The organism is Desulfobulbus sp. (assembly GCF_030824455.1).
Taxonomy (GTDB): Bacteria; Desulfobacterota; Desulfobulbia; order Desulfobulbales; family Desulfobulbaceae; genus Desulfobulbus.
Window position 1 is genome coordinate 1 of the sequence record NZ_JAVBXR010000030.1, and the last position, 49759, is coordinate 49759.

The following is a 49759-nucleotide window of genomic DNA, read 5'->3' on the forward strand; positions in this document are numbered from 1 at the left end:
AAACCGTTGAAGGTCAGGTCGACCGCATCGAGCCGGTCGGCAATCTTCTCCACATCCAAAAGCCCCTGGGCGATTTCGCTCCAGGCCGGCAGCGCGCCCAGCGAACCGCTGACCCGGAACCCACCCTTTACCATAGGCATGTTGTCGTCAAATCCCGCATACACGCCCACGGTGTACCCGCCCTGGAAACCGAGACCGGATTGATCGGGCGTCAGCACGGGCACAAAGCCCAGGAAGGCGGCGTTGCGGTAATCGTTGGCGGTGCCGGTTTTACCCAGGAGCGGATAGGGCTGGCGCAGCTTGTCCAAAATTTTCTGCCGAGCAGGGTCCTGGCTGCGCAAGCGGACGTGCTCCAGGGCGTACTTGCCGGTGCCGTAGGGAATGACGTTTTGCAGAATATTGGCTACAGCGGCCGAACTCTTGGCGTCCAGCACCCGCGTCTTGTGCGCCTGACGGGAATAGACCACCCGTCCTTCCGGGGTCTCGATGCGCTCGATGATCGCGGCGCCGTCCGGATCGACGTGGCCGTCGAGCTCGGACTGGGCCAGGGTCGCCGCGTCGGCGGCTTCGTGGCGGTAGCCGGTGACCAGGGTCTCGTAGAGGCGGGTCATCTCCGACAGGGAAACCACGTTGGACCCAAGCGGCAGCGACAGCACCGGCTCGAAATTGCTGGCAACGCCGCACTCCCTGGCAAGCCGCACCATATACTGCAGACCGAGCATGATGCGGAAATCGCGGACCTCGGCGAGCACGTCCAGGGAATAGAGCTTGTCGTTGCCCACCTTGTCGCGCTCGATGCGGATTTGATCATCCACCTGCTGCAGAGTCGCCGCCGAGACGACGCCGTCCAACAACACCTGCTCCCGCCAGAAGGCCTCGGATGAGACGGGATCGAGCGCAGCCAGATGATCGGCCAATTCCTGCGCCCCCAGCTCCATCCAGTTGGGGGGCAGTTCGGGCCGAGAGGTGAAAATATACCGGCCCAGCGTGTCGCGAACCAGGCGGCCGCCCGTCGAGGTCGGCGCCGCAGTAACCCCGGGGTCGTCAAAAGCGGCATCCGGGTCCAACGGCGCAGGCCCGGGCAGCGGCGCCCGCCGATAGTCGACCAGACGGGGGAGGAGCGCGCGCAGGCCAAGGAATCCGTCATAGCGCAGCCGTTCCAGCTGGCGGTACTCCTCGGCGCGGTTGTCAAACACGAAATCGGGCTGCAACGCTCGGACTGCGCTGCTGAAGGAAGCCTGCTCAAGGTATTCCCGCGACATGATGATGCCGTATTTATCGCGGATGCGTTCTTTGTACTGCTGATAGCTTTCGGTTGTTCCGTCCTCGACCCTGGGGGCCATATCCACCTGGACCGCCAACTCGCGAATCATCGGCAGGGTCAGGTGATCGGTGAGATGATACAACAGCCAGACCGCGGCCACGTTCTCCGAGGTGACGCCGGCCCAGCTCAGGCTCACCGAGCCAAAGGGGCTGTCGTGATCCGGCTGCGGCGCATAGGGGCGATTCATATACATAAACGTCTGCCGATAGTTGCTGAGCATGTCGATCGGGCTCCAGCCCAGCTGCAACGCCGCGGCAAAAACAAAGGTCTTGAAGGTCGACCCCATCAGCCGTTTGGCGGCGGTGGCCCGGTTGTAATTGAGATTGGACATGCCGCCGCTCATGGCCCGAATGGCGCCTTCCTGGAGCACAAAGGCCGCGCCTTCCACCTGGGGAAATTTTTCCAGATCAAGCTGCAGTTCGCCGGACTCGTCGACGCTGCGGATGCTGGCGTAGATCGCGTCGCCGGCCTGCAACTGCTTGAACAGGGCCTTGCGGTCCGCCGGACCGGAAGTTGAGGCGCCGCGACTGAGTTTGGCGTAGGCGTCGGCCAGCCGCACCAGCCCCGAACTGTCGAGTACGCCCGTAGCCCGGCCGTCGTCAAAAATGACCCGGGCCACCAATCCCTGCTCCTTGGTTTCCTTGATTTCGCCGACCACCCCAAAGACAAAATTACCGGGGACAAAGTCCTCGTCGCCGTGATATTCAAGCGCCTTGTATTCGGTCTGCACCTGCGCGCGCGCGTAGCCGCGCAGACGCACGTCCAACTGGGAAAGATGCCGGCGCAGGGCCTGCACGGTTGCGCCCTGCATCTCCCGGTCAAGCGAGGTGATGATGTGGGCGCCTGAGGTGGAAATGTTGGAAATGCCGTTTTCTTCCAAGGTGTCGGCAATAAACGGGGTCTCCAACCCTTCCTTGACCAGATCCATGGCCGTGTTCTGGGCAAACGACATTTTCCCTTGCTTGAAGGTCAGGTCGGCGGCCTTCAACTTGGCAAACTCGTCCTCGCCGATCATCCCGGCTTTGCGCATCTTGCCGAGCACGTAGTTGACGCGCTCTTCGCCCCGCAGCCGCACCTCGTCGGCATTGGCCATATTCTTTTTGAGAAAGGGGTTGTAATAGTTGGGCCGCTTGACGCTGCCGGCAATAAAGGCGCACTCCAGCAAGCTGAGATCCTTGGGCTCCTTGTCGAAAAAATAGCGGGCCGCAACCCCAAGGCCATGTCCGTTGCCGCTGACGAAAAACTGGTTGCTGTAAAATTCGAGGATTTTTTCCTTGCTGTACTTGTGCTCCAGCCGCAGGGCAAACAGCAGTTCCTTGACCTTGGCCTCCATACTGCGGGACTCCCGCTTGAACAGGTTTTTCGCGGTCTGCTGGGTGATGGTGCTGCCGCCCTGAACAATCCTGCCCGCCTGGAGATTGGCGAGCATGGCGCGGACAATGCCGGGCACGTCAACCCCGAAGTGGGTAAAGAACTGGTCGTCCTCGGCGGCAATCAGGGCATTGACGAAATGGGGCGGCAGGTCTTTATAATTGAGGTACTGCCGGTGGATGCCCTCAAAGAGCACGCCCAGCTTGGTCTGTCCATCACGGTACAACACCGGGCTCTCGCGCCCGAGGATTTCGTTGATGTGCGACTCTTCAATTTCCGGCGCCGAAACCACGGCAATCAGATAATAGAGACCGGCCGCTCCAACGGCGCCGGCAAGCAACGCAAAGAGCAGCAGGGAGACAAAACAGTATTTAAAAAATTTCAACATGGTCACCAGCACCGCCTGGCGGCGCAAAGGGGAGGCGCATCACGCGATGTCCGCGTAAAAATTCAGACTGAGTCAGGGGCGACGGCTTGGCACAACCCGCGCCTTTTACAGGTCGGCAAAGATACCAGACCTTGGTTTCGACAGAAACAAAAACCTGTGGTTGCGGTAAGCGATCCGAGCTGCAGGCGTTTTTTTTTACTGTCGCCAAAAACGAACGCAACGAGCGAAAAGCGATCCGCCTGCCTCATGCATCGGTGATGCGCTCTTGCCCCCCATTTCCAGGGTCGGGCACGAGCATCGTTCCGATAAGTCAAAGCAATCCGAGCCGTTGCATCCGCAGAGATCGCATGGGCCCACTCGGCCGCAGCCCCTGACGCGCACCTTAAAAGCGGAGGCCGGAAATTCGGAAAAAGTACATTTTCTCACAAGAATGCAAGGATAACTTCATCGGTTCGGTGAGAAAAACCACGGGGGCCAAGCAGTTTTGCTTGTCTTCCATTTTTCTTTAATGTTAAAAGAAGTAATTGATTTCGCATTTTGTGTTCATCGTTTTGTTGATCGCAGATAAAACAATATCATTTCAATGCAATACAAGGTTGCACAAACCCCACTACTACATATGAAAATATTGCCCGTTCTGCTTACCTACTGTTGTATCGGCCTTCTTTGTATTTCACTTTCAGCCTGCTCGTCCCATTCTAAAAAATCAGCATTGCACAAATCGGGCGCAGCGGCTTCTTCCTCTGATTCCGACAACGATGAAATTTCCTCGGCAGAACCCGAGGAAACGGCGCAGGAAGAATTGGAAGCGCTCAATCGCCCGGGGGCTTGGGAATACGGCCTCAGTTCCCATGAAAAATATTCCCTGGAACAGGCCGGCATCGACCCGTCAAAGTATGATTTCCCCATTGCTCTGAACAAACAGGTGCTCTACTACCTGGAGCTGTTTCAGGGCAAGCAGAGAAATTATTTCACCCAGTGGTTGGCGCGGTCAACGGCCTACCGCCCCTTTATCGAGGCGGAACTGAAAAAGGCCGGGCTTCCCCGCGATCTCGTTTTCCTGGCGATGATCGAATCTGGATATAACCCCTCCGCCTACTCTCCGGCCGACGCCTGCGGACTGTGGCAGTTTTTGGAAGGCACGGGCCGCGATTTTGGTCTCAAAGTCGACCCCTGGGTTGACGAGCGACGCGAACCCGAAAAAGCGACCAAAGCCGCCATCCGCTATCTGTCTCGCCTCCACGCTCAATTTGACGACTGGTATCTTGCTGTGGCCGCCTACAACGCCGGCGAAGGCAGAATCGACAACGCCATCACCACCTACAACACCAAAGATTTCTGGGAGATCGCCGCTTCAGAAGGCATCTTTCTGGAAACCAAACGCTATGTGCCCAAACTGATCGCCGCAATCATCATTGGCCGCAATCCTGAAAAATACGGCTTCACCGACGTCAAGTATCATGAGCCGAGACAGTACGAAACCATCAAGGTGCCAGGCGGCGTTGATCTGGAAGCTGTTGCCGTCACGGCCAACACCTCCGCCAAGCAACTGCGATCGTTTAACAACGAGTTGCGCAAAAACCAAACCCCGCCAAAACATGAGTACACCCTCCGCGTCCCTATCGGCGCAAAGGATTTGATCGCCGCCAATCTGGACAAATTGCGCCCTGTGACCCGAACCGTATACGCCACGCACACCGTCAAGAAGGGCGAGACGTTGACCACCATCTGCGGCCTGTACAACATCAACAAAACCACGTTGCTGAAAGCCAACAACTTGCGGACCGCGCAGCTGAAAAAAGGCCTGCGGCTCCAAATTCCCACCACCTCCACCAAATATGTTCTTTTGAAAGAGGGCGAGCAGCCCGAAGAACTCGCGGCTAACAAGGGTGCGAAATCGGAGAAAACCCTCAAGGCGGAGAAAGCGGAAAAGAGCACTCCCCAGATAGTGACGCACCGGATCAAATCCGGTGAAACCGTGGCGGCATTGGCCAAGCAGTATCAGGTTTCGGTTAAGGACATCTTGAAGTGGAACAAAATTGCCAGCCTTGACAAGGTGAAGAAAGGGCAGCTCCTATCCATCCAACCTAATCGTCCGGAACCACAAGTCGTGGCCGCCGTTGCAAAATCGGTCGCAACACCTGCTGAGAAATCAGCGGCGCAAATTCCCACCCTTGGAGCTTCGCAAAAACGGAGCGTCGCCAAGACGGAAAACGTCAAGCAACCAGCAATCGTGCCGTCGCCGAAGACGGCGCCTGCAGCCAAACAGTCCACGCCCCCTGCGATGGTCGCCAAAGCCTCGAAAACAACCCCTGCAGCCAAACAGCCTGCAGCCCCTGTGGTTGTTGCCAAAACCTCGAATCCTCCGACTTGGTATGTGATCAAAAACGGCGACACCCTCGCCACTATTGCCCAAAGATTCCAGACCTCGGCCCAAGATCTGCGCGCCTTGAACAAACTCAGCGGCAACACGCTGCAAACCGGCAGCAAACTGCTCGTCAAAAAAGGCTGATGTTTTCTGGCGGGCCTCACGCCCGCCAGCATTTCAGAACGCTTTCCCTTTCTGCCTTCTTGCCTAACCCGATAGTCGTCTCTATTGTTGTTTCACCTTTACAGAGAGGAGTATCGCCCTATGACCACCGTTCTGCTCACCGGAGCCACCGGGTACATTGGCCGCCGTCTGGAAAAAACGCTTCGTGAACGCGAGAATGTTTCGTTGCGGTTGCTTGTACGCAGCGCCCGAAAACTCACCGCCAAGACCCGTCAACACGCAACCGTCATTGAGGGCGACACCTTCAACAAACAAGCTTTGCAACAGGCCCTCGAAGGCGTGGACACCGCCGTGTATCTCATCCACTCCATGGGCAAAGGGCCTGATTTCAGCCGACTCGACCGAGACAGCGCTGAAAATTTCCTCGCCGCCTGCCTGGAACAAGGGGTGCAAAAAATCATTTACCTTGGCGGGCTCGGCCTTGTGGACTCGTCATCGGCCCATTTGGCCAGCCGCAGAGAGACAGGCGAAATTCTCGCCAGCCGCCCTGACCGCATCCGCACCCTCTGGTTCCGCGCCGGCGTGATCATTGGCTCAGGCGGCGCCAGTTTTGAAATGGTGCGCCATCTGGTGGAAAAGTTGCCGGTGATGATCACGCCCCGATGGGTCAACACGTTGACCCAGCCCATCGGCGTCGACGATGTGGTCGCCTATCTCACTGCGGCCCTTTGCCTTGATCCAGCGGAGAATCTGGTGGTGGACATCGGCGCGCCTGCCATGAGTTTTCTGGACATGCTGACCCAAACCGCTCAAGTCATGGGCTTGCGGCGCTGGATTTTCCCGGTCCCCCTGTTGAGCCCACGCCTCAGCTCGTATTGGCTGACCCTGCTCACCCCGGTGCCTTACAAAATTGGGGCGGCGTTGGTTGAAGGACTTAAATCGGAAACCCTGGTGCAAAACGACCATGCCCAACGCTTTTTCCCGGAGATTCAGCCCATGTCGTTTCTACAGGCCGTCGGCCAGGCAATCCGCGAAATGGAGCAGGATTTGGTGATCAGTCGCTGGTGCGATTCCAGCCCAGGCGCGACGTGCGACGTCAGCGAACAACCAAGTCCCGGCCAATCGATCTTTCGCGATGTGCAAACCGTGCCCTTCGCCGGAGCCAAGGCTGAGCAGGTTTTCGCCTCAATCATCAGTCTCGGCGGCGAAAACGGCTGGTTTTCCTACACCTTTCTCTGGCAGTTGCGCGGTTGGCTGGACAAAGCCGTCGGCGGTTATGGGCTGAACCGAGGTCGACGCACTGCGGCTGACCTACGGGTGGGCGACGCCCTGGACTTCTGGAAGGTTGCCGACCTTGTTCCCAACAAGCGCTTGCTCCTCCAGGCCCAGATGAAACTGCCCGGCAAAGCCTGGCTGGAATTTGATCTGCAGCAGGACGCCTTGGTGCAAACGGCCCACTTCATTCCCCACGGACTCTGGGGCCGTCTCTACTGGTATGCGGTTTTACCGTTTCACGCCTTCATCTTCCCGAATCTGTGCCAAAAAATTGTGGATCGCGCCCGTTCAATGCCTCCATCTTGACGAACAGTTAATAATCGCCCCCTGTGTTCAGATGGGATGGGGCAAGGAATTCATCCCCCTTCCGGCCAAAGTAGGGTACATTGCGCCGCGTATTCTTTATTGGCAGCCTTTTCCCCAACCTCTGTGATGACAACGACCTCTTTTCCGCAACAGCAATACCCCGACGACGTCGCGGTCATTACTCTGGCCGACAAGACCATTCTCCTGGTCGGGACAGCCCATATTTCCCAGCAATCGACCGATTTAGTCAAAAAAATTATCGAGCAGGAATGCCCGGACGCAGTTTGCATTGAGCTGGACGACAAGCGCTACGCAGCTCTTTCCAAACGCGCCCAATGGGAAAATTTAGATCTCAAGCAAGTTGTGCGCAGCAAGCAATTGGCCACCCTGATGGTCAACCTGATCCTGGCCGCCTATCAAAAAAAATTGGGGGGCCAGCTTGGCGTTATGCCGGGCGCCGAATTGCTTACCGCGGCCCAGACCGCGGAACAACTCGGCATCCCAATGGCCCTCTGCGACCGCGATGTTCGCGTCACCCTCCGTCGCGCCTGGCGCGCCACCTCCCTTGTCAAAAAGGGCTACCTGCTGGCGACCCTGCTGACTTCGCTTTTCGACACCACCGAACTGGACGAGGAGAGGCTGACGGAAATGCGCCGCAAGGACGTGCTCTCCGAACTGATCAACGAACTCGGAGCCGCACTCCCCCACACCAAAGCGGTGCTGATCGACGAGCGGGACGTCTATATGGCGGAAAAAATCAAACAAACTGCGGGCCGGCGACTGGTTGCGGTGGTTGGCGCCGGGCACATGGAGGGCATCAAGCGGGTTATCGAGCAGGACAACAGCGATCAGTTGGAGGCTATCGGCTCGATTCCGCCCATCGGCAAGACCGGCAAAATCCTAGAGTGGGCCATTCCCGCCCTGATCGTGCTCTCGCTGCTGCTGATTGGCCTGCGCCAAGGCGCCGACGAGTTTGCTGCCAATGCGGTCTATTGGATCCTGGCCCACGGCATTCCCTCGGCCTTGGGCGCCTTGATAGCTCTTGCCCACCCGGCGACCATTGTCTCAGCCTTTGCCGCCGCCCCGGTGACCAGCCTGTCGCCTTTGATCGGCGCAGGGTATGTCTGCGCCTTTGTGCAGGTCATGACTTGCCCGCCGATCGTCCGGGAATTTGAAGCCGCAAGTCAGGACATCAGCGCCTTTACGGGTTGGTGGCGCAACAAGCTGCTTCGCATTTTTCTCGTCTTTCTCCTCACCACCTTCGGCTCCAGTCTCGGCACCTGGATCGGCGGATATCGTATTTTCAACACTCTGATCAACTGATGGCCAGGCCGCTGCGCCGCCATCGCACCCCACAACTCAAATAACTTTATGAACGAAACAGAAACAACAGCATCGACAGTCACGCTAACCAATGGACAAAAAAAAGCCCTCCGCGGCCTGGGCCATCACCTGGAACCCGTGGTCTACGTCGGCAAGGAGGGGTTCTCCCCTGCCCTGCTCAAATCCATGGAAGCGGCGTTCAAAGCCCATGAACTGATGAAAATCAAACTAGGACAGAATTGTCCGGTGGAACGAAACGAGGCCGGCAATCAATTGGCGCAGTTAACCGGGGCGGCCTTGGTGCAGGTTATCGGTCGCATGATCCTGCTCTTTCGGCCCAACCCAGACCTCCCCCCAGGCAAACGGATCACTGTTTGAATGGAAACCCTTGAGCCGGCAAAGGAAGACGGTTCAGCATCAGGGGTTGTTGATTATTGCAACATTTGCCGCGCCAGCACTGGGCATCGACCAAGGTTGGAATTCCCTTTTCTCTGGAGGTTTTTTGGGCAAGGAGCGTGGCCGAGGCCAGACAGCGTGAAGAGCAAGCAAATGGGTTAAGCGCGGGAAAAACGAAACGATGCGTATCTCCTGAGGCAGAGGCCTCAGGAGATAGCTGGATGGAGTGCCTGAATAGGTTAGAGATCGCCTCGGTCAAACAGATCGCGGCGATCTTCAACAAACCAGTGGATGAATTTTTCCAGACCGTTTTGGAGAAATCGGTCAAAATCCCAAGGGTCGCTGGACAACAACTTGCGGCAATCCTCTTTGATCGCGTAGGCGTAGGCTTCTTGACAGGAGCCGTCGATCATGCTCACCTGGACAATCACCCGTTCGTATTTGTCGCCCTCAAAGGCATCGAGTTTTTCCATGGCCTGCTCGTTCAGCCCCCAGTACAATTTACCGGATACGGAAGAATCCTCCAGGCGAATGATTCCAGGATACTCTGAGCCGCGCACGCGAAACCGCGCCCAGTTGTTGAGTGTTGCTTCCTGGCCGGCATAGGCCTGGCCGGTGACGGCCTTCATCACAAGTGGCGACTGCAAGGTTCCATAACAAAATAACGCACTCTTCTCCATTGTCCTACCTACCTGGTCTTTCGATGTCTTTGTCTGTATTTAAAACCTGGACGTTCCCCCGTAGAGCGTCAAGGCAGTGCAACCACCTTCGTTGTTTCTCCCATCGATCAATATCTTCGGCAACCCAGTCTGAGCTATGGCCTATGCTTTGCCGCCGTTTGTGAACCGAGCTCCCTGCCGGTTCGCCCTACCTATGCTTCGCCTGGTCGCATTCAGGGTTGGCGCAAATCGCACTGCGCCAATATTGTCAAGCCCCCCAGGGCCACCTGAACGAACAATTAAAATACCTCACCAGCGCCGTTTTTCCAAGCGCAGAAGCATGCGCTCAAGAAATTCTCAGCCCTTTTGCAAGGATGCAAACCAACTCGCCGCCGCCTGCCAGGACGCTGGCGACGACCGATAATTTTCTGCTGTTCAACAGCCGACAGGTTGATTATGATGATTATTTTTCACAAAGGTTGTCATTTACAGGAGCTCTCGTGCGTTTGCAACCGCCTCCGTTCCCTGCGCTGACACCCCACACATCAAAATCCGGCCAGAGTGGCAGGATGCTCGTCCTGCCGGCGCTTCCAGAAACCGAAGGAGTCAATATGAACAGTCTGCAACAACAAGACCCGGAAATCTTTAACCTGATCAAACAGGAAGAAGTCCGCCAAAAAGATAAGATCCGCCTCATCGCTTCGGAAAATTACGTGTCCGGCGCGGTTATGGAGGCTACCGGATCGGTCCTGACCAACAAATATTCCGAAGGCTACCCCGGAAAACGCTACTATGAAGGCCAACAGTACATCGATCAGGTCGAGGCCCTGGCCATCCAACGAGCCAAAGACCTGTTCGGCGCCGAGCACGTCAATGTGCAGCCCTACTCGGGTTCGCCAGCCAATCTGGCCGTATACCTGGCCTTCATCAGCCCCGGGGACACCATCCTCGGCATGGCCCTGCCCCATGGCGGTCATTTGACCCACGGGGCCAAGGTGTCCATCTCCGGCAAGTATTTTAACGCCGAATCCTATGCTCTCGACCAGGAGACCGGCCGCCTCAATTACGACGCCATCCGCGAAAAGGCCCTGGCCTGCAAACCCAAAATTCTGATCGCCGGTCACTCCGCCTATTCACGGGTGCTCGACTTCCCCAAATTCCGGGAGATCGCCGATGCCTGCGGCGCTCTTCTGCTGGTGGACATGGCCCACTTCGCCGGATTGGTCGCGGGCGGCGCGCATCCCTCGCCCATTCCCTACGCCGACGTGGTCACCACCACCACCCACAAGTCGCTGCGCGGACCCCGCGGGGCCATGATCCTCTGCAAACAGGAACACGCCGCCGCCATCGACAAGGCGGTCTTTCCGGGGTTGCAGGGCGGCCCGCACAACAACACCACCGCCGCCATCGCCGTGGCCCTCAAAGAGGCCTCGACCCCGGCCTTCAAGCAGTATGCGGCCCAGATCGTCAAGAACGCCCAAGCCTTGGCGGCGACGTTAATTGCCAAGGGTTTTAACCTGGTCACCGGCGGCACCGACAATCACCTCATGCTGATCGATCTGACCAACAAAGGCGTGACCGGCAAGATTGCAGCCAAGGCCCTGGATGCGGCCGGCATTGTCCTCAACTACAACGCCGTGCCCTATGACGTCCGCAAGCCCTTTGATCCCAGCGGCATTCGCCTGGGTTCGGCTGCGGTCACCTCGCGCGGATTCCAGGAGGCGCAGATGGTGCAAATTGGCCAGTGGATCGACGCTGTTGTCGCCGATCCAACCAACACCACGCTCCAGAGCGAGATCGCAGCTGCGGTGCAAAAACTCTGCGCTGATTTTCCGGCTCCAGGCCTCGAGCATCTGATGTAATCAGTGCTTCAGCCGTACTGCATACAAAAAAGGGGACGCTTTAAGCGTCCCCTTTTTTTATCGATGCCCACCTATTCACGGCAAGGTCTGCACGACCGTGCTAGCAAAGTCGACAAATTTTCCCGGCAAGGCTCCCAACAGGGTAATGGCGATCACCAGCGCAAAACCCGCCAATTGGATCACTGGTTGCACTGCAACGGCGGGCCGGTCGCCCGGATCGGCGGTGTAAGCCGCCTTGACCACTGAGAGATAATAGTAGATGGCGATGGCGGTGTTGATCGCGGCAAGGCAGACCACCAGCAGATGGTCGCCGCGCAGGGCGGTGGTTAGCACCATGAACTTGGCCATAAATCCAACAAAGGGCGGGATGCCGGCCAAACCAAAAAGCCCGACCGCCAGGATGAAGGCCAAGGCCGGCTGTCGTTTGTACAGGCCGTTGAAATCCTCAATGCACAGATTCTCGCCCTGCTGCGAGACGTTGCTGATCACTAAAAAGCAGGCCAGATTCATCAGCACGTAACCGGCGATGTAATAGACGGCCACGCCATACCCTTCGCTGTTCAGCGACAACAGCCCCAGCACAACAAAACCGGCATGGGCAATGCCTGAAAAACCAAGCATCCGCTTGATGTCTTTTTGCACCAAGGCGCTGAGATTGCCGTAAAACATCGAACACAAGGCCAACACCGCCAGGAGTTCAATCACGACTGGCGACTGACCGGACGGCACGGCAAGAAAACGGATCAGGAGGGCAACGGCGCCGAATTTTGGGATGGTGGCGATGAACCCGGTGGTCTCGTTGGAGGCCCCCTGATAGATGTCCGGCACCCAGAAATGCAGGGGAAAGACAGCCAGTTTATAGAAGAATCCGGCCAGCACCATGAGCAGGGCCACGGCCACGGCGGGCTGCAGGTCGACTTTGGCGACAAAGGCCAGGATGTCCTTGAGATAGGTGGAGCCGGTCAAGCCAAAGAGATAACTCATGCCGTAGAGCATGAATCCGGTGGCCATGACGCCGAAGAGGATGTACTTCATTCCGGCCTCCATCTGCACCCGAATGCCGGTGCGGTCGTCGCGCATCGGCACCAGCAGATAGAGAGCAAAGGAGGACAGTTCCAGGGATATAAAAATGGCCAGCAGTTCCACCGAACTCACCAGCATCATCAGACCGAGGACGCTGAGGAAGAGAAACAGGTAGTATTCAGGGCGGACTTCGGCGCTGATTCCCTTCAGATTTTGCCCAGAAATGATCAGCAGGGCGAGGGAAAATCCGATCATCACCTTGAACATCTGGGAATATTGATCGACCGCATAGACGCCGTAAAACAGACTACCCTGCGCCTGGAAGGACAGGAGGGTGGCGGCAAAGGCGGCGAGGCCAAAAACAACGGCAACCGATTTGGCCGCCGCAGGCGTCTTGCCAAGGCTGACCATGAAGAGTGCAAGCGCGCCGGCCAGCAGCACAAGTTCGGGAAGGATAACCATATAGAGTGCCTTTCTTCGTGTTTCCTCAACACCGTTCGCCGTAGGCGATCAGGGTGTTGGCGGGGACTAGAGGGTTGAAATGCATGGGTTCAACGCCAGAGTGCAACTGCAACCTGTTGATGTTGCTGCCAGTTGTTGAATTGCTCCAGCAGGTGGCTCACCGAGCCGTGGATCAGGTCGACAAAGGGTTGCGGCCCAAGACCGATCCAGAAAACAAAGAGCAGAAACGGAGCGAGCACCACAATTTCCCGGACGCCGAGATCGGTCAAATAGGACTGGTCCGGGTTGTTGGTCCCGCCCCAGACGATCTTCTGCAGCATCCGCAGCATGTAGGCGGCAGCCAGAACCGCTCCGGGGATGGCGGCCAGCGCCAGAATGGTGTTGTGCTCAAAGGCTCCGGCCAGCACCAGAAATTCGCCGATAAAGGAGTTGGTTCCCGGAAAGCCAAAGGAAGAGAGCGAGAAAACGGCCAGAAAGGTGACAAACCACGGCATGTACTTGCCCACGCCGGTGGCCATGGCCAATTCGCGACTGTGAGTTCGTTCGTAGATCATGCCCACACAGAGAAACAACGCGCCGGTGGTGACGCCGTGGTTGATCATCTGCAAAATAGCGCCTTCAACCCCACGGGTGTTGAGCACAAAAATGCCCAGGGTGACAAAGCCCATGTGCCCCACCGAGGAATAGGCGATCAGCTTTTTCATGTCCTGCTGGGCAAGGGCGGTGAAGCCGCCGTAGATGATGCCGGCGATCGACAGCCAGAGGATCGGCTGGGCGAGCAGCATGGTGGCGTCTGGGGTGATCGGCAGGCAAAAGCGCAGCAGGCCGTAGGTGCCCATCTTCAACAGCACCGAAGCCAGAATGACCGAACCAGCGGTCGGGGCCTCGACATGGGCGGCCGGCAACCAGGTGTGGAACGGAAACATCGGCACCTTAATGGCAAAGGCCAGAAAAAAGGCAAGAAAGACCAGAACCTGGAAGGTGAGCGAATACGGCTGCCACATCATCTCCGGGATGAAAAAACTGCCGGATTTGAGATACAGGGCAATGATCGCCACCAACAGCAGCACCGAACCGGCCAGGGTGTACAGGAAGAACTTGATCGACGCGTAGACCTTCCGCGGTCCGCCCCAGATCGCGATCAGGAGATACATGGGGATGAGCATGAACTCCCAAAAGATGTAAAACAGGACAAAATCCAGGGCGACAAAGACGCCGACCATGGAGGTCTCCATGATCAGAAGGCAGAACATAAAGGGGGTCACCCGCTTTTGGATGTAGTTCCAGGAAGCAAGCACGCAAAACGGCATGATGAAGGTGGTCAACAGCACCAGGAGAATCGAGATGCCGTCCATGCCGACGATGTAATTAATGTGAAACCGGGGAATCCAGCTGTAGGCCTCGGCAAACTGATATTTGGCGCTGGTCGGATCAAAACCGGTGAGCAGCGGAATCGAACACACCGCGGTCAACGAGGTGATCAACAGCGCCCACAACCGTGCAAAACCTTCGCCGTGAAAAAAGAGCAACACCACCGCCCCGGCCAGGGGCAGGAAGATGAGAAAGCTGAGCAGGGGAAATCCCTCTTTGATAAGTAACAGATCCATTCCTCGTTCCCCTTAGAGCAGCTGAAAAAAGATGAAGGCGACAAGCAGGACGGCTGTCAGCGAAAAGGCGTAATACAGAGTGATCTGGATCTGACCGGACTGCAGAACGCGCACCTTGTCGCCAAGCGCCCGGACGGAACGGGCAATGCCGTCGACCACGCCGTCAATGGCGTGCCAATCAAACCAACTCCAGAAACGGCTCAGGGTCATCAACGAGGAGAGGCCAACCACGCGATAGGCCTCGCCCCAGGCGGTGTCGCACCATTGCAGGGGATGTTTGATCAGCCAAAGGAAACCGCAACCGGCCTTGCGATACAGCCAGTCAAGGTCGAGACAGATGCGGTCGACCGGCTCAACGTATTTCTTGAGCAGAACAAAGGCGAGCGCCGCAAAACCCAGCAGCTGCAAGGTTTCCATCAGGTGGTAGGTGGTGTGCGGGGTGTAGTCCACCGCATAGGGCAGCATGGCGTAGAGAAAGCCAGGGGCCGTGCCCACCAGGATGCAGAGGGTGGCGCCCAGGGTCATGGCGATCAGCATGTTCCAACTGGGGTCTCCGGCCTTGGTCCAGGTTTCCGGGCTGCAGTTGTTTTTGCCGAAGAAGAGAAAATAGGGCAGCTTCAAGCCGTTATACATGAAGGTGCCGGTGGCGCCGAACATCAGCAGCCAGGAGGCCCAGTTGAGATGCTGCTCAAAGCCGGCGGTTATAATCATCGACTTGCTGGCGTAGGCGGCAAAACAGGGGGCGGCGGAAATCGACAGGCACCCTATCATGGTGAAGAAAAACGTGGCCGGCATTTTGGCATACAAGCCGCCCAGCTCAGTGAACTTGGTCTTGCCGGTCATGTAGAGCACCGAGCCGGTCCCCATGAACAGCAGACTCTTGTAGAGGATATGCACAACCGCGTGGGCCACGGCGCCGTTGATCGCCATGTCGGTGCCGATGCCGATGCCGGCCACCATGTACCCCACCTGGGAGACAATCGACCAAGCCAGCAGTTTGCGGACGTCGTTTTCCATCACCGCGTAGATAACCCCGTACAGGGCCATTATCACGCCGAGCACCACCAGCACGTCCATTCCAGCGCACGCTCGGGCCAGGGTGTAGACCGCGGTCTTGGTGGTAAAGGCGCAGAGGAACACCGCGCCGTTAAAGGAGGCCTCGGAATAGGCTTCGGGCAGCCAGGAGTGGAGCGGAACCATGGCGGCGTTGAGGCCAAAGCCGATCATGATCAGCCAGGTGTACAGTTCGGGATGGGCGACGTCCATCAGATCAAAGGTGATGTTGCCCACTGCCTGGTAGCGCAACAGGATGCCGGCCAGGAGAATAATGCCGCCGATGGTGTGGATCAGCAGGTAACGGTAGCCGACCCGCAGCGACATTGGTCCGCGCCGGAACCAGATCAGAAACACCGAGCCAAAGGCCATCATCTCCCAGAAGAGGAAGAGGCTCAGATAATCGCCGCTGTAGATGGCGCCAAGGGAACCGGCGGCGTAGAACCAGGCGGCCATGTGCTCGCCGGCCCGGTCAACATGCAGGCCGTACAGGGTGCCGATCACCGCCATCAAGCCCATGATCAGGGCGAAAACCGTGGAGAGTTTGTCCACCCGGCCAAGCACCAACTGCCAGTCGAGGAAGTTGACGACGCCAAAGACGCCGGAATGGGCTGCGTTCAAAACCACCGCGCCCAAGGCCAGCATGGGCGCCAGAAAAAGATAGGGTTTGCGCAGCGGTCCCCGAATAAAGGGCAAAAGCAGCGCGCCCGCTATCAAGAAGAGAGACGGATGAATAAAACTGGAGGTCATGCTTCTTCCTCGCAGGATGTTGCGTTGGAGCGTTCGTAAAAATCGGTCGGCGCTTGAATGCCGGACCGGCCAAACCATCGGGCCGCGCCAATGATGACGGCGGCGGCGGCGAACCCGAACAGCGACCAGAAGGCCGGCACATGCTGCTCCGCCCAGGTGTGGGCGTGGTGGGTGTCCACCAGCAGGGAGCCGCCGGCAATCCCCGCCAGCAGGACGCAACAGAGCGTCCCCACGGTTCGCGGATGGGTCTGCACATATTCAATCAAAGCGGTCATCCTGTCACCATCCTGACAAATTGCATCATGAAGTTGGGATAAATGCCGATGATCACCGAAACGGTGACGGCGATCAGCAGCGGTATGAGCATGCTGAGCGGCGCCTCCTTGATGCCGGTCTCGACCTCGCCCACGGGTCGCTTGCCGAAAAAGGCCTTGTAGGTCACCGGGGCGAAATAGCCGACGTTGAGCACCGTCGAGGCAATGAGAATCAGAAGGATGCCGACTTGGTGCGCTTCCATCGATCCGACCAGCAGATACCATTTGGAGACAAACCCGGCCACCGGCGGCGCGCCGATCATGGACAGCGAGGCCACCGCAAAGGCGCCGAAGGTAAAGGGCATGGTGCGTCCGAGTCCGCTCATTTCGGAGATGTATTTCTTATGGGAGGCGATGTAGATGGCGCCGGCGCAGAAGAACAGGGTGATCTTGGAGAAGGCGTGATTGACGATATGAATCAGGCCGCCCTCAATAGCGTGCGGGGTCAGCAGCGCCACGCCCAGGATGATGTAGGACAATTGGCTCACCGTGGAATAGGCCAAGCGTGCTTTGAGGTTGTCCTTGGACAGGGCGATCATCGAGGCCACCAGGATGGTGAAGCCGACAAAATAGGCGGTGGGGATGCCCAAGTTGAGCCGGTCCATGGTGTCCACGCCAAACACGTAGAGCATGGTGCGGGTGGTGCAGAACACGCCCACCTTGACCACCGCCACCGCATGCAACAGGGCCGAGACCGGAGTCGGGGCAACCATGGCGCCGGGCAGCCAGTGATGGAACGGCATGACGCCGTTCTTGGCAAAACCAAAGATGCAGAAAATATAGAGCATGGTCACCACCCAGTCGGTCGAGGTGGCCGGGATGATGCCGGTGGCGATGTTGTGCGGAAAGTCCAGGGTGCCGGACAGGACATAAATCAAGATCAGCGCCGGCAAGAGAAAGAACTTGGCGGTGGTGGTCAGGTAAATAATGTACTTCCGCGCCCCCTCGTAGGATTCCTCATCCTGATGGTGGGCAACCAGCGGATAGGTGCAGACCGAGACAATCTCGTAAAAAAGATACAGCGTCAGCAGATTGTCGGAAAAGGCCACGCCAATGGCCCCAAAAATGGCTAGGGCAAAACAGGCGTTGAACCGGGTCTGGCAGGGTTCGTCGTGGGCGCGCATGTAGCCCATGGAATAGAAGACGGCGATCATCCACAGCGACGAGGCGACCATGGCAAAGATCATGGAAAAACCGTCGGCGCGCAGGGTGATGGAGAGCCCCGGCAGCAGATGAAAGAGCGGATACACCAGGGTTTTGCCGGCTTTCAGGGCCGGGATAAAGGACAGAACCATGAGAAACAGCAGCACCGAAGCGCTGGAGGAAACAAACTCGCGCAGATTCGGATGGTTCTTCAGGGTCATGACCACCAAGCTGCCAAAGAGCGGAATGAGCACCGCCAACAGCAGGTTGGAATTCTCGACGACGTGTGCGGTTGTGGAAAGGGCGTCCATGGTCGTGTTCTCCGGTTAGCCCTGCAGATCCACAAGATCTTCGGTCTCGATGGTCTTGTAATTGCGATAGACGGCAATCATGATGCTGACGGCGATGGCGGCCTCGGCGGCGGCAATGGCCATGATGAACAGGGTGAAGATCTGCCCGACCACCGGATCCGGAGCCAGGAAGCGGTTGAAGGCCATGAAATTGGTCGAAGCGGCGGCGAGGATGAACTCCGAGGAGATCAGCATGCCGATCACCGTGCGGCGAACAACCATGCCGTACACCCCGAAGGCAAACAGCAGCGCGCCGATCACCAGATAGGTGGGCAGGCAATTATAGAGATTAAGCAGTTGCATCGGTTAGTTTCTCCCCCTCTGCGCAAGCACCAAAGCGCCGATGATGGCCATGAGCAGGACGATGGAAATAAGTTCAAAAACCAGACTGTGGGTGGTCAGCAGCGACATGCCCACAGCCTTGATGTCAAAGGCGCCCTGACGGGGAAAAACCTGCCATTGGGTCTTCAGGCCCAGCACGGTCAGGGCGGCAAAGATCAGCGCGCCGACGCTGAAGGCCAGGGGGCCGGCGAGGATCGAGCGGTGTTTCATGCCCGTTGTCTGCTGCTCTTCGGGGGTGGCCATCATGATGCCGAAGGCGATCAGAATCGAAACCGCGCCCACATAAATGAGCATCTGCATCATGGCCAAAAAGGGACTAAGCAGAAAATAATAGACCCCGGCCAGACCGGTGAAACAAACAGCCAAGCCGGCAACGGCGCGAACCAGCCGGTTGGCGTTGACCGCGATCAGGGCGCCGGTCACCACCAGGGCCACGGTCAGCAGAAAAATGACCCCGACCGCGCCTTCAGCGGAAAACAGCGCCGGAGCGGCCGTCGGTTGACAGACTAATGCTTGCATTGATTCTGATCCTCCAACCGTTTCAGCAGATCCATGATGAAATCATTCTTGTCGAAACTGGCTAGGTTGTATTCCTTGGAAAAGCGCAAGGCGTTGAAATTGCAACTCTCGACGCAGGAACCGCACAGACTGCACTTGGTGAAATCCAGCACATAACTGGTCAGCACCTTACCCTTGCCGCCCTCGTTCTTTTTGCCGTCCAGACTGATGCACAGGGACGGGCAGGCCCGTTGGCACATCCCGCAGACCACGCAGTTGGGCGCGCCGGTTTCCTCGTTGCCGATCAGTTCGATATGGCCCCGGAACAGCGGGGTCATGGTCGGGACCTCGTAAGGGTACTGCTCGGTCACCACCGGCTTGAAAAATTCCCGGGCGGTGATGGTCAAGCCGACGAGCAGGCTTTTGCCGCCGGTAAAAATATCGCTCCAATAACCACTCATAATCAGAACACCTTGATCAGGGCCGCAGTAATCAGCAGGTTGATCAGCGAGAAGGGAATCAGGATTTTCCAGCTCAGGTTCAACAGCCGGTAGATCTGGGTGCGCGGATAGGTCCAGCGAATCCAGATGAAGGTAAAAATCAGAATGTAAATCTTGATCAGGAACCACCAGACCCCGGGCGTCTTGCCAAAGGGACAGTCCCAGCCGCCGAGAAACAGGGTGGCGGTCAAACAGGCGCCAACCACGATGTTGAGATACTCGCCCATCATGAACAGACCAAAGCCCATGGAACCGTACTCGGTCATAAAACCGGCAACCAGCTCGCTCTCGGCCTCGGCCATGTCAAAGGGCGCCCGGTTGGTCTCGGCCACCGAACAGATAAAAAAGATGATGAAGGAGATCCACATGGTCAGGAAATGACCGTTCTCCAACCGGAAGATGTTCCAATGCCAGAAGCCGCCCTGCTGATCAATGGCGATCTCGCGCAGGTTGAGCGAGCCGGAAATCAGCACCACGGTGATCACGGTGATCAGCATGGGAATCTCGTAGGCCAGATTCTGCGACACTGAACGGGCGGCGGAGATGACGGCGTACTTGTTGCCCGATGCCCAGCCGCCGAGCAGGATGGCAATCATGCTGATCGAGGCCAGGGCAAAGAGCAACAGCACCGAAAGCTCCATGGCCCGGGCGCCGATGTTTTCGGAGAACGGAATGACCACCATCGAGGTGATGGCCGGAATCATGGCCAGCACCGGGGCCACCCGGAAGATGATGCCGTCCACCCCGTCCGGCACCAGCAGCTGCTTGCTCATCAGCTTGAGGCCGTCGGCCAGGGGCTGCAACAGCCCTGCATACCCAGCCTCGCACGGCCCGATCCGCCGTTGAATGCGGGCCGCGCCCTTGCGTTCGCACCAGCCCAAGTAGGCTGCGTTGAGGCCGGCAAAGGCCATGATGCCCACCAGATAGAGGAGGGCGCGCCAAATGCTTGTTTCCATAAAATATACCTCTCCCGATCAGCGGTCGATCTCGGGAATAACCAGATCCAGACTGCCCATGAAGGCCAGGGCGTCCGCCAGCAACATGCCCTCTGCCACCTCGCCGTACAGGCTGAGATTGGAGAAGGTCGGCGAGCGCAGTTTGAGCTTGTAGGGGTTTTTGCCGCCGTCGCAGATCAACCGGTGACCGAGCGATCCGCGCGCGGTTTCCACCGCCGAATAATAATAACCCGCCTCGGGTTTCAGCACCTTGGGGGCCTTGCCCATCACCGGACCGTCGGGAAGTTTGTCCAGGGCCTGTTCAATGATGCGTAGCGACTGCTCCATCTCATGCATGCGCACCATGTAGCGGGCCATGGAGTCGCATTCGTCAAAAACCGGCACGTCGAAATCGAACTCCGGATAGACCGAGTAGGGCTCGTTCTTGCGGACGTCGTAATTAATGCCGGAACCTCGGGCCACTGGACCGGTGGCGCCGTAGCGGCGGCACTGCTCCGGGGTGATGATGCCGATGTCCTTGATCCGTTTGATCAGGATGATGTTGTGGGTGACCAGATCGTGATAGAGGCTGGGCATCCGGCCGCGCAGGCGTTTGATAAAGTCGCGGGTCCCGGCGATGAATTCGTCGTCGATGTCGTTGTAGACCCCGCCAAAACGCATATAGCAGTAGGTCAGGCGGGAACCGGTGACCCGTTCGAGCAGATCAATGACCTTTTCGCGGTCGTCAAAGGCGTAGAGCAAGGGCGTGAATCCGCCGAGATCGAGCAGAAAAGCGGCCCACCATAACAGATGACTGGCGATGCGGTTGAGCTCAACGGTGATCACCCGGATATACTCGGCCCGTTCAGGCACCTCGATACCGGCGGCTTTTTCCACCACCAGCGCCCAGCCGTGATTGAAGGCCAGGGCGTGGAGATAATCCATGCGTGCGGTGTTAGGCATGAACTGGGCAAAGGTGCCGGCTTCGGCCAGCTTTTCGTGCATCCGGTGGATGTAGCCCAGCACTGGCTCGGCCTTGACGATGTACTCGCCGTCCATAGTGAGCTTGACCCGCAGCACGCCGTGGGTGGCGGGGTGCTGCGGCCCAAGGTTGAGCACAAAGGTTTCATCATGCCGCAGATGAATGGGAACGGTCATGGCGTAAAATCCTTGAGAAGGGGGTGAAAGTCGGCGTCTTCCGGCAGGAGAATGCGGATCAGGTTGGGATGGTCCTGAAAATGCACGCCATAAAAATCATAGGTCTCGCGCTCATGCCAGTCGGCGGCCGGAAAGACGGCGGACACGGTGGGAACAACCGCTTCGCTGCGCGGAACCTGAGTCCGCACCATCACCCGGCAATGCTCGCCACCCAGACGGTTGTAATCGTAGATGATTTCCAACTGTTGTTTTTCGAGCCAATCGACCCCGGAAACAGCTTCCAGAAAATAGCCTTCGCGATCCATGATCCGCGCCACAGCCACCACCTGATCCGGACCGCAGAGGACGTCAAGATGACTGCCGTGCCTGGCCGGATCGGTGCGCAGCACGCCCGGCTGTCTCGCCGCGGCCTCCGTCGCCCCCTCCCCTGCCTCGGCCTGGGGAAAAAGCTCCGCGAGCGCGGCTTGTGTTTTTTCCAGCATATTCATCGCTTCCACTCCACGTTCAACCCGCTTGCACCCGGGGCCAGCGCCGCTTTCCGGTGATTTTTTCTTCAAGGGTCATGATGCCCTCAAGCAAGGCTTCGGGACGCGGCGGACAACCGGGGATATACACGTCCACCGGGAAGAGCTTGTCCGCGCCTTCCACCACGTTGTAGTTTTCCTTGACCTTGAACGGTCCGCCGCTGATGGCGCAGTTGCCCATGGCGATGACCCATTTGGGCTCGGGCATCTGGTCATAGAGGGTCTTGACCGCCAATTCCAGTTTTTTGTTGATGGTCCCGGCCACGATCATAACGTCGCTCTGACGGGGCGAAGGCCTGAAAACCTCGGCCCCGAAGCGGGAGATGTCGTAGCGGGAACCGCCGGTGCACATCATCTCAATAGCGCAGCAGGCCAGCCCGAAAGTCATGGGCCAGAGCGAATTGGCCCGGCCAAGATTGAGCAGTTTGTCGAGCTGGGCGAACTGCACTATTGATGAAGGTAGGTTTTCTTCTCCCACGTAAACACTCCTTTACGCCAAGCATAGACAATGGCTAATGAAAGAATGGCAACAAACAACAGAATTTCATAAAAATCCTGGAGGCCCAATTCCGGGCTGTTGTAGGCGACGGCCACTGGAAAGAGGAACAGCACGTCGACGTCAAAGGCGAGGAAAATCAAGGCATATAGATAATAGACAATACCGAATCGAATCCAGGCGCTGCCGATGGGCTCCATGCCGCACTCGATCAGCTGCCCTGCCCGCCCGGCGGTCTGCCGGGTATGGGACGAAGGGCTGAGCAGCTTGACGATAATGATCGGACCAAAGCCGAACAACAACGCCCCGATTAAAAACAGGGTCACATAAATAATATTGGTAAGTACGACCTGATCCATCTTTTTCTCCTCAACAGCGACAGCCGTCAACATCAATCCAACTGATGCGTTTGATCAGCACATCTTATCAAATTACTGAAAAGCATCTTTGATGTCAAGCATAAATTATTTTAAATAATGACTAATTTCTCGATTGTAACTGTGAGAAATATTGACCCTTACAGCCGAAAAGTCATTGACCTATTTTTCCCAGGTGTTAGTTTAGGCCAGATTTTTCAATTACAATCATGTATATGTTCAATCACGTTGATACAAAAGAGGCGCCATGGCTATCACCTTCAGACAATTGGAAATATTCATTGCCGTCGCCGAAACCCAGCAGGTCACCCGAGCCAGTAAAAAGCTCCTGCTGACCCAATCGGCGGTGAGCATGGCCTTGGGCGAACTTGAGAACCAATTGGGCGGGCCGCTGTTTGACCGACACGGGCGCAGCCTGCTGCTCAACGACCGAGGACGCTATCTCCTGCCCTTGGCCAAGGCGATCCTGCACCAGGTCGCCAACATCGAAACCATCCTCACCGAGCAGCAGGACACGGTTGCCGGCGTCCTGGAAATCGTGGCCAGTTCCACCATCGGCAACTATGTGCTGCCCTACCTCATTGGCGCCTTCATGCGGCTGCACCCCGAGGCGCACATCAATATGCTGGTGGTCAACACCATGAGCGCCGAAAAACTGGTGGCCACGGGTCAGGCGGATCTGGGCTTTGTCGAAGGCGACATCAACGTCGACGCCCTGGTCGCCACCTCCTGGTTTGAGGACGAACTCGGCATCATCGTTAGCTCGTCCCATAAACTCGCCGACCGCTCCACCTTTCTGATCCCCGACGATCTCAAAGAAACCAGCTGGGTCATGCGCGAGGAAGGGTCGGGCACTGCAGAAATTTTCACCAAAAAACTCGGTCGCTACGCCTCGATGCTCAAAGTCGTGACCAAAACCGGTCACACCGAGGCGATCAAAAAGGCGGTTGAGTCAGGGGTCGGCGCCGCCTGCCTGTCCATGCTCACCGTGTGCCGGGAGGCAGAGGAAGGCTGGCTAAAAATTCTGCCCATCGAAGGTATGGACATGAGCCGGCAACTCTGGATCATCCAGCACAAAGACAAAATCATCACCCGGCTGATGGCCGAATTCCTCCGATTCTGCGAGGTGGTGGCGGAAAATCATCTCGGCCGGGAATGTTTGGCGTCGCCGTGGAAACTCCAATCCCTGCTGGTGAAAAGCAAGCTGGACAAGGACGGCGTTCTCCAACCCAAAGAACCCCAGGACTAACCCCTCGCGGTTGGTTCACGCACAATCATCGCGCAAAAAAACCGGCCAGAGACAAGCATCTCTGGCCGGTTTTTTATTCCTGACCCGGATTCGTGCTATTGCAGTGCGGCAAGCGCCTTCTTGATCCGATCCATCCCCTTTTCGATCACCTCCATCGAGGTGGCGAAGGAAAATCGAATAAAGGCGTCGGCGCCAAAGGCGGCGCCAGGCACGGAAGCGACGTTGGCCTCACTGAGCAGGTAATCGGCAAGGGCGACCGATCCATCAATGACCTGTCCCTTGAACGACTTGCCGTAATACGCGGAAAAATTGGGAAACACGTAAAAGGCCCCCATAGGCACAACGCAACTGACCCCGGCGATCGACTCCAGCGCCTGCACAAAATAGGCGCGACGGGGAATAAAGGCCTCGCGCAATTGCCGAGGAAAATCCTGCGGTCCGGTCAGGGCGGCAAGGGCCGCGTACTGGGACGGGGCCGCCGGGTTCGAGGTCGACTGGCTTTGAATTTTGTTCATTGCCTTAATCACCTCAATCGGGCCAACTGACCAACCAATGCGCCAGCCGGTCATGGCAAAGGATTTGGACACACCGTTGGACAGCACCGTCTGATCCTTCAACCGAGGGTCGGCGTGAAGGATGTGCGGGATCTTACCTTCAATGTAGGAAATTTCCTCGTACATGTCGTCGGTGATCACCAGCCATCCGTTGTCGTAGGCCATCTTGGCGACCGCAGCCAGCGACGCCTCGGAAAAAACCGATCCGGTCGGATTGGAAGGACTGTTGAGCACAATGGCCTTGGTTTTATCGGTGACATACTGCGCCAGGACAGTCGGGTCAAAATCAAAACTGTTTTCTTCCTTGAGCGGGACAATCACCGGCACGCCGCCGGCCAGTTGGACCATGGGCGGATAGGAAACCCAATAGGGCGCGGGGATCAGAACCTCGTCGCCGGTATTCAAAATCGCCTGGAAGATGTTGTACAACCCGTGTTTGCCGCCGCAGCTGACCTGAACCTGATCGGGAGCGTAGTCCCAGCCCTGATCCTTTTTCAGCTTGGCGCACACCGCCTCCCGCAATTCCAGAATGCCCGCTACCGGAGTATAACGGGTGTGTCCGTCGTCGATGGCCTTTTTCCCGGCCTCGCAGACATGGGCAGGGGTGGACATGTCCGGCTCCCCTACGCTGAAATTCAAAATATCCGCACCTGCGGCCCTGAGCGCCTTCGCTTTGGCGTTGACGGCAAGCGTCGGCGAAGGGGCTACTTGCAGCACTCGATCCGCAAGCACAAACTTTTCTGGCAACATCATTGAACTCCTTCTATGAACAAATGTTCTCCGGTGAATAAAAACAGTGCGCTGTAACGCTTTTGAAAGAATTAAACAAGAACAAAGCAAACCGCGCCACAGATTTCCACAGCCACAACAAGCCTCTCAGGGTTCTTTAAACACCGGACAGGGGCGCTTGCGATCATAGCTGCGATACGTAGGATCATCGGCCTTTTCGTGGCATTGAAGGCACAGTCCAACGCGAAGAATGCGCTGCAACTCCTCGCCGTTGAACGGCCGCAGATCCTTGCGCGACCCGTGCTGCAACGGCGTGCCGTCGATGGCGACAAAGGCGTCAAAGCCGGGCGTGCGGCCCTGATCGCTCATCACGCCGCGGTCCACTGGAAAGAATTGCCATTGGCCCTCTTTTTTCACCACCGTGCCCTCGCCAAGCCCAATGGTTTTGGGTTCGGCGTGGCAATCCTTGCAGGAACGCCCCTTGGCCTGGATAGTGTGCGGGTTGATCGCAGCCATGGTGAAGCGGTTGAAGCCGCCTTCCGAGTCCCCTTTCTCGTCGATCAGCGTGACCAGATCCTGGCAGCCAGGCGTGACCACCACCACCTTGTCGCCCCAGATCGCCAGCATCGGCTTTTCGTAGCGGATATACGAACGCCCCTCTTCCCACCAGCCCGGCGTTTCTTTGAGCGTCAGCTTGTCGAGATGGGTTTCCCGCTTGTCCCGCTTGGCGTGACAGCCGTAACACTGCGGCACCCAGGTGGAGTGACAGGCCTCGCAGGTGACGCGCTTGTGGCTGGGGGCCAGACAGGCGAGCGGATCGGGCGGGGCCAAGGGCCGCTCCTTGCCGTCGATTTTGCCGGTGAGGACAAACCGCTCCTGTTTTTGGCTGACGTTCGACAACGGCTTCTGCTTGCGGGTTATGCCCGGCTTGGCGTCGTGGCAGCTCTGACAGGTGATTTCGAGCTGTTCTTCGTAATGGGCGTAACTGGTTCCGTCGCCCATGATTTCATCGCGGGTGTGGCAGTCGATGCAGACCATGCCCTTAACGTGATGGACGTCCGGGGCGATCTTGAGATAAAAACGGTCGCCTGCCAGGCGTTGCGCCGAATGCTGGCCTTTTTCGTAGGGCGTTCCATAGCCCTCTGCCTCATACACCCCAATGTACGAGAGGCCGATGCGACCGGAGCGATTATGGCAACGGATGCAGTTCTCCTCCGGCGCCTGTTTGATCACCAGGGGATGGGGGCGATTCTTTTTGGCTTCAGCCTGCGCCTTCTCTGAAAGCTCCGAGGTCACGGTGTTGCGCGGCGTGCCCGGCGGCAGGATGTAATGGCAGGCGGAACAACCGCCCCCTTTCTCATTGAAAAAGGCCGGGGCTCCGGGCAAGTCGTTCTTCTGCTTCCACAGATGGCAGGTTCCACAGAGCTTGCGGTAATAGTCAAGGGCCAGCGAGGTCTCGCCGCTTTTAAGCAGTTGCTCAACCGTAATGTCCGCGTTCTGATGCTCTCGCTCGCCCCAATAATAGAGCAACGTGGACAGAATGCCGCGGTTGGTGGCCATCAGGGAATTTTTGACCTTGTGGACATCGGCCGGGTGACAGCTCACAACCCCGCAGGTTTTGCCCACCACGCGCAGGTCGCCAGGATTGAGCACCATGCCGGCGTGAGCCTTGTCCTTGTCGATGGCCAGGGCGTTGCCCAGGTGGCAGGGCGAACAGCCGACCACCAGGCTGTCGTGGGCGCCGTCCAGCTTCTCCTTGGTGTGGCAGCTCAAACACATCTCAACCATGCCGGCGGTGGTCACGGCCAGTTGCTCGGGACGTTTGGTGGTCTGCTCGCGGTACACAAGGAAGCCGATAACCACCAGGCTGACCGGAATAAAAAGAACAATGGAAAGGAGACTGCGGGACGGTCGGACCATGTCGCTTGCGGATCGTCTCGAATAGAGGGAAAAGCCGGGAAGGTCAGGCCAAAATAACGGAAAAAAACAACAGCGTCAAAGGAAGATTTGCTGCAGCGGGCCGAGGCGGGACAGCCCCCTCATTCAGCAAATCCTTGGACGACAGGATAGCGGCGGCCGGGTCCAAAGGCCTTGGAGGTCACCTTGATGCCCAACGGCGCCTGCTTGCGCTTGTACTCGTTGAGCTTGACCCGACGCACAATGTCCCTCGCCAACTGAGCGTCAACGCCAGAGGCGACGATTTCCTCCAAGCTCTTATGCTCTTCCAAATAGGCTTGCAGGACCGCGTCCAAAATTTCGTAGGGCGGGAGATCGTCCTGATCGCACTGATCGGGTTTGAGCTCTGCGGTCGGCGGACGGGTGATAATTCGCTCGGGGATAATCTCCCCTTGTCTGTTGATCAACCGCGCCAACTCGTAGACCATGATTTTGGGCACGTCGGCAATCACGGCAAGCCCGCCGCTCATGTCGCCGTACAGGGTGCAATAGCCGACCGCCATCTCCGACTTGTTGCCGGTGGTCAGCAGCAAACGGTTGAATTTATTGGACAGAGCCATGAGCAGATTGCCCCGGATGCGGGCCTGGATGTTCTGTTCGGCGGCGTCTTCGGCAAGCCCGGTGAAAAACGGCGCCAAAGCGGCGCGGTAAGCCTCCATGGCCGGCGAGATGGCGATGAGCTCAAAATCACAGCCTAGATTTTCGGCCAACTTCCGGGCGTCGTCAATCGAATGCTGCGCGGTGTAGGGCGAGGGCATGGCGACGCAGAGCACGTTCTCCGGCCCCAGCGCCCGGCACGCGATCACAGCGGTCAAGGCCGAATCGATCCCGCCGGACAGGCCAAGCACCGCCTTGCGAAAGCCGGTTTTATGGAGATAATCGCGCACGCCGAGCACCAGTGCCTGCTCCACCTGAGCGACGCTGTCCTCAGGCGGTGGCCCTCCGGCCGTCTCCCAGCTGTCGCTGTCAACAATCAGCATGTCTTCGACGAATCCGGCCGCCGTGGCGCCAAGAATTCCGGCAGAGGTCATCACCATTGAATGACCGTCAAAAATCAACCCGTCCTGCCCGCCGACCTGATTGGCGTAGAGCAGCGGCAGATTGTTGTGTCGGCACAACTGCCCAAAGACCTGCTGCCGCTCTCCCAGTTTGCCGTGATGGTAGGGAGAGGCCGAGATGTTGATCAGGCAGTCGGGCACAATCGGGCCGATCGCCAAATCCTTGAGCGGATTGGCCTGATACGTCTCGCTGCTCCACCAGATGTCTTCGCAAATGGTCAGACCGCACTGCAACCCCTTGAAGGGAAACACGGTCGAGGTTGTGCCCGGCTCGAAATAACGTGTTTCATCAAACACATCGTAGGTGGGCAGCAACTGCTTGCGCGCCCGAAAGGCGATTTTGTTGCGCTCAAGGACAAATGCCGAGTTGTACAGGGGTTTGCCTGGGCCTTTACGGCGCTCCAGCGCCCCGACAATGCAGGTTATGCCGTCCAACTGTTTGATCAGATCCGCCAGGGCGCGATCATGGGCGTCAAGAAAAGAAGCGCGTTCCAGCAAATCCTGGGGCGGATAGCCGCACAGGGTCAACTCAGGGAAAACGACAAGATCACATCCGGCCTGCTTTGCCTTGCCGATCCAGTGGAGGATTTGCTGAAGGTTCCGCTCAAAGGCGCCGATTGTCGGGTTTGTTTGCACAAGGGCGATTTTCAAAATGGTTCCAACCTGAAGAAAAGAGCTGATTCGCTGCCTGCTGTTTCTGACGTGTTGCAGGCGGTGAAGATTCGCCTGACAGGGGAGGAAAAAACCGAATCACAAACCACTGCATGCAAGCGGCAGGGGATGAAGCGACCCCAAACCGTTGACAAAAAAAAGCCCGGCAAATATTCTTGCCGGGCTGTAAAAAACAGCTGAAATTATTGTTTCATGACGTTGGCGGCTGCGGGTCCTTTCGGTCCGTCAACGATCTCGAACTGAACCTTGTCGCCTTCATTGAGTGTTTTGAAACCCGATCCACTGATTGCAGAGTAGTGGACAAAAACATCCTTGCCTGCTTCCTGCTCAATAAAACCGAAACCTTTAGACTCATTAAACCACTTCACTGTTCCTTTCAACATCGCTCCCTATTTCTCCTTGTCTTGGGCTGAATGTTCTATCCATGCGAAATTCAGGGGCATTTTCCAACTCAAATAAAGAATCAAAAACGTAACCAACGAAAATACCGCATGTTCTACTCCTGCCCGGCGAACATAACACTAATTTAATTAAAAACAAGAAAATTTGACGTCGCTCTTTGCCTGTCCAGCAAAATATTCATCACAGAAGCAGCAAGTTATGAAGGGGCATCGAAAACTCTTAGACGTGATCGAAGCCATGCAAACGGCTGGCCGAAAAACGCTCAAAGTCCGCGCTGATAGATTTTGACCGCCCGGTTATGGTCGGTCAAATTGGTGGAGAAGACATGGGTGCCGTCATTTTTCGAGACAAAATACAGGGCCTCGGATGCAGCAGGACGAACAACCGCCTCCAGGGCGGCTCGGCCGGGGTTACAAATAGGCCCAACCGGCAAGGCGGGAATCACGTAGGTGTTGTACGGCGTTGCCCGCTGCAAATCGGCCTTGGTCAGGTTGCCGTTGAACTCGCGAATGCCGTAGATAACAGTCGGGTCGGACTGCAGGCGCATCTTGCGGGCAAGCCGGTTGAGAAACACCCTGGCGATCAGCGGACGCTCCGCCTCGGCCCCGGTTTCTTTTTCCACCATCGACGCCAGAATCAGCAGTTGACGACGGCTCAGCCCGTGGGCCTCAGGAGGATTCACGTCCTGCCAGACGCGCTGAAACCGATCGACCATCATCCGCAGCACTGACTGCGCGTCGGCTTCGTTGCGCACCAATGTATAGGTTTCCGGAAAAAGATATCCTTCCAGGCTGGGGGCATCCACCCCCAACTTTCTAATAAACTCGGCATCCTGGGCAAGGGCGATAAATTGTTCCCGCCGGATCCAGCCGTCGCGGGCAAACACAGCCGCCACCTGCTCGACGGTCAGGCCTTCGGGGATGGTGACATGATGGCGCAGGGTACTCCCGTTGGCCAACAGCTGCAGCACCTCCGGCGGCGTTAGCCCCTGGGGAATGCTATATTCTCCGGCCTGAAGCTTGGCCTTAAGACCAGACAGCGCCACCATGCAAAGATAACGAACGTCGTCCTTCAAGAGACCGCCCGCCGCAAGCAGGGCGCCGATGCCACGCACGCCAGTTCCCCTGGGAATCACCACGACAACCTCGCCGGTTCCCGGTGAGGCCGTGGTCAGGTAGGTTCGTTGCCAGAGTCCCGCGCCGCTGATAAAGAGGATAAAAACGAGCAACAAAAACAGCAGGCGACGGCGCATGAAAGAGAAAAAAATGAATAAAAGCGGAAAAATAAAGCGCGCAGCAGGATTGCCGGGCGGCAAAGGCGGATCAACGCCTCATGCCGCCCGGTGCGCCAGTTTTACTTGTCGTCCTTGACGACGACCAGCTTTGCCTGATTCTTACGGGCAGAAATATTGCCCAAAGTCAATTCAATCACCTCGTCCATGTGCCTGACCGGGTAGAAGGTGATTTTCTTGCGCAGTTCCTCAGGAATCTCCACCAGATCCTTCTGGTTCTCCTCGGGGATGATGATCTTGGTGATGTCGGCGCGCAGGGCCGCCAGGGCCTTGTCCTTAAGTCCGCCGATGGGCAGCACCCGCCCGCGCAGGGTTACCTCGCCGGTCATGGCAATGCCGCGCTTCACCGCCTTGCCGCTGATGGCCGAAAACAGGGCCGTGGTCATGGTGATGCCGGCCGATGGGCCATCCTTGGGGATGGCGCCCGCCGGGACATGGATGTGAATGTCGACCTTGTCGAAATAATCCGGCTCCACGCCCAGCATCTTGTTACGGCTGCGGCAGTAGCTAAGCGCCGCCTGCGCCGATTCCTTCATCACTTCGCCTAGCTGCCCGGTGAGCAGCAACTTGCCCTTGCCCGGCAGCACCGAGGTTTCGATGTGCAGCAGTTCGCCGCCGACCTCGGTCCAGGCCAGTCCAATCACCAGACCGGGCTGGGAGCTGGTGTCGAGTTCGGTTTCGGGCAGGAACCGAGGCGGCCCAAGGTATTTTTCCACGGTTTTCTCGGAGATCACATAGGGCCCTTTGCCGCCCTCAGCCACCTTGCGGGCGATCTTGCGGCAGACCTTGCCCAGGGCGCGCTCCAGATTCCGCACCCCGGCTTCGTGGGTGTAACGGCTGACAATAATCTCCAAAGTGGCGTCGTCGAGCTTGATCTGGCTGACCTTGATGCCGTTTTCCTTGATCTGGCGGGGCAGCAGGTATTTTTTGGCGATCACCATCTTTTCTTCCAGGGTGTAGCCGGATAGCTGGATCACCTCCATGCGGTCCAGCAGCGGGCCGGGAATGGTGTCGCTGCGGTTGGCCGTGGTGATGAACATGACCTTGGAAAGATCAAACGGCAGGTTCATGTAGTGATCGGAGAAGGTATTGTTCTGTTCCGGATCAAGCACCTCCAGCAGGGCCGAAGAAGGATCGCCGCGATAATCGTCGCCAATCTTGTCGATCTCGTCCATCATGAACACCGGGTTGTTGGCGCCGACGTTCTTCAGTCCTTGGAGTATCCGGCCCGGCAGGGCGCCGATATAGGTGCGCCGATGCCCGCGAATTTCCGCCTCGTCGCGCATGCCGCCCAGGGAAAGCCGGTAAAACTTGCGGCCCATGGCCTTGGCGATGGCCTGACCGAGCGAGGTCTTGCCCACGCCGGGAGGCCCGACAAAGCAGATGATCGGCCCTTTGGTGTCGGCGTTGAGCTTGCGCACCGCCAGATATTCGAGAATGCGCTCTTTGATCCGGTCCAGTCCGTAATGATCCTCGTCCAAGACGTCGGCCGCCACCTTCAAATCGAGCACGTCGGTGGTCGATTGCTTCCACGGCAGGTCAAGAAACCAATCGAGGTAGGTGCGAACAATGGTCGCCTCGGAGGCATCCGGGTGCATCATCTCCAGCCGCCGCAACTGCTTGCGCGCCTCTTTTTTGGCGTACTTGGGCATTTTCTTCTTGCGCAGCTGCTTGCTCAACTCCTCAATTTCCTGGGAGTAGCTGTCTTCGTCGCCGAGTTCGCGCTTCAGGGCCTGAATCTGTTCGCGGAGGAAATATTCCCGCTGACTGCGCGACATCTCTTCCTTGGCGTCCGATTGAATCTTGGCCTGCACCGTGGACACTTCCAATTCCTTGTGGAGCAGATCGGCCACCAGGCGCAAACGATCGGTCGGGTCGACGGTCTCAAGTATCCTTTGCGACTCTGATATCTTCAACCGCAGATTGGAACCCACCAGATCGGCCAGACGTCCCGGCTCCTCAATGTTGTTGATGATCATCATCAAATCCGAGGAGAGGATGCCGCGCAGCGACATGATCTTTTCCGTCTGCTCGCGCACGGTTCGCATCAGGGCCTCGGTTTCGACCGTGATTTCCGGGGTTTCCGGTTCCTCGATCAGATCAATCTCCACCCGGTAAAACGGCTTTTTCTGCAGATAGGAGCGGACCTTGGCCTTGGACAAGGCCTGCACCAACACTTTGAGGCGGCCGTCGGGCAGTTTGAGGGTCCGCATGATCATTGACACCATGCCGACATCGTAGAGGTCTTTATCCTCGGGATCGTCCTTGGTCGGATCTTTCTGGGTCACCAGCATCAACAACTTGTTGCTGTTCAAGCCCTCGTTCACGGCTTCAATCGAGCCAGGGCGGCCGACAAACAACGGGATGATCATGTAGTTAAATACAACAACATCCCGGACAGCCATCATGGGCAGAGATTCGGGAATCTCCAGATCCTGCGTCTGTTCCCCGAAATCACCCATACTGGTCGATAATGAATCATCAAATTCCACGTTTTCTCTCCTTAAAATCGCCTGGAACGACTGCACTTGAGCTCAATTGTCCCACGACAGTAAACACCACCCTATCCGAAGTCAAGGCAGGTCCCAGCCCTTGCCGACAAAGAATATTTTCCTTGAATAATTGCCGGCGGCTCAATATAGAAAGGCTGTATTCCAGCCTCCTGATTCCCTCGTTTGCCGCGGAGCCGACTATGCTGACCATCGGGTCTTTTTTTGATCTCTCTGATTTTCCGGACAAAGACCTCTTTGCCGATTGCCCTTACGTCTGGGATCCGCTCAAAAAGCTCAAGGCTTACGTGGCCAACCACACCGCCCCGACCTTTCAGCACGTCTGCATCGTCGACGCCGTGCCGCTGGACAGTCCCTACATCTGGTTCAACGGCAAACTGCGCAACGCCCGCGAATGCATCATCACCTACGGCGACGCCACCAAGGGCGGGCTCTCGGTCTGGGAAAACGGACAGTTTCTCGAAGGCGCCTCGGTGATCATGGCTGGGGCGGTGCTGGTCGGAAAAAACATCAAGATCGGCAAAGGCGTGTTGATCGAATCCGGCGCGCTGATCAAATCTCCCGCCATCATCGGCGACTGTTCGGAAATCCGTCAAGGGGCCTACCTGCGCGGTTACTGCCTGGTTGGCAAACGATGCGTGGTGGGCCACACCACCGAGGTCAAGCACACCCTCTTTCTCAACGACGCCAAGGCCGGCCACTTTGCCTATCTTGGCGATTCGATCCTGGGCAACAACGTCAACCTCGGCGCCGGCACCAAGTGCGCCAACCTGCGATTCCTCTCCGGCAATGTTTCGATTCGAACCGCCACCGGCCGACTCGACACCGGCCTGCGCAAATTCGGCGCCGTCATCGGCGACGGAACGCAAACCGGTTGCAATGCGGTCACCAGCCCCGGCACAATCATCGGGCCGGACAGCCTGCTGATGCCGAACACTACCGCACCTTCTGGATTACATCCTCGAAAAAGCGTGTTGCGCTAGATTTGTTGGCCGCCTCCCGCTGGTCCGCCGGCAATCCCTGACCCGCGTATTCGTACAGGGCAAAGAAAAAAGCAAAAAGGATGCCGACGGTGAAAAACACCCGCATCAGCCGATCCCAGGGAAGCCACCCCTTTCCCGAAAGACGGCGAAAAACAACTGCGACGATGTAAGTAAAGCCCAAGGCGTAGGGGGCGGTGAGCAGCACCTGATAAGCTGTTCCAGTCGCAACCGCGCCGAGGTCGGCGCCCACTCGCAGATGAAACAGCACATAGACCAAGGCCGTCAGTATAAACGTAATTTTTTCCCGTAATGTACTCATAATATGAACAAAAGCATTGCTTGCGCGTTTCCGGAAACCCTTCCCGACGAGCGTCTCCTTTTTCCCCTTGTACAGGTTTTCGGACAGGTTGTCTACATGCAAGCCATTGAAAACGAGCCGCCGGATCAAGGGACGATCACCCCATTTCTCGAGCGTTGCCGACAGGAGGGCCGACTGCAAGGGTTCGCGCCGGCGCCGCTGGGCGATCAGCGGGAACGGTTTCTCGCCCTAGTGCAGGACATGCGCCGGCGCGGCTCGGATTACACCAGCCAGTTGAGCATGCTGACTCTGGCCGGTTTAAGCCGACGGGAGCAGAAGGAATCCAAACAGTCCATTCTGGCCGACTTATTGAAGATGACCGACATCAAGGAGCAGGAAGCGCAGGAGCTGCTGCTCTGGCAGTCCCGCCTGGTCTTGAAATTGGGAGAATTTTTCGATGCGCAGCAGACAACGCTCAACCAGGCGCTTGGCAACATTGCCTCCCGCCAGGATGCGCTGCTCGCCGAATTGCGCGAGGAAGAGGACGATCTTTTTGCCGTCGCCACCAGCCAGGGCGAGGCCAACCAGGAATCCGACGGGATGCTTGACCACCGCCTCAAGGCCTGGAGTCGACTCTATCTGCATGACGCCGGCCAGCCGCAGGGAATCCTCGTCACCTGCCGCCCGTCAGCCATGGACCACCTGCAGGAAGTGTACGAAAAAAACCACCGCCGCAACGCCGTGCTGTGGGCCAGCCTGGAATTGCCGGCGTTCGCGGCGAGTGGAGAGGAAACAACCGCAAGCGAACCGCTCATTGCGCAATGCCCGCAACTCATCGCCGCCTTGGAAGCCATGAGCCTTGCCTCAGAGGCAACCTTGCCGGAGGAAGAGCTCAAATCCCTTCTCGCCGAGGGCGCAACGCAGTGGGCGCAGGGCCTAGACGCCCGAGCTTCTGTCCGGCGCGACCAATGCCGCATGCTTGAACTTTATCGTTTCCCGAAAATTTCGGTGCGGCAACTGTTGCAAGAGGGGTTTGCCGGCGGCGATCCAGCCAGTTATGCAGGCCTTTCGGCACCCTCGTCCGGGTGCCTCGTCGGTCTGCTCAGTGGCAAATAACAACACCGGACGACGCGATGGCTATCCGCGCCGCCTGGCCTCTTCAAGCGACATAACGTATTCGGTCCACTGCCAGGGGGCCTCGTCGATTTCTACCCCAATTTTTTTGCTCAGCCGGCTGGCCGTTTCCCAACGCGGCAAAACACGAAATTTAAAGTATTTCCCGCCGCTTGACGCCACTGCGGTATAGGCGTCCATGTTCTTGCCAAACCGCTTGGCCACATCGAGCAGACAGAGTCCGACGCGTGAAACGTCGCACACGTTGCCCGAGCAACTGCCGATGCCGTCGGAGACATCAATGTGCATCCCCTCCACCTGTATCCTCGGGTGTTTTCGTTTTTCCATGCCCGACTCCTGCGTTTCCTCAACATTCAACGAAACCGGCCCATCCTCCCCCGGCTGTCCCGGTTCCGCCGTCCAGTGCAACCCGGTCACGCCGCGTTGCCTTCGCATTCCTCCCGGTAAGGATTGATGGTCATCACCGGGCAACAGGCAGTCTTGACCACCTTGTCGGCGACGCTGCCGAACATGATCCGCTCCAAGCCCTTGTAGCCGTGGGTGCCCATGACAATCAACTGCACCTTTTTCTTGGTTGCATAGGTCAAAATCTCCTCGGCCACGTCGCCCGAGAGCACCTTGCCGGTCACCTGGGTCACCCCAGCTTCGGCAAACATGGTTTTGTTCTCTTCCACATAGGTTTCCATCTGCTGCTGGGCCGAGGCAAACAACTCCTCCTCCAGATTGGGCAGATTGATCGGCGGCACAAAGAAACCGCTGTAATCCTCAAAGGTCTGCACCACGAACACCAGATGCAACTCCGCCTTGAACGCTCCCGCCACATAGGACGCCGCCTTGACTATTTTACCAGCGTTGTCGGAAAAATCGATGGGGGTAAGGATACTCTTGATCTCCTGCATACACTGCCTCCTCGCGTGAAAAAAGATGGAACATCATCCTGACTTAATTATAAGATATATCGATTCCAGAATTTTTCACCTATTATTGTTCCACCCGGCGGCCACTCCGAATCAGGGCCATCCGACAAAGCTGTTGACCCTGCCGATCATCGCGAATATATTCCAACCCGTTTATCTGGTTGCATCTTTCGTCGCCACGGTCGACAGGAACGGGTTCGCCCGCGCTCCCGCCGAGCACAGCGACCTTTTTCCGCCTCTTTCCGCCCGGTCGGGACCGAAAATCATTATGGAATTCACGCCCAAATGGATCGCCTGGGAAATCACCCGCCGCTGCAATCTCCGCTGTGTCCACTGTCGGTCCTCTTCCCAGTTGGAAATTGACGGGCATCCCGATTTTTCTCTGGCCGAGGCCAAACGGGTGCTCGACGAGATCCACGCCTACGCCAATCCGGTCATGGTGCTTTCCGGAGGCGAGCCGCTGCTGCGGCCGGACGTGTTCGAGATTGCCGCCTACGGAACCGAACTGGGGCTGCGGATGTGTCTGGCCACCAACGGCGCGCTGGTGACCCAATCTGTCTGCCGCGACATCAAAGGGTCCGGAATCAAGATGGTTTCCCTGAGCCTGGACGGCTCCACCGCCGACGTCCACGACAATTTTCGCAACCAGCCCGGCGCCTTTGACGGGGTGATGAACGCCATCCGGCTGTTCAACGAACACCAGATCGATTTTCTGATCAATTCGTCGTTCACCAAACGCAACAAGGCCGAGGCCCCGAAAATCTATTCCCTGGTGAAATCGCTCGGCGCCACGGCCTGGTATCTGTTCATGATCGTGCCCACCGGCCGCGGCGAGGAAATCATGTCCGAACTGATTCCGGCCGAGGAATACGAAGACATCCTCAACTGGCATTACGACATGGAAAAGGAGGAGAGCGACCTGCTGGTCCGTCCGACCTGCGCCCCCCAGTATTACCGCATCGTGCTCCAGCGGGCCAAGATCGAGGGGGAGAAATTCAAACGCCGCAGCCTTAAATTTTCCACCGGCGGCTCCAAGGGTTGCCTGGCCGGGCAACTGATCTGCCTGATCGACGTTGACGGCAATGTCCTGCCCTGCAGCTATTTCCCCCTGGCCGCCGGCAACCTGCGGACCAAATCCTTCAAGGACATCTGGGAAAATTCCAAACTTTTGCTCGATATGCGCGACTTTGCAGGCTACAAGGACAACTGCGGCCGCTGCGAGTACGTCAACGTCTGCGGCGGCTGCCGGGCCCGGGCCTACGCCATGACCGGCGATTATCTCGCCGGCGAGCCGTTCTGCACCTACCAGCCCCAGCGATAACATGATTCCGCCCAAGGCAAACCCACCGGCCCAGCGCCGACAACCACAAGCATACGGACCGCGATGAACGACACCTTTCTTCAAGCCTGCCGGGGCGAGCGCACCGCCTACACCCCGGTCTGGTTCATGCGCCAGGCCGGCAGATACCTGCCCGAGTACCAGAAAATCCGCAGCAAAGTCAGCTTCCTGGAGCTGTGCAAAACCCCCGAACTTGCCGCCGAGGTCACCCTGCAGCCGGTCGATATCTTTGGCTTTGACGCGGCCATTCTCTTCTCCGACATCCTTATTCCCATGGAGGCGATGGGGCTGGCCCTTGAATTTTCCGAAGGCAAAGGGCCAATCTTTGCCAATCCCGTGCGCAGCCAGAAGGCGGTGGACGAACTGGTGGTGCCTGTCCCGGAAGAGGCGGTGCCCTTTGTCTTGGACACCATCCGCCTGCTGCGCAGCCAGTTGCAGACGCCGCTGATCGGCTTTGCCGGCGCGCCCTTTACCCTGGCCACCTATCTGATCGAGGGCGGCAGCTCCAAGGTGTTTCTTAACACCAAGAAAATGATGTTCCAGGAACCCAAGCTCTACCACAATCTCCTGGCCAAGATCACCGCCTGCACCAGCGCCTATCTCCAGGCCCAGGCGCGGGCCGGCGCCCAGGCCCTGCAGCTGTTCGACTCCTGGGTCGGCATCCTGGCGCCCTGCGATTATCAGGAGTTCGCCCTGCCCTACGTGCGCTCGATCATCTCCGATCTGCGCGCCGTGACCGACGTGCCGATCATCTACTTTGCCAACAACGGCTCCACCCTGACCGGATTGACCACCACCGCCGGCGCCGACGTGCTCGGTTTTGACTGGCGGCTGCCCATCGGCGACGCCGTCGCCCGCGCCGGCCAACATGCCGTGCAGGGCAACATCGACCCGCTGGCTCTTTTTCTTCCCAAAAAACAGCTGGAAGAACGGATCCAGACCATGTTGACCGAAGCGCGCGACGCCAACGGCTACATCTTTAATCTCGGCCACGGCATCCTGCCGGAAACGCCGCCCGAGCAGGTGCGGATCGCGGTCGACGCCGTCCACCGTTTCAGCGGCAAACCGTAATCGATCCGCAGTGTCTTCAGCCATGGAAAGCGTCACCGCGGTCATTCCCTCGCTTGCGGAATGCATCGACCTGATGGAGCAGTACGCGATGCTGGCCAACATCCGCCACCATTCACTGGTGGTCGCCCGGCTGGCCGAGCAGTTGCAGGGCGGGCTTGCCGCCTTTAACCCGGACCAGCCCCAGGCGGACCGGCGCCTGGTGATCAGCGGCGCCCTGCTCCACGACATCGCCAAAACCCCCTGCCTGGGCAGCAACTGCGACCACGCCAAAGTCGGGGCCGACATCTGCCGCAAACACGGCTACCCCGAGATCGCCGCGATTGTTGAGCAGCACGTGCTCCTCTGGGACTTTGACCCCGACCGCTACCAGCGCGGCCGCTTCACCGCCCGGGAAATCGTCTACTACGCCGACAAGCGGGTACGGCACAACGTGGTGGTCAACCTGGACCAGCGGCTGGAATACATCCTGGATCATTACGGCCAAGGCAACCCAAACCGGCAGAGTTTGATTCGGGAAAATTTCAACAAATGCCTTGCCTTGGAAGACCACCTTTTCCACTGGCTGCCCTTCGCCCCCCAAGATCTGGGCCGATTCTGACCGGCGGTCTTTCCCTCAACCCCCCAACACAACATGCCCAACACAACCTTTAACTGGGTCGAGCACTACCCGTCCGCCGTCAGCGTCTGCGACACCGAAGGAACGATTATCGCCATCAACCGCCCGGCCATGGAATTGTTCGGCAAATACGGCGGAGAAAACCTGATCGGCGCCAGCCTGTTCACCTGCCATCCGGAACCGGCCAACGAGATGATCCGCACGCTGCTCAGGGAACAGCGCGGCAACACCTATTTCACCGAGAAAAACGGGGTCCGCAAACTGGTCCATCAAACGCCCTGGCGCAAGGACGGCGCATTTGCCGGCCTGACCGAGACCATTATCGTCCTTCCCGAAGAGGTTCCGACCAAACGGAGGTAACGGCGGCCATCCGGCCAACATCACTCCCATTGCTTGACAGCCCTCTTTGCCGGGGTATACTCTGAGGCAAGAGTCCGATCCCACATGTTTTTCGGGATCTAACCGTGACCCCAGGCCACATCAGGAGCCGATACGATGAAAACCCGCCCTTTCCTGTCTTTTTTCCTCGCTTTCTTGCTTGCGACGGCAGCCGCCTGCCCGGCGCGCAGCCAACAGCCGGCCCCGCAGGCGGACAATGCGCTCCTGGCTTCTTCGGGCGGCCGCTATATCCGTATGGCCCATAATTTCTTCATCTTCTACGATCCCACCACCACCATGGCCGTGCCGTACAAGAACACCGGCCTGACCCGAATCGAGGCGCAGAAGAAAATCCTGCGCGAAAGCAACGCCTCCCTGCCGCCGCTCAACTGGCAGGCCGGCCTCTATCCCCACTGGAAGGGCGAGCTCTGGCTGCCGGCCTCGCCCTTTGCCTTCAAACCCTACTACCGGCTGCAGAACTACCAAAAAGCGGAGTACGGTGCGGCCATCGAGCAACTGCCGACCACCCCGCAGAGCCCACCCATGCTGCAAACCGGCCTGATGAAGCTCGAACACCTGCTCGGCCTGCCCGGACGCACCGAACTCTTTCTTTTTTCCGACGGCAAACACATGACCGAAGAAGGTCTGGAGCCTCAACCGCTTGACGAGGCCCGGCAATTGGCGGCCAAATACGACATCTGTTTTAACATTGTCTCCAGCGCCGTCGACGCCAAGGCGCGGAAACTGCTGAAAGACATCGCTGCGGTCAACAGCTGCTCCCAGGTGATGGACTTCGACACCATCTACGATCACCCCGAACACCTTCTGGGCAAGCTCTACGCCGACACCCAGGGCAACGGCTTCAACAACATCCTGTTTGATTTCGACAAATCCGCTATCCGCCCGGAATTCACCGCCCACCTTGATCGCCTGGGGCAGATGCTGCAGGCCAACCCGCAGCTGTACGTGGTCCTCTCCGGCTTCTGCGACAGCATTGGAACCGAGGCCTACAACATCGGCCTCTCCCAGCGCCGGGCCGAAAGCGTCCGCCGGTATCTGCGCAAACATTTCATGATCAAGGAAGACCGGTTGCTGATGTACTGGTACGGCTACGCCAATCCAGAGGCCTCCAACGCCACCGAAGAGGGCCGACAGCTGAACCGAAGGGTGACCATCGTTCTGCGCGGCGAGTAAGCGCTTTCACCGTCCAAGGAGCTCATTATGCGCATCGCCTTTCACGGAGCCGCCCGCAACGTCACCGGTTCGTGCCACCTGATCGAATGCGGCGCCAAACGCATCCTGATTGACTGCGGCCTCTACCAGGGTGGTCAGGAAATGGACGAGGAAAATCGCAACGATTTTGGCTTTGACCCGGCCGCGATTGACCACCTCGTGCTCACCCACGGCCATCTCGACCACTGCGGCCGCATCCCGCTGCTGCACAGGCTGGGTTTTCGCGGCACGGTGCTGGCCACCGCCGCCACCCGCGAACTGGCCCGTCTGGTGATGCTTGACTCGGCGCGCATCCAGGAGGAGGAGGCCCGATACCGCAACGACAAGGGCCGCAGAAAAAAGCGGTGGGACACGTCGGTCGAACCGCTCTACAACACCCTCGACGCCCTCAATAGCCTTGACGCCTTTGTCGACGTCGCCGCCTTTGCTCACCCCCACGACCTCTGCCCCGGCGTTCGCGCCACTTTCTACGACGCCGGCCACATCCTTGGCTCGGCCTGCATTTTGCTCGAACTGGAAGAGGCCGGCCAGCAGCGTCGAGTGCTCTTTTCCGGCGATCTCGGCTACAACGGCCGCGCCATCCTGCCCGACCCGGCTCCGCCGCCGCAGGCTGACGTCGTGGTGATGGAAAGCACCTACGGCGACCGGTTGCACAAACGGCTGGAACCCTCCATTGAGGAACTCTATCAGGCGATCAACGCCACCGTCGCCCGCAACGGCAACGTGCTCATCCCCAGCTTCGCCCTGGAGCGGACCCAGGAACTGCTGTACTACCTGCGCGAGGGCATTGAGCAGAAGCGGCTACCACGCCATCTCCCGGTCTATCTCGATTCCCCCATGGCCGTTTCCGCCACCCAGATTTTCCGCCGGCACCGCGAATGCTTTGACGAGGAAACCTGGGCGGTCATTGCCGCCGGACGCGACCCCTTTGATCTGCCTGGTTTGGAAATTATTCGTGACGCCGCCGAATCCATGGCCCTGAAACAGGTCCGAGGGGCGGTCATCATCGCCGGTTCCGGCATGTGCACCGGCGGCCGCATCCGCCACCACCTGCGCCACAACCTCTGGCGGCGCGAGGCTTCGGTCGTGTTTGTCGGCTATGCGGCCGAAGGCACCCTGGCCCGCCGGATTATCGAGGGCGCGGAAGTGGTGCGTGTGCTGCAGGAAGAGGTTGAGGTCAACGCCGAGATTTACACCATCGGCGGATTCTCGGCCCACGCCGACCAGCAGGAACTCCTCAGCTGGCACGCCCAGACCGGCGCGCCGGAACGCACTTTTCTGGTCCACGGCGAACTGGCGGCCATGCAAACCTTAGCCGCCAGCTTGACCGGGACCAAGGTCGAGATGCCTGAGCTGCACCAATCCTTCGCCCTATAATCCGGGCTCTGCTTCACCCGACACTGTTCAACCGACACTTGCGCCGACGAAACAAGACCCCGGAGCCGCAGGTTTACTGCTGCTGCTGCGGAGTTGCAGTTGGAGCCTCGGCCGGAGCAAGCGGGGCGGCGGCGGCCGGTTCCACAGGAGCAGCAGGCGCTGCCGGGGCAACGGGCTGATCCGGGGCGGTGACCTCATGAATCTTCGCCTTGCCCGCCTCCCAGAAACCTTTGGTTTCCTCCTTGGTGACCTGCCAGGCCTCCTTCGACTTGTCGCCCACCGTATCCGCCAACTCGCGCGAGCCGCTCTTGGTTTTTTCCCAAGCGCCCATCGACTCCGTCTTCAGGGCGTCCCAGGCGGTTCCAGCCGTTTCCTTGGTGGCCTCGGAAACCGCGCCGGAGGCCTCTTTCACCTCGTGGCCGGCCGCATCCCATTTATTGCCCCCTTGGTCGACTCCCTGTTGCGGTTGCGCCTCGGTTGACGGCGCCTTGGCCGGCTCCTCAGCGGCAACTGTGTGCGCCGCGCCAGAGACGATTGCAAGCATAAGACCACTCAGCAGCATCCGATGTATCATGTGCATCATTTTCATTGATTTCCCTCCGTTCAATAATTGCATTCTTCTGTATTGCTATTGCAAAATACAAGATTCCGCCCTATTTTCCGATGATCTAATGAGAACGGCAAACGCAGTGCAAGACAACGCTGCTCCGCCTGCCTGATTCTCACCTTCCACGGCAAAATATACCAATACTGTTTCCCTTGCACACGGGAAAAAAGGCCTCCCATGACGCGTCGCCCCCACAAACCGATAGTCCTCGCCTTGCTCGCGCTCCTGCTGCCCTTGGAGATGAACGCCCAGGAACCACCGTCTTCCCATCGGCCATCGACGCAATGGACGGCCGAGCAGGCAGTGCATTACGCCCTGGAGCACAATCCCGACGCAGGAGCCGCCCTGGAACGCATCAAGGCGGCCGACGCCGACATCAAGTCCGCCCGAGCCGCCTTTTACCCCCAACTGGGAGTCGGCGCCGAGTACAGCCGCACCAACAACCCGATGTATTCCTTTGGCAACATCCTCAACCAGGGGATGTTTTCCGACAGCATCGACTTCAACCAACCCGGAACCACTGACACCCTGCAACCTAAGGCCACGGTGCAGTACCGGCTCTACAACGGCGGCCGCGACGCGGCGGCGCTGGATGCCGCCGGCGAACGCAGCCAGGCGGCCAATCACGAGCATGCGGCCATTCGCTCCCGGCTGCAATTTGAGGTGATTCGGGCCTTTTGCACCATTGTCCAGGCCGCAGACACGGTGCAGGCCAGGCAATCGGCTGTAGAGGCGATGGCCGCCTCCTTGGCCGTGGCCCAGGCCCGATTCGAGGAAGGGAGCCTGCTCAAGGAAGATCTGCTTAGCCTGGAGGCGCAGCATGCCCGCGCCCAGGAACAACTCATCCAGGCGCGGCATGGGCTAAGTCTTGCCCAACGTGGATTTCTCAACCTGCTGGGGCTGCAAGGCGACGCCGTTGTTCTTGATCCGGCCGGAGCACCCGCACAGGAGATTCCGGTGGAACGCGACATCGGCAAACGGCCGGAACTGACCGCCATGGCCGCCCTGATCAAGGCCCAGGAGGCCCAGGTCCGCGTGGCCCGGGCCGGCTATCGTCCCACCGCCGACGCCTTTGGCAGCTATCAAGTCGACAAGGGCACGGAACTGGAAGACGGTTCCGGCAACTCCTGGACCACCGGGGTCCGCCTCAACTACACCCTGTTCAACGGCGGCCAGACCAGCGCCGCCGCCGAACGGGCCGAGGCCGGGCTGCGGGAAGCCAAGCAGCAACAGCGCAAGCTGGAACTGGCCTTTAATCTGGAGATGGAACAGGCGCTTCTTGCCCTCAACCAGGAAGAGGAACGGCTGAAAGTCACCGGCAAGATGTTGGAATCGGCAACCGAAAGCGCGCGTCTTGCCCGCCTGCGCTTCAAGGAAGGCGTCTTGCTTTCCTCGGAGCTGATCGACATTGAAAACCGCCGCACCGACGCCCAACTGAGCCACGCCCTGGCCATGGCCTCCCGTAAAATCGCCATTGCCGATCTGCGGCGGGCCGTCGGTCTTGCCCAATTCAACCAGGGGAAATGATGATGTCGCACATGTTAAAAATTTGCACAACCGCCCTCTGCTCCCTGACCCTGCTGACCGCGTCGTTGGCGCCCGCCATGACGGAGACGGCGGGCAAGGAGGCAACCACGCCGGTCCTGGTGCGCGTGGCCAAGGCAAGCGAACAGGAGGTTCCGGTCCTGATCGAGGTGGCTGGAACCCTGCAGGCGGCCCAGCGGGCGGCCATCGCCGCCAAGGTCACCGGGGTGATCACCCGGATGCCGGTGGCGCTGGGCTCCACGGTCAAGGCCGGCGACCTGCTGGTCTTGATCAGCGCCGAAGAGATCGGGGCCCGCTTGAGTCAGGCCGAGGCCCAACTGGCCCAGGCCAAACGCAATCTGGACCGGGACCAGAATCTGCTGGCGAAAAACGCGGCCACCCCGGACGCCGTGAAATCGTCCAACGAGCAATACGCCATTGCCCAGGCCGGGTACCGCGAGGCCAAGACCATGATGGGTTACGCCGCCGTCACCGCGCCCTTTGACGGGGTGATCACCCGCAAGAACGTCAACAGCGGCGATCTCGCCACCCCCGGAACCGTGCTCCTCCAGGTGGAAAACAACCGCAGCCTGCAGGTCAACACAGCGGTCCCGGAAAGCCTGGTCCTCAGCCTCCACACCGGCGACGTCCTCACGGTCAACATTCCCGCAGCCGACACGGTCGTTCAGGGAACCATCACCGAAATCGCCCCGGCGGCGGACCCGAACTCGCGCACCGCCCCGGTGGTCATTGATCTGCCCGCCAACCCCAACCTGCGCAGCGGCCAATTCGCCCGTGTCCTGCTCCCCGGCAAGGGCTCGCAATCCCTGCAGATTCCGACCAGCGCGGTTGTCCCGTCCGGACAGATGGACCGGGTCTTTGTGGTCGAAGGCGACCGCGCCCGGCTGCGCCTGGTGCGCACCGGCCCCAGCCTGGACGGCACAACCGAGATCCTCTCCGGCCTGAGCGCCGGGGAAACCGTGATCATCGCCAACAACCGGCTGCTGACGGACGGCCAAACCGTGCGGACCGCGCCATGAGCAACGCCACCCCAACCAATCCGGGCTTTGCCGGACGGCTGACCGCGCTCTTTGTCGCCTCCAAACTCACCCCCCTGGGGCTGATCGCCTCCCTGTTGCTCGGCATGCTGGCCCTGACCCTGCTGCCCCGCGAAGAGGAACCGCAGATCAAGGTGCCGATGATCGACGTCATGGTTAGCATGCCCGGCGCCACTGCCAAGGAGGTCGAGCAACGGCTGGCCGCGCCCATGGAAAAGCTGCTCTACGAGCTGCCGGGGGTGGAATACATCTACTCCACCTCCCAACCCGGTCAGTGTTTGCTGATCGCCCGTTTTTATGTGGGCGAGAATTTTGAAAAAGCGATTGTCAGCCTCAACCAAAAGCTGCAGACCAATTTCGACCGCATCCCGCACGGGGTTTCGCTGCCGCTGATCAAGCCGCACTCCATCGACGATGTGCCGATCCTGGCCCTGACCTTTCATTCCAAAACCTACGATCACGCCACCCTGCGCCGGTTGGCCGCCGAGGTAGACGACTCGGTCAAGTCGATCTTCGAAGTGGCCGAGACCAAGCTGATCGGCGGCGCCCGGCGGCAATTGCGGGTTCAGTTTGATCCGCTCCTGCTGGCCTCCCGCAACATCAGCCCGGCCGACCTGACCCTGCGTTTGCAGCAGGCCAATCGCCAGTCGCAATCCGGCACGCTGCGCGCCCTCAACAACGAAATGCTGCTGCAAACCGGGACCTTTCTCGCCTCAGCCGAGGCAGCCGGCCGGGTGGTGGTCGGGGTTCACGGCGGCAAGCCGGTCTACCTGAGCGAGGTCGCCACGGTGATCGACGACCCGGAGGAGCCCAGGTCCTACGTGCTCCACGGCGCCGGCAACGCCGCGCCCGAGGCTGCGGTCACCCTGTCGGTGGCCAAGCGGCCGGGCGCCAACGCGGTCCATGTGGTGGAGACGGTGCTGCACAAGGTCGAGAGCCTCAAGGGCACGCTGATTCCGCCCGAAGTGGAGGTAACCGTCACCCGCGATTACGGCGAAACCGCCGCGGAAAAATCCAACGAACTGCTGCTCCACATGGGCATCGCGGTCTTTGGCGTGGCGATTTTGATCCTGGTGTTCCTGGGCTGGCGCGAATCGATCATTGTCCTCTTGGCCATTCCTTCGACCCTGTCGCTGACCCTGCTGCTGTTCTACCTCTACGGCTACACCCTCAACCGCATCACCCTGTTTGCCCTGATCTTCTCCATCGGCATCCTGGTGGACGACGCCATTGTCGTGGTCGAAAACATTGTCCGCCACATGCGCCAGCCCGCCAACCAGCGGGCCTCGCTCAAGGAGATCGCCGTGGCGGCGGTGATCGAGGTCGGCAACCCCACCATCCTCGCCACCTGGGCGGTGATCGCCGCCATCCTGCCGATGGCCTTTGTCGGCGGCCTGATGGGCCCCTACATGCGGCCGATTCCCATCGGGGCCTCGGCGGCCATGGTCTTCTCGCTGCTGATCGCCTTCACCATCACCCCTTGGGCCGCCATCCACATTCTGCGCAAGCCCAAGGGCCCGGCCGCCGGCAACGAACACGATCCGGACCATGCCCCCAACGATTGGTCCACCCGGCTCTACCACCGGATCATGGACCCGCTGCTCGCCCACGCCCGTTGGCGGTTCGGATTCTTTGCCCTGATCGTGGCCCTGCTGCTGGTTTCCTGCTCGCTGGTCTATCTCGGCAAGGTCAAGTTGAAGATGCTGCCCTTTGACAACAAATCCGAGTTTCAGATCATCCTCGACATGCCCGAAGGCTCGCCCCTGGAGCAGACCGCCCGGGTGGCCCTGGAAATAGCCGAGGCGGTCGGACGGGAACCCGAGGTAGTTAATTATCAGATCTACGCCGGCACAGCCTCGCCCTACAACTTCAACGGCCTAGTGCGCCATTATTTCCTCCGTTCTGGGCCAACCGTGGCCGACGTCCAGGTCAACCTCAAGTCAAAGGCCAACCGCGACAGCCAGAGCCACGACATTGCCAAGCGGGTGCGGCCGGAGATAGCCCGGATCGCGGAGAAGTACGGAGCCGCCGTGGCCGTGGCCGAGGTTCCGCCCGGACCGCCGGTGCTGCAGACCCTGGTGGCCGAAATCTACGGCCCGGACGAGGCCAGCCGGGTGCAACTGGCCACTGAGGTCAAAAGGATTTTCGCCACCACCGACGGGGTGGTGGACATCGACTGGTATCGGGAGAAGGAACGCCGCAAACTGGTGCTGACCGTGGACAAAGAAAAGGCGGCCCTCAACGGGCTGTCCGAGGGCGAGATTGCCCGCGCCGTGGAGATGGGGCTGTCCGGCCGGTCCATCGACCTATTCCACCAACCCCGCGACAAGGAGGAGATCGAAGTCGTCCTGCAGCTGCCGCAGTCGCAACGCGCCCGGGTCGACAACCTGCTCAACGTCTCGCTGCGCCCGGAGAGCAACCCCCAGGCCCCGCTGGTCCCGCTGCGCGAACTGGTGCGGGTCAGCGAGCAGCCGGTCGAGCAGCCGATCTACCGCAAAAACCTCAAACCAGTGATCTACGTCACCGGCGACGTGGCCGGCGCGGCGGAAAGTCCGGTCTACCCGATCCTGGAGATGAACCAGCGGCTCAAGGAACTGAACGCCGCCCAATTTGGCGGTCAGGCCGGGCCGGTGACGGTCTACAACCTCAGCCAGCCCTTCACTGAAAGCCAGCCGTCCATGAAGTGGGACGGCGAATGGCACATCACCCTGGAGGTCTTCCGCGATTTGGGTCTGGCCTTCTGTGTGGTGATGGTGCTGATCTACATGCTGATGGTCGGTTGGTTCAAGGACTACGTCACGCCGCTGGTGGTGATGGCGGCCATCCCTTTCTCGCTGATCGGGATCCTGCCGGCTCACTGGGGATTGAACGCCTTTTTCACCGCCACCTCGATGATCGGCTTCATGGCCGGGGCGGGCATTGTGGTCCGCAACTCGATCATTCTGGTTGATTTCATCGAGTTGCGGATCAGCCACGGCCTGGGACTGGCCGAGGCGGTGGTCGAGGCCGGCGCCATCCGCTTCCGGCCGATGCTGCTGACCGCGCTGGCCGTGGTGGTCGGGGCCTCGGTGATCCTGGCGGACCCCATCTTCCAGGGCTTGGCCATTTCGCTGATGTTCGGGGAGATCGCCTCGCTGCTGATCAGCCGCATGGCGGTGCCGGTGTTGTATTACATGGTCAAGGCGAGGAGCGGGCGGGCAGGTCTCCCCGGATAACAACTTGATCGTCGCGCCACGGGCAAGCGTAAACTTCGGGGATTTGTCAGGTTGTGCTGATTTGCCTGGAGACTTGGGTTTGTATGCCATTGCTGTTCGTCGACGCATAGCTTCGGAGTCTCACTGCGTTCGTTCACCTGCGCTCCGGCTTCCTTCGGACGGTCCCTCGCGGTTCCGCCCTTGCCCTTGGCTAGTATTTATGGTCCTATCTCAGGATAATACAAGAACTTGCACCCCCAAAAAATCACGCCCATGCGGGCGTACACCAGCCAATAAACCGGACCGGAAATGGCCGCGTTCTACAAGGTGGCGAGCTTACGGGCCAGCCAATTATCCACACGTTGGTCACCCATAGAAATATGAAATGAAAACAAAAGGACGAGATAAAGAAGCCTCAATAATACGAAACGCCAATTTGGCTTGTGCTGCCGGAAGACTTTTGCTTGGTGAAATAACAACATGGGAAGAATTTCTCAAACCTGAAACCGTTGACTATTCCAGCCTCCCTCGAAAGCAATTAAAAAGTGGCAAGCTTGATGTTCACCTGAATCAGTGACAGTCTTGGCCGGATTTCCCTTTTATGGTTCGGTTAAGTCGTTTTTCAGGGAGTGACAACTCCCGAAGTTGGCATGACCCGCACGCTACGGCGACATTGGCGTCT

44 protein-coding genes are annotated in these 49759 nt (G+C 58.7%); 19 read left to right on the forward strand and 25 right to left on the reverse strand.

Annotated elements, in window-relative coordinates; translation table 11 throughout:
* A partial coding sequence (locus RCH93_RS05015; protein ID WP_306547271.1) for a transglycosylase domain-containing protein occupies window positions 1-3083 on the reverse strand: 3083 nt, incomplete at its 3' end.
* Window positions 3084-3795: 712 nt separating this feature from the next.
* Here RCH93_RS05015 and RCH93_RS05020 point away from each other — a divergent pair.
* The 4 genes from RCH93_RS05020 (at window position 3796) to yhbY (ending at window position 8856) form a co-directional block, all read left to right on the forward strand.
* Window positions 3796-5595 carry a LysM peptidoglycan-binding domain-containing protein gene (locus tag RCH93_RS05020; RefSeq protein ID WP_306547229.1) on the forward strand — a complete coding sequence of 600 codons (1800 nt, stop codon included), beginning with the start codon at window positions 3796-3798 and terminating at the stop codon, window positions 5593-5595.
* A 120-nt stretch (window positions 5596-5715) separates the two neighbouring features.
* Window positions 5716-7155, forward strand: a complete 1440-nt coding sequence (locus RCH93_RS05025) for an SDR family oxidoreductase (protein WP_306547230.1) — start codon at window positions 5716-5718, stop codon at window positions 7153-7155.
* Window positions 7156-7281: 126 nt separating this feature from the next.
* The gene (locus RCH93_RS05030; protein ID WP_306547231.1) at window positions 7282-8478 is read left to right on the forward strand and encodes a TraB/GumN family protein; all 1197 of its coding nucleotides are present in this window, start codon (window positions 7282-7284) and stop codon (window positions 8476-8478) included.
* Window positions 8479-8526: 48 nt separating this feature from the next.
* Complete coding sequence (yhbY, locus tag RCH93_RS05035) at window positions 8527-8856, forward strand: ribosome assembly RNA-binding protein YhbY (RefSeq protein WP_306547232.1); 330 nt, start codon at window positions 8527-8529, stop codon at window positions 8854-8856.
* Window positions 8857-9113: 257 nt separating this feature from the next.
* On the opposite strand, the gene RCH93_RS05040 is transcribed toward yhbY, so the two are convergent.
* Window positions 9114-9554, reverse strand: a complete 441-nt coding sequence (locus RCH93_RS05040; RefSeq protein WP_306547233.1) for a gamma-glutamylcyclotransferase family protein — start codon at window positions 9552-9554, stop codon at window positions 9114-9116.
* A gap of 590 nt (window positions 9555-10144) precedes the next feature.
* Here RCH93_RS05040 and glyA point away from each other — a divergent pair.
* Complete coding sequence (gene glyA, locus RCH93_RS05045) at window positions 10145-11395, forward strand: serine hydroxymethyltransferase (protein WP_306547234.1); 1251 nt, start codon at window positions 10145-10147, stop codon at window positions 11393-11395.
* A 75-nt stretch (window positions 11396-11470) separates the two neighbouring features.
* Here glyA and RCH93_RS05050 read toward each other — a convergent pair whose 3' ends face one another.
* From RCH93_RS05050 to RCH93_RS05110, 13 genes are all read right to left on the reverse strand, one after another.
* Complete coding sequence (locus RCH93_RS05050; protein WP_306547235.1) at window positions 11471-12880, reverse strand: NADH-quinone oxidoreductase subunit N; 1410 nt, start codon at window positions 12878-12880, stop codon at window positions 11471-11473.
* An 89-nt stretch (window positions 12881-12969) separates the two neighbouring features.
* Entirely contained in the window at window positions 12970-14487 is a 1518-nt protein-coding gene (locus RCH93_RS05055) for an NADH-quinone oxidoreductase subunit M (RefSeq protein ID WP_306547236.1), read from the reverse strand.
* 12 nt (window positions 14488-14499) lie between these two features.
* On the reverse strand, window positions 14500-16290 hold the full coding sequence (locus RCH93_RS05060) for a Na(+)/H(+) antiporter subunit D (RefSeq protein ID WP_306547237.1): 1791 nt from the start codon (window positions 16288-16290) through the stop codon (window positions 14500-14502).
* Window positions 16287-16565, reverse strand: a complete 279-nt coding sequence (locus RCH93_RS05065; RefSeq protein ID WP_306547238.1) for a hypothetical protein — start codon at window positions 16563-16565, stop codon at window positions 16287-16289. Before RCH93_RS05065 ends, RCH93_RS05060 begins: the two co-directional genes overlap by 4 nt.
* Window positions 16562-18058, reverse strand: a complete 1497-nt coding sequence (locus tag RCH93_RS05070) for a monovalent cation/H+ antiporter subunit D family protein (protein ID WP_306547239.1) — start codon at window positions 18056-18058, stop codon at window positions 16562-16564. The genes RCH93_RS05065 and RCH93_RS05070 overlap by 4 nt, the downstream gene beginning before the upstream one ends.
* Before the next feature lie 15 nt (window positions 18059-18073).
* Entirely contained in the window at window positions 18074-18400 is a 327-nt protein-coding gene (gene nuoK / locus RCH93_RS05075) for an NADH-quinone oxidoreductase subunit NuoK (RefSeq protein WP_306547240.1), read from the reverse strand.
* Between the two features lie 3 nt (window positions 18401-18403).
* Window positions 18404-18958 (reverse strand): NADH-quinone oxidoreductase subunit J, encoded by a 555-nt coding sequence (locus RCH93_RS05080; protein ID WP_306547241.1) that lies wholly within the window; start codon window positions 18956-18958, stop codon window positions 18404-18406.
* Window positions 18946-19398: a 4Fe-4S dicluster domain-containing protein gene (locus RCH93_RS05085; protein WP_306547242.1), complete on the reverse strand. Its 453-nt coding sequence runs from the start codon at window positions 19396-19398 to the stop codon at window positions 18946-18948. Before RCH93_RS05085 ends, RCH93_RS05080 begins: the two co-directional genes overlap by 13 nt.
* Before the next feature lie 2 nt (window positions 19399-19400).
* Entirely contained in the window at window positions 19401-20393 is a 993-nt protein-coding gene (gene nuoH, locus RCH93_RS05090) for an NADH-quinone oxidoreductase subunit NuoH (protein WP_306547243.1), read from the reverse strand.
* Between the two features lie 18 nt (window positions 20394-20411).
* On the reverse strand, window positions 20412-21530 hold the full coding sequence (locus RCH93_RS05095) for an NADH-quinone oxidoreductase subunit D (RefSeq protein ID WP_306547244.1): 1119 nt from the start codon (window positions 21528-21530) through the stop codon (window positions 20412-20414).
* Complete coding sequence (locus RCH93_RS05100) at window positions 21527-22018, reverse strand: NADH-quinone oxidoreductase subunit C (protein WP_306547245.1); 492 nt, start codon at window positions 22016-22018, stop codon at window positions 21527-21529. The genes RCH93_RS05095 and RCH93_RS05100 overlap by 4 nt, the downstream gene beginning before the upstream one ends.
* A 16-nt stretch (window positions 22019-22034) precedes the next feature.
* A complete protein-coding gene (locus RCH93_RS05105) occupies window positions 22035-22532 on the reverse strand; it encodes an NADH-quinone oxidoreductase subunit B (protein ID WP_306547246.1) in 498 nt (165 codons plus the stop codon).
* Window positions 22502-22909 (reverse strand): NADH-quinone oxidoreductase subunit A, encoded by a 408-nt coding sequence (locus RCH93_RS05110; protein WP_306547247.1) that lies wholly within the window; start codon window positions 22907-22909, stop codon window positions 22502-22504. The genes RCH93_RS05105 and RCH93_RS05110 overlap by 31 nt, the downstream gene beginning before the upstream one ends.
* A 265-nt stretch (window positions 22910-23174) precedes the next feature.
* Here RCH93_RS05110 and RCH93_RS05115 point away from each other — a divergent pair, with 265 nt between their 5' ends.
* On the forward strand, window positions 23175-24176 hold the full coding sequence (locus RCH93_RS05115) for a LysR substrate-binding domain-containing protein (protein WP_306547248.1): 1002 nt from the start codon (window positions 23175-23177) through the stop codon (window positions 24174-24176).
* Between the two features lie 95 nt (window positions 24177-24271).
* On the opposite strand, the gene RCH93_RS05120 is transcribed toward RCH93_RS05115, so the two are convergent.
* The 3 genes from RCH93_RS05120 to RCH93_RS05130 all read right to left on the reverse strand — a co-directional run bounded on the left by RCH93_RS05120 (window position 24272) and on the right by RCH93_RS05130 (window position 29109).
* Window positions 24272-25483 carry a pyridoxal phosphate-dependent aminotransferase gene (locus RCH93_RS05120; RefSeq protein WP_306547249.1) on the reverse strand — a complete coding sequence of 404 codons (1212 nt, stop codon included), beginning with the start codon at window positions 25481-25483 and terminating at the stop codon, window positions 24272-24274.
* Window positions 25484-25606: 123 nt separating this feature from the next.
* Window positions 25607-27379, reverse strand: a complete 1773-nt coding sequence (locus RCH93_RS05125; protein WP_306547250.1) for a hypothetical protein — start codon at window positions 27377-27379, stop codon at window positions 25607-25609.
* A 119-nt stretch (window positions 27380-27498) separates the two neighbouring features.
* On the reverse strand, window positions 27499-29109 hold the full coding sequence (locus RCH93_RS05130; protein ID WP_306547272.1) for an NAD+ synthase: 1611 nt from the start codon (window positions 29107-29109) through the stop codon (window positions 27499-27501).
* Between RCH93_RS05130 and RCH93_RS05135 the strand changes: the two genes are divergently transcribed.
* Window positions 29104-29325: a hypothetical protein gene (locus RCH93_RS05135; RefSeq protein WP_306547251.1), complete on the forward strand. Its 222-nt coding sequence runs from the start codon at window positions 29104-29106 to the stop codon at window positions 29323-29325. The genes RCH93_RS05130 and RCH93_RS05135 overlap by 6 nt on opposite strands.
* Before the next feature lie 2 nt (window positions 29326-29327).
* Here the strand turns inward: RCH93_RS05135 and RCH93_RS05140 are convergent, their stop codons facing one another.
* From RCH93_RS05140 to lon, 3 genes are all read right to left on the reverse strand, one after another.
* Window positions 29328-29528, reverse strand: coding sequence for a cold-shock protein (locus RCH93_RS05140; RefSeq protein ID WP_306547252.1), 201 nt, complete (start codon window positions 29526-29528; stop codon window positions 29328-29330).
* 281 nt (window positions 29529-29809) lie between these two features.
* Window positions 29810-30775 carry an endolytic transglycosylase MltG gene (gene mltG / locus RCH93_RS05145; RefSeq protein WP_306547253.1) on the reverse strand — a complete coding sequence of 322 codons (966 nt, stop codon included), beginning with the start codon at window positions 30773-30775 and terminating at the stop codon, window positions 29810-29812.
* Between the two features lie 125 nt (window positions 30776-30900).
* Window positions 30901-33300: an endopeptidase La gene (gene lon, locus RCH93_RS05150; RefSeq protein WP_373693262.1), complete on the reverse strand. Its 2400-nt coding sequence runs from the start codon at window positions 33298-33300 to the stop codon at window positions 30901-30903.
* Window positions 33301-33530: 230 nt separating this feature from the next.
* On the opposite strand from lon, the gene RCH93_RS05155 reads away from it, so the two are divergent.
* A complete protein-coding gene (locus RCH93_RS05155) occupies window positions 33531-34331 on the forward strand; it encodes a hypothetical protein (protein WP_306547255.1) in 801 nt (266 codons plus the stop codon).
* Here RCH93_RS05155 and RCH93_RS05160 read toward each other — a convergent pair.
* Entirely contained in the window at window positions 34285-34650 is a 366-nt protein-coding gene (locus tag RCH93_RS05160) for a hypothetical protein (protein WP_306547256.1), read from the reverse strand. The genes RCH93_RS05155 and RCH93_RS05160 overlap by 47 nt on opposite strands.
* A 96-nt stretch (window positions 34651-34746) precedes the next feature.
* Between RCH93_RS05160 and RCH93_RS05165 the strand changes: the two genes are divergently transcribed.
* Entirely contained in the window at window positions 34747-35745 is a 999-nt protein-coding gene (locus tag RCH93_RS05165; protein WP_306547257.1) for a hypothetical protein, read from the forward strand.
* Window positions 35746-35766: 21 nt separating this feature from the next.
* Here RCH93_RS05165 and RCH93_RS05170 read toward each other — a convergent pair whose 3' ends face one another.
* Both RCH93_RS05170 and RCH93_RS05175 read right to left on the reverse strand, forming a co-directional pair.
* The gene (locus tag RCH93_RS05170) at window positions 35767-36090 is read right to left on the reverse strand and encodes a hypothetical protein (RefSeq protein WP_306547258.1); all 324 of its coding nucleotides are present in this window, start codon (window positions 36088-36090) and stop codon (window positions 35767-35769) included.
* Between the two features lie 86 nt (window positions 36091-36176).
* Window positions 36177-36662 (reverse strand): universal stress protein, encoded by a 486-nt coding sequence (locus RCH93_RS05175; RefSeq protein WP_306547259.1) that lies wholly within the window; start codon window positions 36660-36662, stop codon window positions 36177-36179.
* 286 nt (window positions 36663-36948) lie between these two features.
* Here RCH93_RS05175 and RCH93_RS05180 point away from each other — a divergent pair, with 286 nt between their 5' ends.
* From RCH93_RS05180 to RCH93_RS05205, 6 genes are all read left to right on the forward strand, one after another.
* Window positions 36949-38001: a radical SAM/SPASM domain-containing protein gene (locus RCH93_RS05180; protein WP_306547260.1), complete on the forward strand. Its 1053-nt coding sequence runs from the start codon at window positions 36949-36951 to the stop codon at window positions 37999-38001.
* Window positions 38002-38064: 63 nt separating this feature from the next.
* Complete coding sequence (gene hemE, locus RCH93_RS05185; RefSeq protein WP_306547261.1) at window positions 38065-39090, forward strand: uroporphyrinogen decarboxylase; 1026 nt, start codon at window positions 38065-38067, stop codon at window positions 39088-39090.
* A gap of 22 nt (window positions 39091-39112) precedes the next feature.
* Window positions 39113-39688: an HDIG domain-containing metalloprotein gene (locus RCH93_RS05190; RefSeq protein ID WP_306547262.1), complete on the forward strand. Its 576-nt coding sequence runs from the start codon at window positions 39113-39115 to the stop codon at window positions 39686-39688.
* A gap of 33 nt (window positions 39689-39721) precedes the next feature.
* Window positions 39722-40066, forward strand: a complete 345-nt coding sequence (locus RCH93_RS05195) for a PAS domain-containing protein (protein ID WP_306547263.1) — start codon at window positions 39722-39724, stop codon at window positions 40064-40066.
* A 135-nt stretch (window positions 40067-40201) separates the two neighbouring features.
* Window positions 40202-41278 (forward strand): OmpA family protein, encoded by a 1077-nt coding sequence (locus tag RCH93_RS05200; protein WP_306547264.1) that lies wholly within the window; start codon window positions 40202-40204, stop codon window positions 41276-41278.
* A 27-nt stretch (window positions 41279-41305) separates the two neighbouring features.
* Window positions 41306-42694 (forward strand): MBL fold metallo-hydrolase RNA specificity domain-containing protein, encoded by a 1389-nt coding sequence (locus tag RCH93_RS05205; protein WP_306547265.1) that lies wholly within the window; start codon window positions 41306-41308, stop codon window positions 42692-42694.
* A gap of 73 nt (window positions 42695-42767) precedes the next feature.
* Here the strand turns inward: RCH93_RS05205 and RCH93_RS05210 are convergent, their stop codons facing one another.
* A complete protein-coding gene (locus tag RCH93_RS05210; protein WP_306547266.1) occupies window positions 42768-43283 on the reverse strand; it encodes a hypothetical protein in 516 nt (171 codons plus the stop codon).
* A gap of 195 nt (window positions 43284-43478) precedes the next feature.
* On the opposite strand from RCH93_RS05210, the gene RCH93_RS05215 reads away from it, so the two are divergent.
* The 4 genes from RCH93_RS05215 (at window position 43479) to RCH93_RS05230 (ending at window position 49654) form a co-directional block, all read left to right on the forward strand.
* On the forward strand, window positions 43479-44828 hold the full coding sequence (locus RCH93_RS05215) for a TolC family protein (RefSeq protein WP_306547267.1): 1350 nt from the start codon (window positions 43479-43481) through the stop codon (window positions 44826-44828).
* 11 nt (window positions 44829-44839) lie between these two features.
* Window positions 44840-45865 carry an efflux RND transporter periplasmic adaptor subunit gene (locus tag RCH93_RS05220; protein WP_306547268.1) on the forward strand — a complete coding sequence of 342 codons (1026 nt, stop codon included), beginning with the start codon at window positions 44840-44842 and terminating at the stop codon, window positions 45863-45865.
* Window positions 45862-49098 carry an efflux RND transporter permease subunit gene (locus RCH93_RS05225; protein ID WP_306547269.1) on the forward strand — a complete coding sequence of 1079 codons (3237 nt, stop codon included), beginning with the start codon at window positions 45862-45864 and terminating at the stop codon, window positions 49096-49098. The genes RCH93_RS05220 and RCH93_RS05225 overlap by 4 nt, the downstream gene beginning before the upstream one ends.
* A gap of 364 nt (window positions 49099-49462) precedes the next feature.
* A complete protein-coding gene (locus RCH93_RS05230; protein ID WP_306547270.1) occupies window positions 49463-49654 on the forward strand; it encodes a hypothetical protein in 192 nt (63 codons plus the stop codon).
* Window positions 49655-49759: the final 105 nt, after the last annotated feature.

What these genes read in the sequence shown, in the direction of transcription:
- RCH93_RS05070 (WP_306547239.1), bottom strand. Translation starts at nt 18,058, where the DNA reads ATGGACGCCCTTTCCACAACCGCACACGTCGTCGAGAATTCCAACCTG.
- RCH93_RS05225 (WP_306547269.1), top strand. Translation starts at nt 45,862, where the DNA reads ATGAGCAACGCCACCCCAACCAATCCGGGCTTTGCCGGACGGCTGACC.
- RCH93_RS05180 (WP_306547260.1), top strand. Translation starts at nt 36,949, where the DNA reads ATGGAATTCACGCCCAAATGGATCGCCTGGGAAATCACCCGCCGCTGC.
- RCH93_RS05065 (WP_306547238.1), bottom strand. Translation starts at nt 16,565, where the DNA reads ATGACCGCTTTGATTGAATATGTGCAGACCCATCCGCGAACCGTGGGG.
- RCH93_RS05030 (WP_306547231.1), top strand. Translation starts at nt 7,282, where the DNA reads ATGACAACGACCTCTTTTCCGCAACAGCAATACCCCGACGACGTCGCG.
- RCH93_RS05050 (WP_306547235.1), bottom strand. Translation starts at nt 12,880, where the DNA reads ATGGTTATCCTTCCCGAACTTGTGCTGCTGGCCGGCGCGCTTGCACTC.
- nuoH (WP_306547243.1), bottom strand. Translation starts at nt 20,393, where the DNA reads ATGGAAACAAGCATTTGGCGCGCCCTCCTCTATCTGGTGGGCATCATG.
- RCH93_RS05115 (WP_306547248.1), top strand. Translation starts at nt 23,175, where the DNA reads ATGGCTATCACCTTCAGACAATTGGAAATATTCATTGCCGTCGCCGAA.
- RCH93_RS05095 (WP_306547244.1), bottom strand. Translation starts at nt 21,530, where the DNA reads ATGACCGTTCCCATTCATCTGCGGCATGATGAAACCTTTGTGCTCAAC.
- yhbY (WP_306547232.1), top strand. Translation starts at nt 8,527, where the DNA reads ATGAACGAAACAGAAACAACAGCATCGACAGTCACGCTAACCAATGGA.
- RCH93_RS05040 (WP_306547233.1), bottom strand. Translation starts at nt 9,554, where the DNA reads ATGGAGAAGAGTGCGTTATTTTGTTATGGAACCTTGCAGTCGCCACTT.
- RCH93_RS05080 (WP_306547241.1), bottom strand. Translation starts at nt 18,958, where the DNA reads ATGCAAGCATTAGTCTGTCAACCGACGGCCGCTCCGGCGCTGTTTTCC.
- RCH93_RS05175 (WP_306547259.1), bottom strand. Translation starts at nt 36,662, where the DNA reads ATGCAGGAGATCAAGAGTATCCTTACCCCCATCGATTTTTCCGACAAC.
- RCH93_RS05205 (WP_306547265.1), top strand. Translation starts at nt 41,306, where the DNA reads ATGCGCATCGCCTTTCACGGAGCCGCCCGCAACGTCACCGGTTCGTGC.
- RCH93_RS05230 (WP_306547270.1), top strand. Translation starts at nt 49,463, where the DNA reads ATGAAAACAAAAGGACGAGATAAAGAAGCCTCAATAATACGAAACGCC.
- hemE (WP_306547261.1), top strand. Translation starts at nt 38,065, where the DNA reads ATGAACGACACCTTTCTTCAAGCCTGCCGGGGCGAGCGCACCGCCTAC.
- RCH93_RS05100 (WP_306547245.1), bottom strand. Translation starts at nt 22,018, where the DNA reads ATGAATATGCTGGAAAAAACACAAGCCGCGCTCGCGGAGCTTTTTCCC.
- RCH93_RS05110 (WP_306547247.1), bottom strand. Translation starts at nt 22,909, where the DNA reads ATGGATCAGGTCGTACTTACCAATATTATTTATGTGACCCTGTTTTTA.
- lon (WP_373693262.1), bottom strand. Translation starts at nt 33,300, where the DNA reads ATGGGTGATTTCGGGGAACAGACGCAGGATCTGGAGATTCCCGAATCT.
- RCH93_RS05085 (WP_306547242.1), bottom strand. Translation starts at nt 19,398, where the DNA reads ATGAGTGGTTATTGGAGCGATATTTTTACCGGCGGCAAAAGCCTGCTC.
- RCH93_RS05210 (WP_306547266.1), bottom strand. Translation starts at nt 43,283, where the DNA reads ATGAAAATGATGCACATGATACATCGGATGCTGCTGAGTGGTCTTATG.
- RCH93_RS05140 (WP_306547252.1), bottom strand. Translation starts at nt 29,528, where the DNA reads ATGTTGAAAGGAACAGTGAAGTGGTTTAATGAGTCTAAAGGTTTCGGT.
- RCH93_RS05060 (WP_306547237.1), bottom strand. Translation starts at nt 16,290, where the DNA reads ATGACCTCCAGTTTTATTCATCCGTCTCTCTTCTTGATAGCGGGCGCG.
- RCH93_RS05025 (WP_306547230.1), top strand. Translation starts at nt 5,716, where the DNA reads ATGACCACCGTTCTGCTCACCGGAGCCACCGGGTACATTGGCCGCCGT.
- RCH93_RS05195 (WP_306547263.1), top strand. Translation starts at nt 39,722, where the DNA reads ATGCCCAACACAACCTTTAACTGGGTCGAGCACTACCCGTCCGCCGTC.
- glyA (WP_306547234.1), top strand. Translation starts at nt 10,145, where the DNA reads ATGAACAGTCTGCAACAACAAGACCCGGAAATCTTTAACCTGATCAAA.
- RCH93_RS05055 (WP_306547236.1), bottom strand. Translation starts at nt 14,487, where the DNA reads ATGGATCTGTTACTTATCAAAGAGGGATTTCCCCTGCTCAGCTTTCTC.
- RCH93_RS05215 (WP_306547267.1), top strand. Translation starts at nt 43,479, where the DNA reads ATGACGCGTCGCCCCCACAAACCGATAGTCCTCGCCTTGCTCGCGCTC.
- RCH93_RS05125 (WP_306547250.1), bottom strand. Translation starts at nt 27,379, where the DNA reads ATGGTCCGACCGTCCCGCAGTCTCCTTTCCATTGTTCTTTTTATTCCG.
- RCH93_RS05155 (WP_306547255.1), top strand. Translation starts at nt 33,531, where the DNA reads ATGCTGACCATCGGGTCTTTTTTTGATCTCTCTGATTTTCCGGACAAA.
- RCH93_RS05170 (WP_306547258.1), bottom strand. Translation starts at nt 36,090, where the DNA reads ATGGAAAAACGAAAACACCCGAGGATACAGGTGGAGGGGATGCACATT.
- RCH93_RS05120 (WP_306547249.1), bottom strand. Translation starts at nt 25,483, where the DNA reads ATGATGTTGCCAGAAAAGTTTGTGCTTGCGGATCGAGTGCTGCAAGTA.
- RCH93_RS05220 (WP_306547268.1), top strand. Translation starts at nt 44,840, where the DNA reads ATGTTAAAAATTTGCACAACCGCCCTCTGCTCCCTGACCCTGCTGACC.
- RCH93_RS05200 (WP_306547264.1), top strand. Translation starts at nt 40,202, where the DNA reads ATGAAAACCCGCCCTTTCCTGTCTTTTTTCCTCGCTTTCTTGCTTGCG.
- RCH93_RS05165 (WP_306547257.1), top strand. Translation starts at nt 34,747, where the DNA reads ATGCAAGCCATTGAAAACGAGCCGCCGGATCAAGGGACGATCACCCCA.
- nuoK (WP_306547240.1), bottom strand. Translation starts at nt 18,400, where the DNA reads ATGCAACTGCTTAATCTCTATAATTGCCTGCCCACCTATCTGGTGATC.
- RCH93_RS05190 (WP_306547262.1), top strand. Translation starts at nt 39,113, where the DNA reads ATGGAAAGCGTCACCGCGGTCATTCCCTCGCTTGCGGAATGCATCGAC.
- RCH93_RS05160 (WP_306547256.1), bottom strand. Translation starts at nt 34,650, where the DNA reads ATGAGTACATTACGGGAAAAAATTACGTTTATACTGACGGCCTTGGTC.